The 53,971-nt window shown below is 70.0% G+C and carries 67 protein-coding genes (1 of these 67 cut by a window edge); 52 read left to right on the top strand and 15 right to left on the bottom strand.

What is annotated here, in order from left to right:
* Positions 1-2,222: the 5' portion of a helicase-associated domain-containing protein gene (locus BM236_RS16055; protein ID WP_091125860.1), read on the bottom strand. 19 nt of this gene lie to the left of the window's left edge; 2,222 of the gene's 2,241 nt are visible here — the first part of the coding sequence; its start codon is at positions 2,220-2,222; its stop codon lies beyond the left edge, outside the window.
* Positions 2,223-2,352: 130 nt separating this feature from the next.
* Here BM236_RS16055 and BM236_RS19535 point away from each other — a divergent pair, with 130 nt between their 5' ends.
* A complete protein-coding gene (locus BM236_RS19535) occupies positions 2,353-3,561 on the top strand; it encodes an FHA domain-containing protein (RefSeq protein ID WP_091125858.1) in 1,209 nt (402 codons plus the stop codon).
* A 2-nt stretch (positions 3,562-3,563) separates the two neighbouring features.
* Here the strand turns inward: BM236_RS19535 and lepB are convergent, their stop codons facing one another.
* Positions 3,564-4,307 carry a signal peptidase I gene (lepB, locus tag BM236_RS16045; RefSeq protein WP_091125855.1) on the bottom strand — a complete coding sequence of 248 codons (744 nt, stop codon included), beginning with the start codon at positions 4,305-4,307 and terminating at the stop codon, positions 3,564-3,566.
* Between the two features lie 152 nt (positions 4,308-4,459).
* On the opposite strand from lepB, the gene BM236_RS16040 reads away from it, so the two are divergent.
* Together BM236_RS16040 and BM236_RS19530 are read left to right on the top strand one after the other, a co-directional pair.
* Complete coding sequence (locus BM236_RS16040; protein ID WP_245750375.1) at positions 4,460-5,107, top strand: HAD family hydrolase; 648 nt, start codon at positions 4,460-4,462, stop codon at positions 5,105-5,107.
* Positions 5,108-5,172: 65 nt separating this feature from the next.
* Entirely contained in the window at positions 5,173-5,571 is a 399-nt protein-coding gene (locus BM236_RS19530) for a cold-shock protein (protein ID WP_091125851.1), read from the top strand.
* 19 nt (positions 5,572-5,590) lie between these two features.
* Here BM236_RS19530 and BM236_RS16030 read toward each other — a convergent pair whose 3' ends face one another.
* Positions 5,591-7,039, bottom strand: coding sequence for an MFS transporter (locus tag BM236_RS16030; protein ID WP_245750374.1), 1,449 nt, complete (start codon positions 7,037-7,039; stop codon positions 5,591-5,593).
* Positions 7,040-7,131: 92 nt separating this feature from the next.
* Between BM236_RS16030 and BM236_RS16025 the strand changes: the two genes are divergently transcribed.
* Complete coding sequence (locus BM236_RS16025; RefSeq protein ID WP_091125972.1) at positions 7,132-7,920, top strand: DUF3027 domain-containing protein; 789 nt, start codon at positions 7,132-7,134, stop codon at positions 7,918-7,920.
* Positions 7,921-7,928: 8 nt separating this feature from the next.
* On the opposite strand, the gene BM236_RS16020 is transcribed toward BM236_RS16025, so the two are convergent.
* On the bottom strand, positions 7,929-8,549 hold the full coding sequence (locus tag BM236_RS16020; protein ID WP_091125849.1) for a class I SAM-dependent methyltransferase: 621 nt from the start codon (positions 8,547-8,549) through the stop codon (positions 7,929-7,931).
* A complete protein-coding gene (locus tag BM236_RS16015; RefSeq protein ID WP_245750373.1) occupies positions 8,549-8,833 on the bottom strand; it encodes a DUF2530 domain-containing protein in 285 nt (94 codons plus the stop codon). Before BM236_RS16015 ends, BM236_RS16020 begins: the two co-directional genes overlap by 1 nt.
* A gap of 107 nt (positions 8,834-8,940) precedes the next feature.
* Here BM236_RS16015 and BM236_RS16010 point away from each other — a divergent pair, with 107 nt between their 5' ends.
* The 7 genes from BM236_RS16010 (at position 8,941) to trmB (ending at position 16,016) form a co-directional block, all read left to right on the top strand.
* Positions 8,941-9,381 (top strand): MarR family winged helix-turn-helix transcriptional regulator, encoded by a 441-nt coding sequence (locus BM236_RS16010; RefSeq protein WP_091125847.1) that lies wholly within the window; start codon positions 8,941-8,943, stop codon positions 9,379-9,381.
* A complete protein-coding gene (locus BM236_RS16005) occupies positions 9,378-10,679 on the top strand; it encodes an MFS transporter (RefSeq protein ID WP_091125845.1) in 1,302 nt (433 codons plus the stop codon). The genes BM236_RS16010 and BM236_RS16005 overlap by 4 nt, the downstream gene beginning before the upstream one ends.
* A gap of 161 nt (positions 10,680-10,840) precedes the next feature.
* On the top strand, positions 10,841-11,212 hold the full coding sequence (rpsL, locus tag BM236_RS16000; protein WP_091125843.1) for a 30S ribosomal protein S12: 372 nt from the start codon (positions 10,841-10,843) through the stop codon (positions 11,210-11,212).
* 1 nt (position 11,213) lies between these two features.
* Positions 11,214-11,684, top strand: coding sequence for a 30S ribosomal protein S7 (gene rpsG / locus BM236_RS15995; protein ID WP_091125840.1), 471 nt, complete (start codon positions 11,214-11,216; stop codon positions 11,682-11,684).
* Positions 11,685-11,758: 74 nt separating this feature from the next.
* Positions 11,759-13,873 (top strand): elongation factor G, encoded by a 2,115-nt coding sequence (fusA, locus tag BM236_RS15990; protein WP_091125839.1) that lies wholly within the window; start codon positions 11,759-11,761, stop codon positions 13,871-13,873.
* Between the two features lie 72 nt (positions 13,874-13,945).
* Complete coding sequence (tuf, locus tag BM236_RS15985) at positions 13,946-15,139, top strand: elongation factor Tu (protein WP_091125836.1); 1,194 nt, start codon at positions 13,946-13,948, stop codon at positions 15,137-15,139.
* Between the two features lie 88 nt (positions 15,140-15,227).
* Positions 15,228-16,016: a tRNA (guanine(46)-N(7))-methyltransferase TrmB gene (trmB, locus tag BM236_RS15980; RefSeq protein ID WP_091125834.1), complete on the top strand. Its 789-nt coding sequence runs from the start codon at positions 15,228-15,230 to the stop codon at positions 16,014-16,016.
* A gap of 19 nt (positions 16,017-16,035) precedes the next feature.
* On the opposite strand, the gene BM236_RS15975 is transcribed toward trmB, so the two are convergent.
* The 3 genes from BM236_RS15975 to BM236_RS15965 form a co-directional block, all read right to left on the bottom strand.
* Positions 16,036-16,983, bottom strand: a complete 948-nt coding sequence (locus BM236_RS15975; protein WP_091125832.1) for a hypothetical protein — start codon at positions 16,981-16,983, stop codon at positions 16,036-16,038.
* 70 nt (positions 16,984-17,053) lie between these two features.
* Positions 17,054-17,878 (bottom strand): family 16 glycosylhydrolase, encoded by an 825-nt coding sequence (locus BM236_RS15970; RefSeq protein ID WP_091125827.1) that lies wholly within the window; start codon positions 17,876-17,878, stop codon positions 17,054-17,056.
* A 51-nt stretch (positions 17,879-17,929) separates the two neighbouring features.
* Positions 17,930-18,955 (bottom strand): LacI family DNA-binding transcriptional regulator, encoded by a 1,026-nt coding sequence (locus BM236_RS15965; protein WP_091125967.1) that lies wholly within the window; start codon positions 18,953-18,955, stop codon positions 17,930-17,932.
* An 80-nt stretch (positions 18,956-19,035) separates the two neighbouring features.
* On the opposite strand from BM236_RS15965, the gene BM236_RS15960 reads away from it, so the two are divergent.
* Entirely contained in the window at positions 19,036-20,400 is a 1,365-nt protein-coding gene (locus BM236_RS15960; RefSeq protein WP_091125826.1) for a GH1 family beta-glucosidase, read from the top strand.
* Between the two features lie 79 nt (positions 20,401-20,479).
* Here BM236_RS15960 and BM236_RS15955 read toward each other — a convergent pair whose 3' ends face one another.
* From BM236_RS15955 to BM236_RS15945, 3 genes are all read right to left on the bottom strand, one after another.
* Positions 20,480-21,391 carry a carbohydrate ABC transporter permease gene (locus BM236_RS15955; protein ID WP_091125823.1) on the bottom strand — a complete coding sequence of 304 codons (912 nt, stop codon included), beginning with the start codon at positions 21,389-21,391 and terminating at the stop codon, positions 20,480-20,482.
* Complete coding sequence (locus BM236_RS15950) at positions 21,388-22,329, bottom strand: carbohydrate ABC transporter permease (RefSeq protein WP_091125821.1); 942 nt, start codon at positions 22,327-22,329, stop codon at positions 21,388-21,390. The genes BM236_RS15955 and BM236_RS15950 overlap by 4 nt, the downstream gene beginning before the upstream one ends.
* Positions 22,330-22,423: 94 nt before the next feature.
* Positions 22,424-23,812: an ABC transporter substrate-binding protein gene (locus BM236_RS15945; protein ID WP_245750372.1), complete on the bottom strand. Its 1,389-nt coding sequence runs from the start codon at positions 23,810-23,812 to the stop codon at positions 22,424-22,426.
* 615 nt (positions 23,813-24,427) lie between these two features.
* On the opposite strand from BM236_RS15945, the gene rpsJ reads away from it, so the two are divergent.
* The 35 genes from rpsJ (at position 24,428) to BM236_RS15770 (ending at position 44,732) form a co-directional block, all read left to right on the top strand.
* On the top strand, positions 24,428-24,736 hold the full coding sequence (gene rpsJ / locus BM236_RS15940) for a 30S ribosomal protein S10 (protein ID WP_008360994.1): 309 nt from the start codon (positions 24,428-24,430) through the stop codon (positions 24,734-24,736).
* A 10-nt stretch (positions 24,737-24,746) separates the two neighbouring features.
* Positions 24,747-25,403, top strand: a complete 657-nt coding sequence (rplC, locus tag BM236_RS15935; protein WP_091125819.1) for a 50S ribosomal protein L3 — start codon at positions 24,747-24,749, stop codon at positions 25,401-25,403.
* A 2-nt stretch (positions 25,404-25,405) separates the two neighbouring features.
* Positions 25,406-26,038, top strand: a complete 633-nt coding sequence (gene rplD, locus BM236_RS15930; RefSeq protein ID WP_091125817.1) for a 50S ribosomal protein L4 — start codon at positions 25,406-25,408, stop codon at positions 26,036-26,038.
* Positions 26,035-26,340: a 50S ribosomal protein L23 gene (gene rplW / locus BM236_RS15925; protein WP_091125815.1), complete on the top strand. Its 306-nt coding sequence runs from the start codon at positions 26,035-26,037 to the stop codon at positions 26,338-26,340. The genes rplD and rplW overlap by 4 nt, the downstream gene beginning before the upstream one ends.
* A 27-nt stretch (positions 26,341-26,367) precedes the next feature.
* Positions 26,368-27,204 (top strand): 50S ribosomal protein L2, encoded by an 837-nt coding sequence (rplB, locus tag BM236_RS15920; RefSeq protein WP_091125803.1) that lies wholly within the window; start codon positions 26,368-26,370, stop codon positions 27,202-27,204.
* 17 nt (positions 27,205-27,221) lie between these two features.
* On the top strand, positions 27,222-27,503 hold the full coding sequence (rpsS, locus tag BM236_RS15915; protein WP_091125802.1) for a 30S ribosomal protein S19: 282 nt from the start codon (positions 27,222-27,224) through the stop codon (positions 27,501-27,503).
* A complete protein-coding gene (gene rplV / locus BM236_RS15910; protein ID WP_091125799.1) occupies positions 27,500-27,928 on the top strand; it encodes a 50S ribosomal protein L22 in 429 nt (142 codons plus the stop codon). Before rpsS ends, rplV begins: the two co-directional genes overlap by 4 nt.
* Positions 27,928-28,749 (top strand): 30S ribosomal protein S3, encoded by an 822-nt coding sequence (rpsC, locus tag BM236_RS15905; protein ID WP_091125798.1) that lies wholly within the window; start codon positions 27,928-27,930, stop codon positions 28,747-28,749. Before rplV ends, rpsC begins: the two co-directional genes overlap by 1 nt.
* Positions 28,750-28,752: 3 nt before the next feature.
* Positions 28,753-29,172, top strand: a complete 420-nt coding sequence (gene rplP, locus BM236_RS15900; protein WP_091125795.1) for a 50S ribosomal protein L16 — start codon at positions 28,753-28,755, stop codon at positions 29,170-29,172.
* Positions 29,172-29,420: a 50S ribosomal protein L29 gene (gene rpmC, locus BM236_RS15895; RefSeq protein WP_091125794.1), complete on the top strand. Its 249-nt coding sequence runs from the start codon at positions 29,172-29,174 to the stop codon at positions 29,418-29,420. The genes rplP and rpmC overlap by 1 nt, the downstream gene beginning before the upstream one ends.
* Before the next feature lie 2 nt (positions 29,421-29,422).
* Entirely contained in the window at positions 29,423-29,707 is a 285-nt protein-coding gene (gene rpsQ, locus BM236_RS15890) for a 30S ribosomal protein S17 (protein ID WP_091125791.1), read from the top strand.
* Between the two features lie 201 nt (positions 29,708-29,908).
* On the top strand, positions 29,909-30,277 hold the full coding sequence (gene rplN / locus BM236_RS15885; protein ID WP_011757324.1) for a 50S ribosomal protein L14: 369 nt from the start codon (positions 29,909-29,911) through the stop codon (positions 30,275-30,277).
* Positions 30,277-30,642, top strand: coding sequence for a 50S ribosomal protein L24 (rplX, locus tag BM236_RS15880; RefSeq protein WP_091125790.1), 366 nt, complete (start codon positions 30,277-30,279; stop codon positions 30,640-30,642). The genes rplN and rplX overlap by 1 nt, the downstream gene beginning before the upstream one ends.
* A 1-nt stretch (position 30,643) precedes the next feature.
* Positions 30,644-31,210, top strand: a complete 567-nt coding sequence (gene rplE / locus BM236_RS15875; RefSeq protein ID WP_091125787.1) for a 50S ribosomal protein L5 — start codon at positions 30,644-30,646, stop codon at positions 31,208-31,210.
* 1 nt (position 31,211) lies between these two features.
* Positions 31,212-31,397, top strand: coding sequence for a type Z 30S ribosomal protein S14 (locus BM236_RS15870; protein WP_008361020.1), 186 nt, complete (start codon positions 31,212-31,214; stop codon positions 31,395-31,397).
* A 68-nt stretch (positions 31,398-31,465) separates the two neighbouring features.
* Entirely contained in the window at positions 31,466-31,885 is a 420-nt protein-coding gene (gene rpsH / locus BM236_RS15865; protein WP_091125786.1) for a 30S ribosomal protein S8, read from the top strand.
* Positions 31,886-31,904: 19 nt separating this feature from the next.
* A complete protein-coding gene (gene rplF / locus BM236_RS15860; protein ID WP_091125783.1) occupies positions 31,905-32,444 on the top strand; it encodes a 50S ribosomal protein L6 in 540 nt (179 codons plus the stop codon).
* Between the two features lie 2 nt (positions 32,445-32,446).
* Positions 32,447-32,830, top strand: a complete 384-nt coding sequence (rplR, locus tag BM236_RS15855) for a 50S ribosomal protein L18 (RefSeq protein WP_091125781.1) — start codon at positions 32,447-32,449, stop codon at positions 32,828-32,830.
* A 34-nt stretch (positions 32,831-32,864) separates the two neighbouring features.
* On the top strand, positions 32,865-33,488 hold the full coding sequence (rpsE, locus tag BM236_RS15850) for a 30S ribosomal protein S5 (RefSeq protein WP_091125779.1): 624 nt from the start codon (positions 32,865-32,867) through the stop codon (positions 33,486-33,488).
* Entirely contained in the window at positions 33,488-33,670 is a 183-nt protein-coding gene (gene rpmD / locus BM236_RS15845; protein WP_091125777.1) for a 50S ribosomal protein L30, read from the top strand. The genes rpsE and rpmD overlap by 1 nt, the downstream gene beginning before the upstream one ends.
* 1 nt (position 33,671) lies before the next feature.
* Positions 33,672-34,112, top strand: a complete 441-nt coding sequence (gene rplO / locus BM236_RS15840; RefSeq protein ID WP_091125775.1) for a 50S ribosomal protein L15 — start codon at positions 33,672-33,674, stop codon at positions 34,110-34,112.
* 162 nt (positions 34,113-34,274) lie between these two features.
* Positions 34,275-35,582, top strand: coding sequence for a preprotein translocase subunit SecY (secY, locus tag BM236_RS15835; RefSeq protein ID WP_091125772.1), 1,308 nt, complete (start codon positions 34,275-34,277; stop codon positions 35,580-35,582).
* The gene (locus tag BM236_RS15830) at positions 35,579-36,154 is read left to right on the top strand and encodes an adenylate kinase (protein WP_091125770.1); all 576 of its coding nucleotides are present in this window, start codon (positions 35,579-35,581) and stop codon (positions 36,152-36,154) included. Before secY ends, BM236_RS15830 begins: the two co-directional genes overlap by 4 nt.
* 12 nt (positions 36,155-36,166) lie before the next feature.
* Positions 36,167-36,985, top strand: coding sequence for a type I methionyl aminopeptidase (gene map, locus BM236_RS15825; protein WP_091125767.1), 819 nt, complete (start codon positions 36,167-36,169; stop codon positions 36,983-36,985).
* A gap of 80 nt (positions 36,986-37,065) precedes the next feature.
* A complete protein-coding gene (locus tag BM236_RS15820; RefSeq protein ID WP_245750371.1) occupies positions 37,066-38,133 on the top strand; it encodes an LLM class flavin-dependent oxidoreductase in 1,068 nt (355 codons plus the stop codon).
* A 228-nt stretch (positions 38,134-38,361) separates the two neighbouring features.
* Complete coding sequence (infA, locus tag BM236_RS15815) at positions 38,362-38,583, top strand: translation initiation factor IF-1 (protein ID WP_026145687.1); 222 nt, start codon at positions 38,362-38,364, stop codon at positions 38,581-38,583.
* 29 nt (positions 38,584-38,612) lie between these two features.
* Positions 38,613-38,726 (top strand): 50S ribosomal protein L36, encoded by a 114-nt coding sequence (rpmJ, locus tag BM236_RS15810; RefSeq protein ID WP_004008316.1) that lies wholly within the window; start codon positions 38,613-38,615, stop codon positions 38,724-38,726.
* Between the two features lie 158 nt (positions 38,727-38,884).
* Entirely contained in the window at positions 38,885-39,262 is a 378-nt protein-coding gene (rpsM, locus tag BM236_RS15805; protein ID WP_091125763.1) for a 30S ribosomal protein S13, read from the top strand.
* A gap of 103 nt (positions 39,263-39,365) precedes the next feature.
* Complete coding sequence (rpsK, locus tag BM236_RS15800; RefSeq protein WP_091125760.1) at positions 39,366-39,773, top strand: 30S ribosomal protein S11; 408 nt, start codon at positions 39,366-39,368, stop codon at positions 39,771-39,773.
* A 35-nt stretch (positions 39,774-39,808) separates the two neighbouring features.
* Entirely contained in the window at positions 39,809-40,417 is a 609-nt protein-coding gene (gene rpsD / locus BM236_RS15795; RefSeq protein ID WP_091125759.1) for a 30S ribosomal protein S4, read from the top strand.
* A gap of 114 nt (positions 40,418-40,531) precedes the next feature.
* Positions 40,532-41,548 carry a DNA-directed RNA polymerase subunit alpha gene (locus tag BM236_RS15790; RefSeq protein WP_091125756.1) on the top strand — a complete coding sequence of 339 codons (1,017 nt, stop codon included), beginning with the start codon at positions 40,532-40,534 and terminating at the stop codon, positions 41,546-41,548.
* A 133-nt stretch (positions 41,549-41,681) separates the two neighbouring features.
* Positions 41,682-42,287, top strand: coding sequence for a 50S ribosomal protein L17 (rplQ, locus tag BM236_RS15785; protein ID WP_091125754.1), 606 nt, complete (start codon positions 41,682-41,684; stop codon positions 42,285-42,287).
* 194 nt (positions 42,288-42,481) lie between these two features.
* On the top strand, positions 42,482-43,318 hold the full coding sequence (locus BM236_RS15780; protein ID WP_091125752.1) for an amino acid ABC transporter substrate-binding protein: 837 nt from the start codon (positions 42,482-42,484) through the stop codon (positions 43,316-43,318).
* A complete protein-coding gene (locus tag BM236_RS15775) occupies positions 43,319-43,981 on the top strand; it encodes an amino acid ABC transporter permease (RefSeq protein WP_091125749.1) in 663 nt (220 codons plus the stop codon). It begins immediately after the preceding gene.
* The gene (locus BM236_RS15770) at positions 43,971-44,732 is read left to right on the top strand and encodes an amino acid ABC transporter ATP-binding protein (protein ID WP_091125746.1); all 762 of its coding nucleotides are present in this window, start codon (positions 43,971-43,973) and stop codon (positions 44,730-44,732) included. The genes BM236_RS15775 and BM236_RS15770 overlap by 11 nt, the downstream gene beginning before the upstream one ends.
* A gap of 2 nt (positions 44,733-44,734) precedes the next feature.
* Here BM236_RS15770 and BM236_RS15765 read toward each other — a convergent pair whose 3' ends face one another.
* The gene (locus tag BM236_RS15765; RefSeq protein WP_091125743.1) at positions 44,735-45,475 is read right to left on the bottom strand and encodes a DUF72 domain-containing protein; all 741 of its coding nucleotides are present in this window, start codon (positions 45,473-45,475) and stop codon (positions 44,735-44,737) included.
* Positions 45,476-45,512: 37 nt separating this feature from the next.
* Between BM236_RS15765 and truA the strand changes: the two genes are divergently transcribed.
* Complete coding sequence (gene truA, locus BM236_RS15760; protein ID WP_217645375.1) at positions 45,513-46,352, top strand: tRNA pseudouridine(38-40) synthase TruA; 840 nt, start codon at positions 45,513-45,515, stop codon at positions 46,350-46,352.
* On the top strand, positions 46,345-46,947 hold the full coding sequence (locus BM236_RS15755) for a class I SAM-dependent methyltransferase (RefSeq protein WP_091125740.1): 603 nt from the start codon (positions 46,345-46,347) through the stop codon (positions 46,945-46,947). The genes truA and BM236_RS15755 overlap by 8 nt, the downstream gene beginning before the upstream one ends.
* 4 nt (positions 46,948-46,951) lie before the next feature.
* Here the strand turns inward: BM236_RS15755 and BM236_RS15750 are convergent, their stop codons facing one another.
* Both BM236_RS15750 and BM236_RS15745 read right to left on the bottom strand, forming a co-directional pair.
* Positions 46,952-48,244: a cytochrome P450 gene (locus BM236_RS15750; RefSeq protein WP_245750370.1), complete on the bottom strand. Its 1,293-nt coding sequence runs from the start codon at positions 48,242-48,244 to the stop codon at positions 46,952-46,954.
* A 70-nt stretch (positions 48,245-48,314) separates the two neighbouring features.
* On the bottom strand, positions 48,315-49,292 hold the full coding sequence (locus BM236_RS15745; RefSeq protein WP_245750369.1) for an alpha/beta hydrolase: 978 nt from the start codon (positions 49,290-49,292) through the stop codon (positions 48,315-48,317).
* Between the two features lie 91 nt (positions 49,293-49,383).
* On the opposite strand from BM236_RS15745, the gene BM236_RS15740 reads away from it, so the two are divergent.
* Positions 49,384-51,060 carry an ABC-F family ATP-binding cassette domain-containing protein gene (locus BM236_RS15740; protein WP_091125738.1) on the top strand — a complete coding sequence of 559 codons (1,677 nt, stop codon included), beginning with the start codon at positions 49,384-49,386 and terminating at the stop codon, positions 51,058-51,060.
* The gene (locus BM236_RS15735; protein WP_091125736.1) at positions 51,057-52,076 is read left to right on the top strand and encodes a GNAT family N-acetyltransferase; all 1,020 of its coding nucleotides are present in this window, start codon (positions 51,057-51,059) and stop codon (positions 52,074-52,076) included. The genes BM236_RS15740 and BM236_RS15735 overlap by 4 nt, the downstream gene beginning before the upstream one ends.
* 75 nt (positions 52,077-52,151) lie before the next feature.
* Here the strand turns inward: BM236_RS15735 and BM236_RS15730 are convergent, their stop codons facing one another.
* Positions 52,152-53,555, bottom strand: coding sequence for a S1C family serine protease (locus tag BM236_RS15730; RefSeq protein ID WP_091125734.1), 1,404 nt, complete (start codon positions 53,553-53,555; stop codon positions 52,152-52,154).
* A gap of 258 nt (positions 53,556-53,813) precedes the next feature.
* On the opposite strand from BM236_RS15730, the gene BM236_RS15725 reads away from it, so the two are divergent.
* Positions 53,814-53,971: helix-turn-helix domain-containing protein (locus BM236_RS15725; protein ID WP_245750380.1), on the top strand; the 158-nt coding region annotated here is incomplete at its 3' end.

Below are 53,971 nucleotides of genomic sequence, written 5' to 3'. Positions count from 1 at the left end.
GGCCGCACGTCGCGGATCCGGTGCACGGCGAAGGAGCGGGTGTCCTCCGAGCGCCGGTCCACGGCGACCAGCTGGCCGCCCTCCACGCGCAGCGGAGAGACGATCCGGTCGGCGAGGGTGCCGTGGTTGTCGACGTACGTGATCGCGACCGGCGTCGCCGTCTCGACCGCCTCGCGCAGCGCCGCGAGGGCATCGGCAGGGGTGAGCTGCAGGACGCCGCTGGTGGGCCGGGTCGCGCTGACCTCGTCGCCGGCCCGGATCGCGCGGACCACCGCGGCCACCCGGGCCGAGTCGCGCGCACCGGCGGCCGCCGTACGTCGTGCTGCGGGCGTCCGTGCGCGGAGCTGGTCCGGCCGCGCGACGTGGATGGTGCCGTCGGCGGCTTCGACGACCGGGGCGACACCGAGCTCGCGCAGCCGGGGGAGCAGGACGTCGAGCGGGGTGGTCGAGATCAGCACCGTCGGCGCGATCCGCCGCAGCCCGAGGGTCGTCGCGCGGGGATGGTGGAGCAGCTCGGTCAGCGCCGTCTCGTCGTCCGCGCGCAGGAACGCCTCGGCGTGCCCGACCCGGATCGAGCCGAAGGTCCGGGCCGCGTCGTCGACGAGGTAGGAGAGCGGCTGCGGGACCGGGGTCCGCGAGACCGATGCGAGGAACGCGTGCACCTCGGCGGCGCTCCAGCCGGCGTCGAGGGCCCGCCGCACCGACGCCGGCGTGAAGCGGTAGACGGTCGCGCCTCCTCGTGACTCGACGTCGGCGATCAGCTGCAGGTTGCGGCCGAGGGTCGGCTCCAGCGGGCCCGGCGCGACGGCGGTGAGGTCGGCTTGGAGCAACACGTGGTCGACCGGGTCGGGCAGGAGCGCCGCGAGCACCGGCTCGGCGTCACCGCGGTCCAGCAGGACCCGTGCGTACGACGCCAGCCCCTCGAGCCCCGTCACGCCGAGCGCCGCCGCCTCGGTCAGGACGTGCACGACCTGGTCGGTGCGCTGCCGCGGCCGGCGCGGCCGCACCCAGGCCAGGCGGGCGACCAGACCGGGCACCCCCGTGCCCGAGGCGAGCACCTCGCCGTCCGGCAGGAGGGCCAGCTCGGCCAGCGTCATCCGCCGCGTCTCCCGGATCATCGGGCTCACGAGCTCCGGCACGAGTGCGTTGAAGGCCTTGCCCGCCGGGTCACGCTGGCCGACCAGGGTGGGGGTGCGCTCGCTGTCGAGCCAGGCGCGGGCGAGCACCAGCCAGCGCTCGGCGACGGGCTGGGTCGACCAGAAGTCGATGAGGTCGCTCGGCAGCCAGGCGGGGTTGCCGTCGAGATCGGCAGCGGTGGTGATCAGGCCGGCCTCGTGGGCGACCTCGACCAGCAGGGCGGCGGTCGGCTCGTCCACGTGGAGCCGCGCCGCGGTCGAGCGCAGGTCCCGGACGCCCAGCCCGCCGGACCTCAGCGCGGCCGGCGGCTCGGCGCCCCAGCCGTCGACGAGCAGCTCGGTGCGGCGTACGGCCTCGAAGGCGGCACCCGCCGCCACCTTGTCCACCAGCGCCTGGGAGCGCGGCGAGGTAGGCACCTCCGGAGCGACGTCCACCGGCTCCTTCGTCGTGTGTCCGCGCACGGCGATGCCGGCCTCGCCCGGCACGATCATCGGTCCGCCGGCGCGGGGGAGGAGGAGCCCGCGGGCGATCAGCTCCTCCGCGGGGGTGGCCGCCTCGGAGACCGAGACCGTCGTCCGCGCGCTGCTGACCGCCTCGCCGCCCGCGTCCACGACGTGCTCGAGCATGGCCCGCGCGGCGTCGGAGAGCTCCGCCACCGACGTGCGTGCGTCGGCTGGCGCACGCCCCGTCGACGGACGCAGCCCGCTGACCGGTCCGAGCGCCTCGGCGACACCGGTCAGCGCCCGCAGCCCGGCGTGCGACTCCCAGACGAGGGCGAGGCCGAGCAGCCGCTCGAGCGCGGCCTCGACCGTCGCGGTCCCGGCGTGGACGGCCGCCTCGATCTGCGCGGGCGTGGCGTTCTGCAGCACCACCGCGGCGTCGAGGACGGCCAGCTCGGGTCGGCTGAGCTGGTCCAGGGCGCGCAGCAGCGAGGCGCGGGTGGCCGCCCGCGACGCGAGCTGACCGGAGTCCTGCGGAGCCGGTGAGGCGAGGTCCGGCCGGGCGCGGAGGAGGCCGGACAGCCGCTCGTCCGGCCAGGCGCGCAGCTGGTCGGCGAGCGATCGGTACCCGCTGCCTGTGCTCATCCCGCCCAGATTAGTGGCGACCCAGTGGCGCGGTCCCCGGGCCGCCCGAGCGCACGCCCGGGCGCGCCCGCGCCGCCGACACTCGTTCCACCGCGGGACCGCGCCGGGTGAAGTGTGGTGGGATGGCCCCGTGACTGATCGGACCTTCGCCTACCAGCCGGGGGGCTGGTTCGGCATCGTGGGCGAGCACGCCACCGTTCTGCTGCCGGGAACCGAGAAGGACCGGGCCGGCGCGCTGTGGGTGCTCGTCGATGACGGCGCCGGCTTCGACGTCGTGCTCGACGCCCTGGTCGCCGGTGGGCTGTCCACGCTGCCCGGCTTCGTGCTGCTGGCCAGCGACGACGACAACACCCGGGTGGTGATCCGCGGCGACGCGACCGCCACCTTCGAGGCGGCCGAGGGCACCGTCCACGTCGAGGGGTCCGGCGGCTCGATGTGGGTCGAGCGCGTGCTGCACGAGGTCAGCCACCTCTCGGTGGCGCTGCCGGGCGAGGCCGGGTCCGGTCCGCGCCTGACCGTCGCCGCCGGTCTGGTTCGGGTGGCCGGCATGGAGACCCCGGTCGCCGCCGCTCCCGCCGGACCGACCACGCCTCCGCCGCCGCCCCTCACCCCGCCGCCGGCCCCGCGGCTCGAGCTCGTGCCCGACCCGCTCACCGACGAGATCCACCTCGACGACGACGTCTCACCGGTCGAGGACGACGCTTCCGCCGACCACGACGTGCTGGGCGGTCCGCCGACCTGGACCCCGCCGACGCCGCCCGCCCCGGTCCCGCCGCTCCCGCCGGTACCGACGCTGCCGCCGCCGTCGATCCCGCCGGCTCCCTCGTTCCCGCCACCGCCGCCGGCTCCCCCTGCTGCGCCGGCTCCCGCCGGCTGGGACGACGAGGTGACCGAGCAGATCAGCGTGGTGCCTGAGGACCTGCTCCCGCTCCACGAGCCCGAGCCCGAGGCCGCCCCTGAGCCGGAGGAGTCGTGGGACCACCCCGCCCCCGTCGCGCACCTGTCGTTCTCCAGCGGCGCCGAGGTCGACGTCGACGGGCTCGTCGTGATCGGCCGGGCCCCTGACGCCGGACGGTTCCCGGCCGACGAGGAGCCGACCCTGGTCGCGGTGCCCAGCCCCCACTCGGAGATCTCCTCCACCCACGTCGAGGTCCGCCCCGGGACGGGTGCCGACCACGGCAGCGCCGTGGTCACCGACCTCGGCTCGACCAACGGCACGCTGCTCATCCAGCCCGGTCAGCGCCCCGAGGAGCTGCGGCCCGGCGTACCCGTCGTGCTCGAGTCAGGTGCCCTCATCGACCTCGGCGACGGCCTCACCATCAGGGTCGCCAAGATCTGAGATCAGTCCTTCTTCGCCGGGTCGGCGACGTCGTCGAACCCGTCCGGCCGGTGCAGGACGTGGGCGCGACCGAGCGGCCAGACCAGCGCCACGACCTTGCCGACGACGAGGTCGGTCGACACGAAGGCGTCGTCCTTGTCGCAGCTCGGCCCGTCGTCGTCGGTGCAGAGGTGGAAGGAGCTGTCGGCCGACTGGTCCCGGTTGTCGCCCATCACGAAGAGCCTGCCGGCCGGCACCGTCGCCGACCAGCCCGCGCAACCGGCCATCGGCCCGTCGCAGTCGTCCTGCGGGTCGATGAAGGAGTCCTCGGCCAGCGGCGTGCCGTTGACGGTGATGCGCCCGTCCTTGTCGCAGCACACGATCTTGTCGCCCGCGACGCCGATGACGCGCTTCACCAGGTGGCCGCCCGAGGGGTAGAGACCGATCTTGGCGAGCCCACGGCCGACGAGGCCCGTCGGACCGGCATCCTCGTCGTCGTCGAGCCAGTCGCCGGGGTCGGCGAAGACGACCACGTCGCCGCGCTGCGGACCGCCGTTCCAGTACGACGGCTTCTCGACCATGATCCGGTCGTTGACCACGAGCCCCGGCTCCATCGAGCCGGAGGGGATGTAGAACGCCTGCACGAAGAAGGTCTTGACGACCACGGCCAGCCCGATGGCGACGACGAGGAGGATGACCGTCTCGCGGATGACCTTCCACGAGCCGTTGGTCGTCGCGGTGCGGTCCGTCCGCTCGTCAGTGGTCACGACCGGACCTTATCCGTGGACTGGTGATGCCGTTGACCGGACGGCACGAGCCAGGACCGGTGGCGCGAGGTCACGGCCGCGCTGCTGCTGGTGGCAGGAGCCGGCGTACTCCCGACCTGGAGCCGTCGGCGCCGCCGTCTACGATCGACCCCGTGAGCGAGGGACAGCTGGCGGTGGGGTTCGACCTCGACATGACCCTCATCGACACCGTGCCGGGCTTCCGCGACGTGCTGACCGCCGTCGCCGTCGAGTTCGGCGTGGAGCTGCCCGTCGAGCAGCTGACGTCACGCCTCGGGCCGCCGCTGGAGGTGATGCTGGAGCCCTACCTGCCCGCTGACCGGGTGATCGCCGCCGGCGACCGCTTCCGCGCGCTCTACCCCGACCACGCCATCGCCAACGTGCCCGCGCTCGCCGGGGCGCACGACGCGATCGCAGCCGTACGCCGCCACGGCGGCCGCGTCATCGTGGTCACCGGCAAGTTCCCGGCCAACGCCCAGCTCCACGTCGACCACATCGGCTTCGACATCGACCACCTCGAGGGGTGGGTGTGGGGCGTCGGCAAGGCCGACGTCCTGCGCCGTGAGGGCGCCAGCATCTACGTCGGCGACCACGTCCACGACGTGGAGGGCGCCCTCGCCGCCGGCGCGCTCAGCGTGTCGGTCCTGACCGGCGGGTCCACGCGCGCCGACCTGGAGGCGGCCGGGACGCACGTCGTCCTCGACGACCTCCGCGACTTCCCCGCCTGGCTCGAGGACCACCTGGCCGGAACGGCCGAGCGCCGGCCGACATCCCTCGGCTAGGCTTCCTCGGCCCGGCGACGACTCGCCGGGGATCCATGTCTCGCGAGCAAGAAGAGGTCAGTCCGGTGCCCACTGGCAAGGTGAAGTGGTTCGACGCGGAGAAGGGCTTCGGCTTCCTGTCCCAGGAGGACGGCCCCGATGTCTACGTCCACGCCGACGCACTCCCCGAGGGTGCGGCGAAGACGCTCAAGGCCGGGACCCGGGTGGAGTTCGGCATCGCCCAGGGCCGCCGAGGCGACCAGGCGCTGCAGCTCCGCATCCTCGACGCCCCGCCGTCGGTCGCGAAGAACCGGGCGGTTGCCAAGCGGCGCAACCCCGAGGAGATGACCCTCATCGTCGAGAACGTCATCAAGCTCCTCGAGGACATCCGCGAGGGCTACGAGCATGGTCGCCCGCCGACCCGTGAGCTGGCGAAGAAGGTCAGCCCCGCCCTGCGCGCGCTGGCCGACGAGTTCGAGCTCTGACCCGCCCCTTCGCCAAAGGTCACGGTGACCCCTGCGCGGCGGCGGGAGCCATGCCGCCGCTGCGACGCGGCCGCGTCACCAGCACGTACGCCGTCCAGGCGGTCAGCACCGCACACGCGACGCCGAGCCCCAGCCGCGCGTGCAGCGGCAGGGCGATGCCGACGAACCCGCCCATCACCCAGGCGAGCTGGAGGGTCGTGTCGGACCGGGCGAACGCCGAGGCCTGCACTGACCCGGGGACGTGCTCCTGGATCGAGGAGTCGAGGGAGAACTTCGCCAGCGCCTGACCCAGGCCGGCGACCAGTCCGAGGATCGCCAGCAGCGGGACCGAGTAGAAGAGCGCCGCCAGGAGCGCGACCACCGCATCGGCCACCATCACCGCCGACACCGCGATGGCCGGCCGGATCCGGCGGACCAGGGACGCGGCGACGACCCCGAGGAAGTTGCCGAGCCCTGCGCCACCCGCGACGATCGCGAGCAGCACCGTGGACGACCAGCCGTGCAGCGGGTGCTCCTGCAGCAGGAACGCCATGAACATCAGCAGGAAGCCGTAGAGCCACTTCGGCGCGCAGTTCGCGCGCAGCGCGTAGGACACCCCGGCCGGCATCCGCATCCGCATACCGCCGCCGCTCGTCTCGCCGTCGCGGAAGCCCATCGTGCCCTCGCCGGCGCTGGAGTCGACCTTGGCCGGCAGGCGGATCGCGGCGATCGTCGCGATGACGAAGAGCACGAAGGCCCAGCGCAGGACCCACTCGGGACCTGCGAGCGAGGCGAGCCCGGCGATCGGCGCTGCGACCGTGACGCCGACGATGCCGGCCATCGAGACGCGTCCGTTGGCCTTGACCAGGGTGAAGTCGCGGGGGAGCAGGCGCGGGACCGCGGCGGCGCGCGTGACGCCGTACGCCTTCGACGCGACCAGCACGCCCAGCGCCGCGGGGAACATCAGCGGCGACTGGTCGGGCAGGGCGCCGGCCAGCACCCAGCAGAGGAACGCGCGGACCGCCATCGTCGCCCCGATCGCCCAGCGGCGGCCGTGGGAGAAGCGGTCGAGGAAGGGTCCGATGAGCGGTGCGACGATCGCGAAGGGGAGCATCGTCAGGCCGAGGAACAAGGCGACGGACTCGCGCGAGGACGAACCGTCACCGGAGGGCACCTGGAAGAAGAGCGACCCGGCCAGCGAGATCGCCACCGCGGCGTCGCCGGCGGTGTTGAAGGCGTGCATCTCGATGAGTCGGTTGAGCCCTGACTCGCCGGCCCCCTGCGCGTCGGCGGCCCGCCGGGCCTGGCCGACGGCGAACCGACCGAACCGCCCGACGCCGCGCGCGGTCGCGCCCATGCCCCGCGCCGTGCCCCGCGCCGTCCGGCCGGCCCCCCGTGCGAACGTCCTGCCCGCGGAGCGGCCCGACCCCGCCTGCGCGCCCTCGTCCGGGCCGCGCCCGCGCTCGTCCTCGTCGTGCTGAGCCGTCACCCCTCCATCCTGCCCGTTCCGCCTGGGCGGTGGTCGAGCCGGTGGGCACGTGTCGACCCCCGAACTGACACGACGGCGGTCGATGCGTGAAGATGGCGACCGTGAGCACTCAGCCGAGCCGGACCGAGCCGACCGCCGTCGGTGCGATCGACGCCGCGCGGAAGGCACTGGTCGAGGAGGTCGGTCGCGCCGACGTCGGCGCCCACCTCGGCCACCTCGTCGAGGGCGAGCCCGGCGGCACCGTCGTGACGCACCTGTTCGCCTGCCAGCGGGCGGGGTACGTCGGCTGGCACTGGTCGGTCACCCTCGCCCAGATCCCCGGCGAGGCGCCGACGGTCGACGAGGTCGTGCTGATCCCGGGCGACGAGGCGATCGTCGCCCCGGCCTGGGTGCCCTACCGCGACCGCATCGAGCCGGGCGACCTCTCGCCCGGCGACCTGCTGCCCGTCTCCGACGAGGACCCGCGCCTCGTGCCGACGTACTCCTTCGGCGACGACCCGCTCGACGCCGACGCGAAGGCCCAGGTCCGCCAGGTCGCCGAGGACCTCGGCCTCGGCCGCGTGCGCACCCTCTCCGTCGAGGGCCTGGACCTCGCTGCGCAGCGCTGGTACGCCGGCCTCGCCGGCCCGGCCGCGCCCATCGCCCAGGCGGCGCCGCACCACTGCTACTCCTGCGGGTTCCTGCTCCGCATCAGCGGCTCGCTGAGCGCCGGCTTCGGCGTCTGCGCGAACGGTGACGCGAACGACGACGGCCGCGTGGTCAGCATGGACCACGGTTGTGGCGCCCACTCCGAGGTGCGGCTGGCCAAGAAGCACGAGCCCCTGCCCCTCCCCGAGCCGGTCGTCGACGACCTGACGACCGACCTGCTCGAAGCCTTCTGACCCGGCCGTCAGTCGCCGGTGCTCGACAGCAGCCAGACGGCGTACTCGTCGTTGGCGGGGTGCAGCTCATAGCTCCCGGCCCGCAGGTCGACCCGTAGCCCCGCGGCGGTGGCGTCGGCGACGAACTCGTCGGGCGGGTAGACCCGCGCGGTGCTCGGCCCGTCGGTGAGGTGGAAACCGACGAGGATCCGCCCGCCCGGCGCGAGCAGCTCACGCAGCCGGGTCAGCACCGCCACCTCGCTGTCCTCCGCGAGGTAGATCATCACGTTGCCGACGCAGACGATCACGTCGAACTCCGCGGGCCCGCCGCGGGAGGCCAGTGCCTCCGGGGTCAACGAGAGGATGTCGAGCGGGACCACCGGGAGGTGGGGGTAGGTGCGGAGCGACTGCTCCACGAGCGTCGGGTCGGGCTCGGCGGCGACCACCTGATGACCACGGGCGGCGAGCGCGGCGGCCACCCGTCCCATCCCCGAGCCGGCGTCGAGGATGCGTGCTCCGCGAGGTGCGACGGCGTCCGCCAGCCGCGCCTCGCCGTCGACGTCGGCGCCGCGAGCGACGAGGTCGGTGAACGTGGTCGAGTAGCGCGTGACGCCCGTGGCGGCCAGCGCCCAGCGGGTCGGTCGGCCCATCAGCGGATCCCCCGCACCTCGTGGGCACGCTGGGCGCGGCGTCGGCAGACCTCCAGCCCGAGGAGGCCGAGGCCGAAGCCGGCCAGGCAGGTCCACAGCCACCACACCCGGCCGGAGTCGTCGAGCCGGCCGTAGAAGGGCAGCAGACCGACGAAGGCCAGGGCCCACAGCGCCGTCCCGGCGGCGATCGTCCGGACGCCGTCCACGTCGAGCGGGGCGACGTCGGCGATCAGGTAGGTCCTCCGGCCGATGCGGTGGGCGGCGGGCTCGTCGTACTCCTCCACGCTCCCAACGTACCCGCCCGGCGCGCGGTCGATCGGGCCGGGCGAGGCTCGGAGAGGGGGTCGGCCTCGAGGAATAGTTAGCACCGGTAATGAGTTATGCTAACGACATGAGGACGACCGTGAGCAGCACCGCCGCAGGCATGGCGTCGCAGCTGCGGGTATCGGTGATGCGGCTGCACCGCCGTCTGGTGGCCGAGCGCGACCCGCGCAACGAGCTGAGCATCGGGCAGATGGGCGTCCTCGGCGCCCTGTCCATCGCGGACGAGGCGACGCTGGGGGCGCTCGCCGCCCGCGAGCGTGTCCAGCCGCCGAGCATGACGCGCACCGTGAACTGCCTGGCCGACGGCGGCTACGTCGAGCGCCGCCCGAGCGAGACCGACCGCCGCCAGGTGATCGTCGCCATCACCGACAAGGGCCGCGTGACCGTCAAGGCCGACCGCGCCCGCCGCGACGCCTGGCTCGCCCAGCAGCTCGCCGCCCTCACCGCAGCCGAACGTGCCGTCCTCCGCGACGCAGCCCCGATCCTGGAGAAGATCAGCAACTCTTGAGTCCCACCTTCCGTGCCCTGAGCAACCCGAACTACCGGCTCTACCTCGCCGGCAGCGTCGTCTCGAACACGGGCACGTGGATGATGCGCGTCGCGCAGGACTGGCTGGTCCTCCGGCCTCTCGACGGTGGCGGCTCCGCGGTGGGCATCACGACCGGGCTCCAGTTCCTCCCGGTCCTTCTCCTCACGCCGTACGCCGGCGTGGTGGCCGACCGGATGCCCAAGCGCCGCCTCCTCCAGCTCACGCAGGCGACGATGGGGTTCTTCTCCCTCCTCGGGGCCGTGGTCGCGCTGACCGGCCACAGCCAGCTCTGGGTGATCTACCTCTGTGCGGTCGGCCTCGGCATCGGCGCGGCCTTCGACTCGCCGGCCCGCCAGTCCTTCGTCAGCGAGATGGTCGGGCCTGACCACCTGCAGAACGCCGTCGGCCTCAACTCGGCCAGCTTCAACGCCGCGCGCCTCGTCGGGCCCGCGCTGGCCGGCCTGATGATCGGCGCCCTCGGCTCGGGGCAGGAGGCGACCGGCGCTGTCTTCCTCGTCAACGCGCTCTCCTATCTGGCCGTGATCGGCCAGCTGCATCGGATGAACCCCGCCCTGCTGAACACCCCGAAGCTGCGGGGCCGCGGCCCCGGCGCGCTGCGCGAGGGCGTCGCCTACGTCCGCAGCCAGCCCAAGATGCTCTTCGTGCTGGTGCTCGTCTTCTTCGCCGGCACCTTCGGCATGAACTTCCAGATCACCAGCGCGCTGATGGCCACCGACGTCTTCGGCAAGGGGGCCGGAGAGTTCGGCATCCTCGGCTCGACCCTCGCGATCGGCTCGCTCACGGCGGCGCTGCTCGCGGCCCGGCGCGGCCGGATCCGGATGCGACTGCTCGTCATCGCGTCGCTGGCGTTCGGCGTCGCCGAGGTCGTCGCGGGCTCCCTGCCGACGTACGCGCTCTTCGCGATCTTCACGCCGGTCATCGGGTTCTGCACGCTGACGCTGCTCAACTCCGCCAACGCGACGATGCAGCTCGAGTCCGACCCGCTGATGCGCGGCCGGGTGATGGCGCTCTACATGACGGTGGTCCAGGGCGGCACCCCGCTCGGCGCCCCGGTCGTCGGCTGGGTCGGCGAGACCTTCGGCGCCCGGTGGACGCTCTGGCTGGGCGGCGGGTTCACGATCCTGGGCGCCGTGCTGGCCATCGCGGTCTACGCCCGGTTGACCCGTGCGGGCGGCGTTTTGACCCCCTCTGGGGCCACCGGTAACCTTGGTCCTCGTGTCTGGGACGACCAGACCGTCGTGCGTGCCCGCAGCTAGATCTCGAAGACAGGTTCGAGGAGGCGGCACGCCCAGGAGCAGGGCGACACGCCCGACCTCGGGGGCGACGGCTGGACGGTAGCACCACCCGAGCACAGCATCACCACCCCTCCACGGCAGAGCGCTGCGGAGAGAGAGTCGAACAGAAGGGGAACCACCCGGTGCCCACCATTAACCAGCTGGTCCGCAAGGGCCGCGAGGACAAGGTGTCGAAGAACAAGACGCCTGCCCTCAAGGGATCTCCGCAGCGCCGCGGCGTCTGCACCCGCGTCTACACCACCACGCCGAAGAAGCCGAACTCCGCCCTCCGCAAGGTCGCCCGCGTGCGTCTGAGCTCCGGCGTCGAGGTCACCGCTTACATCCCCGGTGTTGGCCACAACCTTCAGGAGCACTCCATCGTGCTCGTCCGCGGCGGTCGTGTGAAGGACCTGCCCGGCGTCCGCTACAAGATCATCCGCGGCACCCTCGACACCCAGGGCGTCAAGAACCGCAAGCAAGCCCGGAGCCGTTACGGCGCCAAGAAGGAGAAGTGAGATGCCTCGTAAGGGTCCCGCTCCCAAGCGCCCGATCGACGTCGACCCGGTCTACGGCTCGCAGCTGGTGACCCAGCTGGTGTCGAAGGTCCTCCAGGACGGCAAGAAGCAGGTCGCCCAGCGCATCGTCTACACCGCGCTCGAGGGCTGCCGCGAGAAGACCGGCACCGACCCGGTCCTGACGCTCAAGCGCGCCATGGACAACGTCAAGCCGGCCATCGAGGTCAAGTCCCGCCGTGTCGGTGGCGCGACCTACCAGGTCCCGATCGAGGTCAAGGGCACGCGCGGCACCACGCTCGCGCTGCGCTGGCTGGTCGGCTACGCCCAGGACCGTCGCGAGAAGACGATGGCCGAGCGTCTGCAGAACGAGATCCTCGACGCGAGCAACGGCCTCGGCGCCGCTGTGAAGAAGCGCGAGGACACCCACAAGATGGCCGAGTCCAACAAGGCCTTCGCGCACTACCGCTGGTGACCGCGTGAGGCGGTACGCCGAGCGGCGTACCGCCTCCGCACACCTACTCCTACTTCCTAAGGAAATCGCAGACAGTGGCTGTCGACATCACCACGGACCTGAAGAACGTCCGCAACATCGGCATCATGGCGCACATCGATGCCGGTAAGACCACCACCACCGAGCGCATCCTGTTCTACACCGGCATCACCTACAAGATCGGTGAGGTCCACGAGGGCGCGGCCACGATGGACTGGATGGAGCAGGAGCAGGAGCGCGGCATCACCATCACGTCGGCCGCGACGACCTGCTGGTGGAAGAACCACCAGATCAACATCATCGACACCCCGGGCCACGTCGACTTCACCGTCGAGGTCGAGCGCGCGCTGCGCGTCCTCGACGGCGCCGTCGCCGTCTTCGACGGTGTCGCCGGCGTCGAGCCGCAGTCCCAGACCGTGTGGCGCCAGGCCAACAAGTACGCCGTCCCGCGGATGTGCTTCGTCAACAAGCTCGACCGCACCGGTGCCGACTTCTACCGCGTCGTCGACTCGATCATCGAGCGGCTGAACTCCACCCCGCTGGTCCTGCAGATCCCGATCGGCGCGGAGTCCGACTTCATCGGCGTCGTCGACCTGGTCGAGATGCACGCCAAGGTGTGGCGCGGCGAGACCGCCATGGGTGAGGACTACACGGTCGAGGAGATCCCGGCCGACCTCGCCGACAAGGCCGCCGAGTACCGCGAGAAGCTCATCGAGACCCTCGCCGAGGCCGACGACGAGATCATGGAGGTCTACCTCGAGGACGGTGACGTCTTGGACGTGCCGACCCTCAAGGCCGCCATCCGTCGCGCGACCCTCGCCGACAAGGTCAACCCGGTCCTGACCGGCACCGCGTTCAAGAACAAGGGCGTCCAGCCCCTGCTCGACGCCGTGAACGACTACCTCCCGTCGCCCGTCGACGTCGAGGGCATCGTCGGTCACAAGCCGAACGACGAGTCCGTCGAGATCACCCGCAAGCCCAGCGACGACGAGCCCTTCGCCGGCCTGGCCTTCAAGATCGCCTCCGACCCGCACCTGGGCAAGCTGATCTACGTCCGTGTCTACTCCGGCAAGCTGGAGGCCGGTGCGACAGTGGTCAACTCGGTCAACGGCAAGAAGGAGCGGATCGGCAAGGTCTACCAGATGCACGCGAACAAGCGTGAGGAGATCGCGTCGGTCGGCGCCGGCCAGATCGTGGCCGTCATGGGCCTCAAGGACACCAAGACCGGTCACACCCTGTGCGACCCCTCCAACCAGGTCGTCCTCGAGTCGATGACGTTCCCGGCCCCGGTGATCGAGGTCGCGATCGAGCCCAAGACCAAGAGCGACCAGGAGAAGCTCGGCGTCGCCATCCAGCGTCTCGCCGAGGAGGACCCGACCTTCGTCGTGAAGACCGACGAGGAGACCGGCCAGACCATCATCGCGGGCATGGGCGAGCTCCACCTGGAGATCCTCGTCGACCGCATGAAGCGCGAGTTCAAGGTCGAGGCGACCGTGGGCAAGCCGCAGGTCGCCTACCGCGAGACGATCCGCCAGCGGGTCGCGAACCACAGCTACACCCACAAGAAGCAGACCGGTGGTTCGGGTCAGTTCGCGAAGGTCGTCATCTCGATCGAGCCCAACATCGACCCCGAGACCAACACCGGCGCGGGCTACGAGTTCTCCAACAACGTCACCGGCGGTCGCGTCCCGCGCGAGTACATCCCGTCGGTCGACCAGGGTGCTCAGGAGGCCATGGAGTTCGGCGTCCTCGCCGGCTACCCGATGGTCGACGTCAAGGTCTCGCTGGAGGACGGCGCCTACCACGACGTCGACTCCTCCGAGCTCGCGTTCAAGATCGCCGGCATCCAGGCCTTCAAGGAGGCCGCCCGCCAGGCGAGGCCCTGCCTGCTGGAGCCCGTGTTCGCCGTGGAGGTGACGACCCCGGAGACCTTCCTGGGCACCGTCATCGGCGACATCAACTCCCGCCGGGGCCAGATCCGGTCGCAGGAGGAGCGGTTCGGCGACATCGCCGTCCAGGCCCTCGTGCCGCTGTCCGAGATGTTCGGGTACGTTGGCGACCTGAGGTCCAAGACCTCCGGTCAGGCGTCGTACTCGATGGAGTTCGACTCGTACGCCGAGGTTCCCACGAACATCGCCGACGAGATCATCAAGAAGGCTCGCGGCGAGTAATCGCCGTACGGCCCTCGGCACCATTCAGCTCAGTACGAGTCACGTAACAAAACACACCAGGAGGAGCCCCCAGTGGCTAAGGCGAAGTTCGAGCGGACCAAGCCGCACGTCAACATCGGAACGATCGGTCACATCGACCACGGTAAGACCACTCTTACCGCTGCGATCACGAAGGTGCTGCACGACAAGTACCCGGACCTGAACGCCGCTTCGGCGTTCGACGAGATCGACAAGGCTCCCGAGGAGCGCCAGCGCGGTATCACCATCTCCATCGCGCACGTCGAGTACCAGACCGAGGCGCGTCACTACGCGCACGTCGACTGCCCGGGTCACGCGGACTACATCAAGAACATGATCACGGGTGCCGCCCAGATGGACGGCGCGATCCTCGTGGTCGCCGCCACCGACGGCCCCATGCCGCAGACCCGCGAGCACGTGCTGCTCGCCCGCCAGGTCGGCGTCCCCGCCCTGGTCGTCGCGCTCAACAAGTGCGACATGGTCGACGACGAGGAGCTCATCGAGCTCGTCGAGATGGAGGTGCGCGAGCTCCTCAACGAGTACGAGTTCCCGGGCGACGACATCCCGGTCGTTCGCGTGGCGGCCTTCCCGGCGCTGCAGGGCGACGCCAAGTGGGGCGACTCGATCCTCGAGCTCATGAACGCGGTCGACGAGGCCATCCCGACCCCCGAGCGTGAGACGGACAAGCCGTTCCTCATGCCCGTCGAGGACGTCTTCACGATCACCGGTCGTGGCACCGTCATCACCGGTCGCATCGAGCGCGGCATCGTCAAGGTCGGCGAGGAGGTCGAGATCGTCGGCATCCGCGAGGGTTCGCAGAAGTCGACCGTCACCGGCGTCGAGATGTTCCGCAAGCTGCTCGACGAGGGCCAGGCGGGCGAGAACGTCGGTCTGCTCCTCCGTGGCACCAAGCGCGAGGACGTCGAGCGCGGCATGGTCGTCATCAAGCCGGGCACCACGACCCCGCACACCAACTTCGAGGCCTCGGTCTACATCCTCTCGAAGGAGGAGGGCGGCCGTCACACGCCGTTCTTCAACAACTACCGTCCGCAGTTCTACTTCCGTACGACGGACGTGACCGGCGTCGTGACCCTCCCCGAGGGCACCGAGATGGTCATGCCGGGTGACAACACCGAGATGTCGGTCGAGCTCATCCAGCCCATCGCGATGGACGAGGGCCTGCGGTTCGCGATCCGTGAGGGCGGCCGCACCGTCGGCGCGGGCCGGGTCACCAAGATCACCAAGTGATCCACGCGGGCTAGCCCGCACCCAGCACCACCAGAACGCCCCGGGCCTCGGCCCGGGGCGTTCTGCGTGTCACGACAGAATGGAACCCATGTCCGACGACAAGCACGGCAAGCTGGCGCGCAGCCGGGGAGCGCAGAACGCCGGCGGCTCCCCGGAGGGCCGGCCCGGCGTCCGGTTGACGGAGGACGGCCGCCCGCTGCGCGAGGTGCTGTCCTACTCGCGCCGCGGCAGCCGCTTCACCGCCCGGCAGGCCGGCGCCTGGGAGCGCCACGCCGACGCCTGGGTCTTCGGCGCCGACGCCGTCGCCGGCATCTCGGCGCCGCTCGACGTCAACGACGCGTGGTTCGGACGCCAGGCGCCGCTCTACGTCGAGATCGGCTCGGGCGTCGGTGAGACCACGGCGTCGTACGCCGCAGCGCACCCCGACGTCAACGTGCTGGCCTTCGAGGTGTGGCTTCCCGGGGTGGCCGACACCCTCGCGCGACTGGAGGCGGCCGGCGCGTCGAACGCGCGTCTCTGCACCGTCGACGCCGCCTGGTCGCTCACCGAGCTCTTCGCGCCCGGCTCGATCACGGAGCTGTGGACGCTCTTCCCCGATCCGTGGCACAAGAAGCGCCACCACAAGCGGCGTCTGGTCAACCAGCCCTTCGTCGGCACCGCCGCTTCACGGCTCGTCCAGGGCGGGACCTGGCGGCTGGCGACCGACTGGGCCGACTACGCCGCGCACATCGCCGAGGCGATGGCCACGGAGCCGACACTCACCGGTGGCCCCGTCGACCGGTGGACGGAGCGGCCGCTCACCAAGTTCGAGCGCCGCGGCATCGCCGAAGGCCGTGCGATCGCGGACTTCGCCTACCGCCGGTCGCTGGTCGAGTAGGTCTCGAGCGGGGCGGTGATCAGCAACCGACGGTGCCGTAGCCGGCCGTCGCGGCGGGCCGCGGTGCGCGGCGCAGCTGGCGCACGAGACGCCTCTTGGTGGTCGTGCGGCCCAGCGGGTAGTAGCGGAACCAGTCGACCTGCGTGACGAGCGGGTCCATCTGGACGAACCCGGGCGTGCCCAGGTAGGAGATCCGCAGGTGCAGCCGCTGTCCGCGCATGGCGTTCTTGATGGGCAGCCGGCGGATGATGCGGCCGTCGAGGAACCACGAGACCGACTTCTTGGTGACCTCGACCGCCCACACGCGCCAGGCGCCGTAGCGGCTGTCCTGGGTGGGGTTCCAGTCGTTCACGTCGAAGAGCGGCCCGGACGGGGCCGCGACCGCGCTGCGGTGCAGACCCGGCCGGTCCAGGCCGACGGTCGCCCGCGAGCCCGGCGTCTGCGTGTAGCTCGCCAGCGCCACCGACTCCGGGGCGCAGCGCGTGGGCGCGCCGCCCGGCACCAGCTCGATCTTGACGGCGTACGGCGGCAGCCCGGCCGGCGTCTTCGGCCTGTTGTCACCGGTCCTGCTGCGGAAGCGGACCTCCCAGCGGCCGTAGCGGCGCGACTGGTTCCAGTCCGTGGCGACGTCGCCGGCCGGCTCCTCGATGTGGGTCTCGAGGGTGCCGTACCGCTTCGCCCACATGGTCGGCGTCCCGGTACGGCTGAACGGGCCGGGGACCGGGTTGGCGGCGTCGGAGAGCTGCTCGCCCGTCGTCTCGAACTCGTGCCGGATGACGCGGCCCGTCCACCAGGCGTACGTCGACCCCGCGTGGATCAGCTCGTAGCGGTTGCATCCCGTCGGCCGTCCGCAGGAGCCGGGGGCGCCGAGGGCGCTGGCCGACTGGGGGAGGAGGGTGCTGACGAGCGCGAGCAGGGTGAGCGAGGCGAGGAGCTGGCCGAGAAGGCGGAACGGGCGAGGAATCACCGCGCCACGGTAGGCACGGGACTCCTCGCCCGTCCGGCGAACGGCCGCAAAGTGACCGATCGGATGATGCTCAGCAGGCGGCAGCGAACCGCTTGGCCGTCGTCGACGGTGCGTCGATCGACTTCTTGGACTTCTTCTTCATGTTCCAGTAGCGCGCCCAGTCGAGCTGCAGACGCGTCTTGTTCATCGCCTTGCCCGGGTCGGTGACCAGCGCGGCCTGCATGGTCAGCTTGGCGCCGGAGAGCGCCGCCGGGCGACGCTCGGTGCGGACGACCTTGGCGTCGATGAACCACGAGACGTGGGTCTTGGTGACCTCGACCGCGAACTCGTGCCACTCGTCGCCGCCCACCTTGCGAGAGAGCGTCTTGGCGGCGTGGAACCGGTTGTTGGGCAGGGTGTGGATGTTGAGGTTCGCCGTGTGGGCGCGCTTGGGCGTGTAGTCGAGGAAGTCGATGTCCTGACCGCGGCAGTGCCGCTGGCTCTTCCTCGTCGGGGTGAGGGAGAGGACGACGCGGGGGTCGGCCTTGCCGCTCGACTCGCGGGCGGTCCGCATCCGGACCTCCCAGCGACCCTCGCTGTAGCCGACGCCCGTCCAGATCGTCCGGACGTCGCGGGTGACGCCCTGCTGCGAGACCAGCGTCAGCATGCCGTTCTGCTGGTAGAGCTTGCCGGGGCCGGACCGGTGCCACTCGTGCGGCTCCTTGCGGCCGCCGATGAACTCGTAGCGGTGCAGGGCGGGATACCAGCCGTAGCTCGCCCCGGCGTGCACCAGCTCGAAGGCCGTGCACCCGCTGGGGCGCCCACAGGAGGCCTGCGCGCTGGGCTGGGCGGACGTGAACAGGCCGAGAACGACCCCGAGAGCGGCCACCGCGGCGACCAGGTGCTTCTTGAACATCCCGGCACCCTAGCCCGAGCGCCCCGGTCGGATCGAGTCCGCGGCCGTCGGCTACGCGCTGGGGCCGGCCGCCGAAGGGCAGGCGGGGGCGGCCGTGGAGGTTCGGACGACCAGCTCGACCGGCAGCACCTCCGACTCGGGCGGCCGTACGCCGGTCAGCTCGGCGAGCACGCGCTCGGCACCGCGCCGCCCCTGCTCGCGGACGGGCTGGGCGACCGTCGTGAGGTCGAAGAAGCCGGCCAGCTCGTGGTCGTCGATGCCGACCACCGACAGGTCGGAGGGGACGGAGAGACCCAGCTCGCGGGCGGCGCGGAGCACCCCGATCGCCATCTCGTCCGACGCCGCGAAGATCGCGGTCGGACGATCCGGCCCGGCGAGCAGCCGGGCGGCGGCGGCGCGGCCGCCGGCGACGGTGAACTCGCCGACGTCCTCGAGCTCCGGGTGGTGCTCGATCCCGCGCTCGCGCAAAGCGGCGCGGTAGCCCGCGAGCCGGGCCGACGGGGCGACGAAGTCGAGGCTGTCGAGTGAGCCGCCGAGGTAGCCGACGCGGGTGTGGCCGAGATCCAGCAGATGCCCGGTCGCGATCCGGGCGGCCTGCTCGTCGTCGATGCTCACGCTGAAGAGGTCGGGAGCGGCAGCGCCGACGATCGCCACCGGGCGGCCCAGCCCGGCCAGCCGGCGCCGCTCCTCCTCGGTCGGTCGCAGACCGAGCACGAGGACCGCGTCCACCCGCTTGGACAGCAGGTCGGTGTGGAACACGCGGTGGCGAGCGGCCGGCTCCCCGGCCAGGTTGTAGAGCAGCAGGTCGTAGCCCGCCGTACGCAGCACCTCCTCGGCGCCCTGGACGACCTCCCCGAAGAACCAGCGGGTCACGTGGGGGACGATCACGGCCACCGTGCGGGTCTGCCCGCTGGCCAGCCCGACCGCGCTGGGCGAGGGGACGTAGCCCAGCCGCCGGGCGGCGTCGGTCACCTTCAGCCGGTTGGCGTCCGAGACGCCCGGCAGCCCGCGCAGGGCGCGGGACACCGTCGCGGTGGAGAGCGAGACCTCGCGGGCGACGTCCTTGATGCCGGCCATCGTCACACCGCCTCGCGTCCGCGGTGGAGTGCGGGGAGAGGTCCGGGGCGAAGACCGGCGCGCTCACTAGGCTGGCGGGCATGACGACCCACCTGCCCGACGGCACCACACTGGCCTTCGGGGCCGCCTCCGCGTCCTACCAGATCGAGGGCGCCACCGGCGAGGACGGGCGCGGCCTCTCCATCTGGGACACCTTCGCCGCCCGGCCCGGTGCGACCCGCGACGGCAAGGACGGCACGATCGCGTGCGACTCCTACCACCGCTACGCCGAGGACGCCGCGCTCGCCGCAGACCTCGGGGTCGGCTGGTACCGCTTCTCGGTCGCCTGGCCCCGCATCGTGCCGGAGGGCACCGGCGCCGTGGAGACCCGTGGGCTCGACTACTACGACCGTCTCGTCGACGCCTGCCTCGAGCGTGGCGTCACCCCGACCGGCACGTTCTACCACTGGGACCTGCCCCAGGTCCTCGAGGACAAGGGCGGCTGGCTCGAGCGCGACACCGCCGCTGCCTTCGCCGACTACGCCCGGGTCGTGCACGACCGGCTCGGTGACCGGGTCACGGTCTGGGCCACGCTCAACGAGCCGTGGTGCGCGGCCTACCTCGGCTACGCGGCAGGGGTCCATGCACCGGGCCGTCGCGAGGGCGGTCGGGCCCACCGCGCCGCCCACCACCTCATGCTCGGTCACGGCCTGGCCGCTCAGGCGCTGCACGAGGCCGGCAGCCAGGACGTCGGCGTCGTGCTCAACCTGGCGCCGATCTGGCCCGAGCCCGGCCTCCCCGAGCAGGCGGCCGACGGCGTCGACGCCGTGCGCAACCGGGTGTGGCTCGGCCCCCTGGTCGACGGCGCGTACGACGGCGGGCTGCTGCGCGTGGCGCCGGAGCTCGCCGACGCCGAGCTGGTCCGCGAGGGTGACCTCGCGCTGATCCGGGGGAGCGCCGACTGGGTCGGCGTCAACTACTACACGCCGGTCCGCCCCGGCCCCGTGACGCCGACGCCCGACGGGCGCGAGCGGCACCCCGAGACCGACGCCTACCCGGGCGTCGACCCGGTCACCTTCCACGTGCGCGAGCCGCGCACCCACATCGGCTGGGAGGTCGAGCCGGCCGGTCTCGAGGAGCTGCTCGTCGAGACCCACGCGCGCACCGGGCTGCCGATCGTGGTCACCGAGAACGGCGCCGCCTACGCCGACGACACCGTCGTGGACGGCGTCATCCAGGACGAGGACCGTCGGTCCTACCTCGAGCACCACATCGCCGCGACCGAGCGGGCCCGGGCGTCCGGTGCCGACGTGCGCGGCTACTTCGTCTGGACGCTGCTCGACAACTTCGAGTGGGCCGAGGGCTACACGAAGCGCTTCGGCATCGTCCACGTCGACGCCGAGACCCAGGACCGCACCCCCAAGGCGTCGTACCGCTGGCTCCAGCAGCGGCTCGCCGGCGCCTGACCTCGGGGTGACCCGGGCGGACGTCCTGCGGTCCGGCTGCCATGACAGGCGGTCCGCAGGACGTCCCGGCTCCGACATCTCAGCCCTTGACGCTGCCAGCCAGGAGCCCGCGGACGAAGAACCGCTGCAGGCCCAGGAAGACCGCGAGCGGAACGACCAGCGAGACGAACGCCCCGGCCGACAGCAGGTACCAGTCGGCGCCGCGGGTGCCGGAGAGGTTCGCCAGCGCCACGGTGAGCGGGGAGATGTCCAGGCTGCCGCCACCGAAGACGAGGGCGACCAGCAGGTCGTTCCAGACCCAGAGGAACTGCAGGATGGCGAAGGCCGCGATGGCCGGCACCATGAGCGGCACGATCAGCCGCATGAAGATCTGCACGTGGCCGGCGCCGTCGACGCGCGCCGACTCCACCAGCTCGCCGGGGATCTCCATCATGAAGTTGTGCAGCAGGTAGATCGCCAGCGGCAGCGCGAACACCGAGTGGGAGAGCCAGATCGTGTAGAAGCCACCACCGGGTGCGTCGTTGCCGGCCAGTCCCAGGTCGACGTACAGCTTGAGCAACGGGATCATCGTGACCTGGATGGGCACGATCTGCAGCGCGAAGATCAGGATGAACAGCGTGTTCTTCAGCGGGAAGCTCATCCAGGCGAAGGCGTAGGCCGCCATCGTCGCGATGCTGATCGGGATGATCACCGCCGGGATGGTGATCACGAACGAGTTCACGAAGAAGTCTGTCAGGCTGTACTGCGAGCCGCCGAGGACGGCCTTGTAGTTGTCGAACGTGAACGACGGGTGGGTGATGACGTTCCACCAGCCGCTGGAGTTGATGTCGTCCTCCGGGCGGAACGAGGTGACCAGCAGACCGGCCGTCGGCACGGTCCACAGCACCGCGATGATGAGCGCGCCCATCGACGCCCAGCGGTTGCTGAGCTCGTTGCGGCTGGTCTCGGATGCCGCCTCGAGCTTCTCGAGCGGTGCGTCGATGACGGTCATCGCGCCACCTTCCTCATCTGGGTGACGTTGTAGATGACCACCGGGAGCACGAGCACGAAGATCAGCACGGCCAGCGCGGCGCCGAGGCCCCGGTTGGCCGACCGGAAGCTCTGCACGTAGAACTCGTAGGCCAGCACACTGGTCTTGAAGTTGCCGCCGGTCACCGTGCGGACGATGTCGAAGACCTTCAGCGTGGTGATGGTGATCGCGGTGAGCACCACGATGAGCGTCGGCCGGATGCTCGGGACGGTGATGTAGCGGAACATGCGGACGCCGCTCACGCCGTCGAGCTTCGCCGCCTCGACGATGTCGGTCGGGATCGCCTTGATCGAGGCGGACAGGACGACGGTGGCGAACCCGGCCTGCACCCACACGAAGATCACGATGAGCAGCAGGGTGTTGCCCGGGGAGCTGAGGAGCCAGTGGTGGCGTCCGAGCCCGAATGTGTCGGTGATCGCGTTGAGGATGCCGGTGTTGTCGTCGTAGACGAACTTCCAGATGATCGACGCGCCGACCAGCGAGATCGCCATCGGCAGGAAGATGAGCGCCTTGGCGGTCTTCTCGAACCGCGAACGGTCGACGAGGACCGCGTAGATCAGGCCGACGAAGGTCGCGACGATCGGGGTGATGATCACCCACAGGGCCGTGTTGATGAGGACGCGGACCAGGTCGGAGTCGGTGAAGATCGTCTTGTAGTTGTCGAACCCGATCCAGAGCTTGTCGAAGTTGTTGCGGAACGACAGTCGAACCGTCGAGATCGCGGGGTACAGCAGCCCGACGCCGAGCAGCAGGATGGTCGGCAGCAGGAACGCCGCCGACTGGATGAGCTCGCCCAGGCGGGACCTCAGCTTCGAGGTCAGGACCAGGATCACGCCGACGACGGCGAAGAACAGGGCGATGATGATGACTGCCTGGAGCAGCTTCTCGCCTAGCGACATGCGCCCTCCCAAGGCACGAGGAAACGGGACGGCCCGGCCTCAGCCGGGGAAGGCAGTCGGGCCGGCCGGAGCCGGCCCGACTGCGAGCAGCCGATCAGCTCGGCCAGGAGCTCTCGATGTTGTCGAGGGTCTTCTTGGTGTCCTGACCCGTGATCCAGGCGACCATCTGCTTCCAGAAGCTGTTGGTGCCGACCTCAGCAGGCATCAGGTCCGAGGCGTCGAAGCGGAAGACCGCCTCGGGGTCGGCCAGGGTCGTCGCCGACAGCTTGTCGATCGGGCTGACGAGGTTGTTCGGGTCGAGGCCCTTGTTGGCGCTCACCCAGCCACCACCCGGAGTGGCCTTGGCCTTCTCGTTCGCCCAGACGTCGCTGGAGAGGTAGGTCTGGAAGGCGACCGTCTCCGGCTTGTCGTTGAAGGCAGCGACGAACTCGCCGCCGCCCTCGACCGGCTTGCCCTTGCTCGGGTCGACGGTCGGCAGGTAGAACGCGAAGACCTGGCCGTCCTCGGCCACGGTGGTGCCCTTCGGCCAGTTGGCGGCGTAGAACGACGCCTGCCGGTGCATCGCGCACTTGCCGTCCAGGATCGGCAGGCCGCCCTGCTGGAACGCCGTGGTGGCGATCGACTTGACGTCACCGATGCCGCCGTTGACGTACTTGTCGTTCTTCAGGATCGCGCCGACCTTGTCGAGCGCCTCGGCGATCTTCGGGTCGTTGAACGGGATGTCGTGCTTGATCCACTGGTCGTAGGTGTCCGCGCCGGCGGTGCGCAGCAGGGCGTCCTCCAGCCAGTCGGTGAGCGGCCAGCCGGTCGCCTCACCGGACTCGGCCCCGGCGCACCAGGGCTTGATCCCCTTGGCGGCGATCTGGTCGCTCAGCGCCATCAGCTCGTCCCACGTCTGCGGGACCTTCCAGCCGTTGTCGGCGAACATCTTCGGCGAGTACCAGACGAACGACTTCACGTTGGCGCCGAGCGGGGCGGCGTAGAACTTGCCGTCCACGGAGCCGTAGCCCTTCCAGTCCTCGCCCCACCACTTGTCGACGTTGTCGGAGACGGTCTTGGGCGCCTCCTTGACCGTGCTGGTCTGCGTCACCAGCGTGTTGAGCAGTCCGGGCTGCGGCAGGTAGGCGATGTCGGGCAGGTTGCCGCTCTGGGCCCGGACCAGGATCTGGGCCTCCATCTCCTTGGAGCCTTCGTACTCGACGGTCGCGCCGGTGCAGGTCGTGAACAGCTTGTAGCTGTCCTTCTGAGACTGGTCCTCGGGGGCCACGATCGTCGTGTAGACGTGGACCTTCTTGCCGGTGAGGTCGCCGAACTGGGTCAGCTGCTCACACCCGGCCTTGCCCTCACCGGGGGACGTTCCGCCGGCGCTCTTGCTGTCGCTGCCGCCGTCGTCACTGCCACCGCAGCCGGCCAACACCATGCCGGCGCTCACGAACGCGGCGGTCAACGCCATGCCCCGTCGTGCGTTGCGAGATCGGATCACGTTGTCTTCCTCTCCTTCTGAGAGCACGACGACGGTCGGGTCCGACGCCGTTGTCCTCCTCCACGGGTGATGCAAACGCTTTCGTCCGTTGCCGTCAAGCATGGGCGATAACGGTTGCGTAACGCAGGTCACACTGTATTGGGAACGCTCCCAAAAATGGGGAGGACGCTCCGCGACATACCCTTCTTGGGGGTCGACCGGTCGAGGCGGCCCGTGCTGGAGCGGTGCTCCGGGGCGGTGTCCGTTCCGATTTGGTCCACGCCGAGAGATCTGACAAGATTCTCTGGTTGCTCCGGCGGGTCGCCGGGGTGCGGCACATCTTGATTACTGAATCGCGTCTCCCGAGTCCCTGACTCGGTCGTGTTCGGTGATCGACGTGCGTTCGCACCGAACCTGGAGACCCGATCAGCCTGCCGAACCGGCAGGTGCCACCGAACAACCGACCAGCAGGACCCCGCCGATGGTGGACCGTGTCGCGAAGCGAAACCTGCGACACGCCCGACCGCGGGGGTCGGAGCCGGGCGGTGGTGGTGAGTAACAGGGCGGGACCGACTCAAACCCGAGGACGTTCCAGAACGCACGCGGCAACGCTGACCAGAAGGACGAGAGAGACAGATGGCGGGACAGAAGATCCGCATCAGGCTCAAGGCCTATGACCACGAGGTGATCGACACCTCGGCGCGCAAGATCGTGGACACGGTCACCCGCACGGGTGCCAAGGTCGCCGGCCCGGTGCCGCTGCCGACCGAGAAGAACGTGTACTGCGTCATCCGCTCGCCCCACAAGTACAAGGACTCCCGCGAGCACTTCGAGATGCGCACCCACAAGCGCCTCATCGACATCATCGACCCCACCCCGAAGACCGTCGACTCGCTGATGCGCCTGGACCTTCCGGCCGGTGTCGACATCGAGATCAAGCTCTGAGGTTTGTGAGATGACTTTCGAACGCAACGTGAAGGGCCTGCTGGGCACCAAGCTCGGCATGACCCAGGTCTGGGACGAGAACAACCGCGTGGTCCCGGTGACGGTCGTCGCCGCGTCGACCAACGTGGTCACCCTGGTCCGCCACCCCGAGACCGACGGCTACAACGCCATCCAGGTCGGCTTCGGCGAGATCGCCGGCCGCAAGGTCACCAAGCCGGTCGCCGGCCAGTTCGCCAAGGCCGGCACCACGCCGCGCAAGCACCTGGTCGAGATCCGCACCGCCGACGCCGCGTCCTACACCGTGGGCCAGGAGCTCGCGGTCGACACCTTCGCCGCCGGCGAGGTCATCGACGTGACCGGCACCAGCAAGGGCAAGGGCTTCGCCGGCACGATGAAGCGTCACGGCTTCTCCGGCGTGTCCGCCTCGCACGGTGCCCACCGCAACCACCGCAAGCCGGGCTCGATCGGCGCGTGCGCCACCCCCGGTCGCGTGTTCAAGGGCGTCCGCATGGCCGGTCACATGGGTACCGACACCGTCACCACCCAGAACCTGACCGTGCACGCCGTCGACGCGGAGAAGGGCCTCATCCTCCTCAAGGGCGCCGTTCCCGGCCCCCGTGGTGGCCTGATCGTCCTCCGCTCCGCCGCGAAGAAGACGGAGAAGTGACCATGGCTCTCAACACTGTCAAGGTCGACCTGCCCGCTGAGATCTTCGACGTTGCCGTCAACGTCCCGCTGATCCACCAGGTCGTCGTGGCCCAGCAGGCCGCTGCTCGTCAGGGCACGCACGCCACCAAGACCCGCGGCGAGGTCCGCGGCGGTGGCCGCAAGCCCTACAAGCAGAAGGGCACCGGCCGCGCCCGCCAGGGCTCGACCCGCGCGCCGCAGTTCGCCGGCGGTGGCGTCGTCCACGGCCCGCAGCCGCGTGACTACAGCCAGCGGACCCCCAAGAAGATGAAGGCCGCCGCTCTCCGTGGCGCCCTCTCCGACCGGGCCCAGAACGACCGGCTGCACGTGGTCGAGGGCTTCGGCATCGACGACAAGCCGTCGACCAAGGTCGCTCTGGCCGGTCTGCGCACGCTGACCGACCGCAGCAAGTACCTCGTGGTCCTCGAGCGCACCGACGTCGTGACGTGGCTCTCGCTGCGCAACGCCCCCGAGGTGCACATCGTGGCCGTCGACCAGCTCAACACGTACGACGTGCTGGCCAGCGACGACGTGGTCTTCACCAAGGGCGCGTACGACGCGTTCGTGGGTCAGGGCGCGGCCGCCAAGACGAACGCCGAGGAGGCTGCCAAGTGAGCACCCTGCACAAGGACCACCGCGACGTGCTGCTCGCGCCCGTCGTGTCCGAGAAGAGCTACGGGCTCCTCGACCAGAACAAGTACACGTTCCTGGTCCACCCGGACGCCAACAAGACCGAGATCAAGATCGCCGTTGAGAAGGTCTTCAACGTCAAGGTCACCTCGGTCAACACGATCAACCGACCTGGCAAGACGCGCCGGACCCGCAACGGTCTCGGCAAGCGCAAGGACACCAAGCGCGCCATCGTCAGCCTGGCCGACGGTCACCGCATCGACATCTTCGGAGGTCCGGTCTCCTGACCGGGCTGATTAAGGACTGAAGAAGACATGGCAATCCGCAAGTACAAGCCGACCACCCCGGGCCGTCGTGGCTCCTCCGTGGCCGACTTCGTCGAGATCACCCGGACCACGCCGGAGAAGTCGCTGACGCGTCCGCTGCCCAAGTCGGGCGGCCGCAACAACCAGGGCCGGATCACCACCCGGCACAAGGGTGGCGGTCACAAGCGTGCCTACCGGATCATCGACTTCAAGCGCTACGACAAGGACGGCGTGCCGGCCAAGGTCGCTCACATCGAGTACGACCCCAACCGCACCGCCCGCATCGCGCTCCTGCACTACGCCGACGGCGAGAAGCGCTACATCCTCGCGCCGAAGGGCCTCGAGCAGGGCACGATGGTCGAGTCCGGCCCCACCGCCGACATCAAGACCGGCAACAACCTGCCGCTGCGCAACATCCCCGTCGGTACGACGATCCACAACGTGGAGCTGCGTCCCGGAGGCGGTGCGAAGATCGCCCGCTCGGCCGGCATCAGCGCCCAGCTGGTCGCTCGTGAGGGCAGCCGCGCCACGCTGCGCATGCCGTCCGGCGAGATGCGCTTCGTCGACGTGCGCTGCCGCGCCACCGTCGGCGAGGTCGGCAACGCCGAGCAGTCGAACATCAACTGGGGCAAGGCCGGCCGCATGCGCTGGAAGGGCGTCCGCCCGACCGTCCGCGGTGTCGTCATGAACCCGGTCGACCACCCGCACGGTGGTGGTGAGGGCAAGACGTCCGGTGGTCGCCACCCGGTCTCGCCGTGGGGCAAGCCCGAGGGCCGCACGCGCAAGCGCAAGGCCTCGGACTCGCAGATCATCCGCCGCCGCAAGTCCGGCAAGAACAAGCGCTGACCAGGAGATAGAGACAGATGCCTCGCAGCCTGAAGAAGGGCCCCTTCGTCGACGGCCACCTGCAGAAGAAGGTGGACGCCGAGAACGAGAAGGGCTCGCACAACGTCATCAAGACCTGGTCGCGCCGTTCGATGATCGTGCCGTCGATGATCGGTCACACGATCGCCGTCCACGACGGGCGCAAGCACGTCCCGGTCTTCGTGTCCGACTCGATGGTCGGTCACAAGCTGGGCGAGTTCGCCCCCACCCGCACCTACAAGGGTCACGTCAAGGAAGACCGGAAGGGACGCCGTCGATGACTACCACCGACCGTCAGCGCGTCAGCGCGCGCCGCGAGTCGCTCCTCGGCGACCAGCCCGGTGCGTTCGCCAGCGCCCGCTACCAGCGCATCACGCCGCTGAAGGCTCGCCGGGTCGTCGACCTGGTCCGCGGCCTTCCCGTCGACGAGGCGCTCTCGCTGCTGGCCTTCGCGCCGCAGGCGGCCTCCGAGACCGTCTACAAGGTGCTCGAGAGCGCCATCGCCAACGCGGAGACCACCGAGGGTCTCGACCGCGGTGACCTGGTCGTCTCCGTCGCCCAGGTCGACGAGGGTCCGACCATGAAGCGCTGGCGTCCGCGGGCCCAGGGCCGCGCGACCCGCATCAACAAGCGCACGAGCCACATCACGCTGGTCGTCCAGCCTGCTGGGCTCAAGGGCGCTGCCAAGAAGGGTGGCAAGAAGTAATGGGTCAGAAGATCAACCCGAACGGCTTCCGCCTCGGCATCTCGACCGACCACAAGTCGCGTTGGTACGCCGACAAGCTGTACAAGTCGTACGTCGGCGAGGACGTCGCGATCCGCAAGCTGCTCAGCAAGGGCATGGAGCGGGCCGGCATCTCCAAGGTCGAGATCGAGCGCACCCGTGACCGCGTCCGGGTGGACATCCACACCGCGCGTCCGGGCATCGTCATCGGTCGCCGCGGCGCCGAGGCCGACCGCATCCGCGGCGAGCTCGAGAAGCTCACGGGCAAGCAGGTCCAGCTGAACATCCTCGAGGTCAAGAACCCCGAGGTCGACGCTCAGCTCGTCGCCCAGGGTGTCGCCGAGCAGCTCAGCGGTCGCGTGCAGTTCCGTCGCGCGATGCGCAAGGCCATGCAGACCACGATGCGCTCGGGTGCCAAGGGCATCCGGATCCAGTGCTCGGGCCGCCTCAACGGCGCCGAGATGTCGCGCACCGAGTTCTACCGCGAGGGCCGCGTTCCGCTGCACACGCTGCGTGCCGACATCGACTACGGCTTCTACGAGGCCCGCACGACCTTCGGCCGCATCGGCGTGAAGGTCTGGATCTACAAGGGCGAGGTCGCCGGCACGCGTGCCGAGCGCCAGGCCCAGGCCGCCGCCCGCGCCGGTGTCCCCGGCCGCGGCGGTCGTCCCACCCGTGGTGGCGAGCGTCCGAGCCGTGGCTCGCGCGCCGGCCGTGGTGCCGACGCTCCCGCGGCGACCGAGGCTCCGGCCGGTGGCGACACCGCGCTGGCCACCACCCCCGCTGAGAGCCAGGAGGGCTGACCCATGCTGATGCCCCGTCGCGTCAAGCACCGCAAGCAGCACCACCCCAAGCGGACCGGGTCGGCCAAGGGCGGGACGAAGCTCGCCTTCGGCGACTTCGGCATCCAGGCGATCGAGGGTCACTACGTGACCAACCGACAGATCGAGTCGGCGCGTATCGCCATGACCCGTCACATCAAGCGTGGCGGCAAGGTGTGGATCAACATCTACCCCGACCGCCCGCTGACCAAGAAGCCCGCCGAGACCCGCATGGGTTCCGGTAAGGGCTCGCCCGAGTGGTGGATCGCCAACGTCAAGCCCGGCCGCGTCATGTTCGAGCTCTCCGGAGTCACCGAGGACGTCGCCCGCGAGGCGATGCGCCGTGCGATCCACAAGCTGCCCATGAAGTGCCGTTTCATCACCCGAGAGGCCGGTGAGTTCTGATGAGCAACGCCACCAAGGCGCACGAGCTCGACGACCTCAACGACGTCGACCTCGAGGCGAAGCTGCGCGAGGCCAAGGAGGAGCTGTTCAACCTCCGCTTCCAGGCGGCCACCGGCCAGCTGGAGAGCCACGGCCGGCTGCGCACGGTCAAGAAGGACATCGCCCGGATCTACACCGTGGTGCGTGAGCGCGAGCTCGGCATCCGCGTGGCCCCGGGCACGAGCAAGAACAACGCCGAGGAGGCCTGACCATGGCTGGTACGCCTGAGGCGGAGACCACCGCCGCGCGCAACTCGCGCAAGGTCCGCGAGGGCCTCGTCGTCAGCGACAAGATGGACAAGACCATCGTCGTCGAGGTCGAGGACCGCGTGAAGCACCCGCTCTACGGCAAGGTCATGCGCCGGACGAGCAAGCTCAAGGCCCACGACGAGCAGAACACCGCCGGCATCGGCGACCGCGTCCTCCTGATGGAGACCCGGCCGCTGAGCGCCACGAAGCGGTGGCGTCTCGTCGAGGTCATCGAGAAGGCCAAGTGACATCCGCCGTACGCCGGCTCCGGCCGACGTACGGCGTCTCACTGCTCGACCTTGTCGGCGGCGCGTGCGTCGCCAAATTGACCAAGGGTGCCAGGCCCAGCGACCATAGGTGGCTGGGCCTGTCGCCCGCAATCCACACAAGTTCGGCCAGGCTCATCTGCCCTCGATGCGGATGAGAACCAGCGCGACAAGGAGTATTTGATGATTCAGCAGGAGTCGCGACTCAAGGTCGCCGACAACACGGGTGCCAAGGAGATTCTCTGCATCCGCGTTCTCGGTGGCTCTGGGCGTCGCTACGCCGGCATCGGTGACGTCATCGTCGCCACCGTGAAGGACGCGATCCCCGGTGGCAACGTGAAGAAGGGTGACGTCGTCAAGGCCGTCGTCGTGCGCACGGTGAAGGAGCGTCGTCGTCCTGACGGCTCCTACATCCGCTTCGACGAGAACGCCGCCGTCATCCTCAAGAACGACGGCGAACCGCGAGGCACCCGCATCTTCGGCCCCGTGGGTCGCGAGCTGCGCGAGAAGAAGTTCATGAAGATCATCTCGCTGGCTCCGGAGGTGCTGTGATGGCTAAGAAGACCTTCAACATCAAGAAGGGTGACACCGTCAAGGTGATCGCCGGCAAGGACAAGGGCGCCGAGGGCAAGGTCATCCGCGTCATCCGCGACGAGGACCGTGTCGTCGTCGAGGGCGTGAACCTCGTCAAGAAGCACACCAAGGTCCAGGACCAGGGCGGCCGCGCCGGCACCACCGGTGGCATCGTCACCGCCGAGGCCCCCATCCACGTGTCCAACGTGATGCTGCTCGAGGACGGCAAGACCGTCCGCGTCGGCTTCCGCCGCGACACGGTGACCAAGCGTCGGCCGGACGGCTCGACCTACAGCGCCGAGCGCAGCGTGCGCATCTCGCGCAAGACCGGTAAGGAGATCTGAGATGACTGAGACCCAGGTTTCCACCCTGCCGCGTCTGAAGGCCCGCTACCGCGAGGAGATCGCTCCCTCGCTGCAGCAGCAGTTCGAGATCGCCAACGTCATGCAGATCCCCGGCCTGACCAAGATCGTGGTCAACATGGGTGTCGGCGAGGCTGCTCGCGACTCCAAGCTGATCGAGGGTGCCGTCAAGGACCTCACCGCGATCACCGGCCAGAAGCCGCTCGTCACCAAGGCTCGCAAGTCGATCGCGCAGTTCAAGCTGCGCGAGGGCATGCCGATCGGCGCGCACACCACGCTGCGCGGCGACCGCATGTGGGAGTTCCTCGACCGGCTGCTGTCCCTCGCGCTCCCGCGCATCAGGGACTTCCGCGGTCTGAACCCGAACCAGTTCGACGGCCGTGGCAACTACACGTTCGGTCTGACCGAGCAGGTCATGTTCCACGAGATCGACCAGGACCGGATCGACCGGTCGCGCGGCATGGACATCACCATCGTGACGACCGCGACCAACGACGACCAGGGTCGGGCGCTGCTGAAGGCCCTCGGCTTCCCGTTCAAGGAGAACTGACATGGCGAAGACCGCTCTCAAGGTCAAGGCCGCGCGCAAGCCGAAGTACGCCGTCCGCGCCTACACCCGTTGCCAGCGCTGCGGCCGGCCGAAGGCCGTGTTCCGCAAGTTCGGCCTCTGCCGGATCTGCCTGCGGGAGATGGCTCACCGCGGCGAGCTCCCCGGCGTGACCAAGTCCAGCTGGTAATCACCTCGACCCGTTGAAGGTCGCGCCACCTCCGAGTGGGGCGAAACCGCTTCGAGAAAGAACACATCATGACGATGACTGACCCGATCGCAGACATGCTCACGCGTCTGCGCAACGCCAACCAGGCGTACCACGACTCGGTCTCGATGCCGCACAGCAAGATCAAGCAGGGCGTCGCCGAGATCCTCAAGCAGGAGGGTTACATCACCTCCTTCGACGTGAAGGACAACGTGGAGGCCGACGGCACCCCTGCCGTGGGCAAGACGCTGACCATCACCCTCAAGTACGGCCGCACCCGCGAGCGTTCGATCGCCGGCGTGCGCCGCATCAGCAAGCCCGGCCTCCGGGTGTACGCCAAGCACACGGGACTGCCCCGCGTGCTCGGTGGCCTCGGCATCGCGATCATCTCGACGAGCCAGGGTCTGCTGACCGACCGTCAGGCCAACCAGAAGGGCGTGGGCGGAGAAGTCCTCGCCTACGTCTGGTGATCGGGAAGGAGTAGAGAACATGTCGCGCATTGGCAAGCTCCCCGTCCCGGTTCCGGGCAACGTGGACGTTCAGATCGACGGCCAGACCGTCACCGTCAAGGGCCCCAAGGGCACCCTGTCCCACGTGGTCGCAGCGCCGATCACCGTGGCGAAGGGCGAGGGCGTCCTCGACGTCCAGCGCCCCGACGACGAGCGGGTCTCGAAGTCGCTCCACGGCCTGTCCCGGACGCTCATCAACAACATGGTCGTCGGTGTGACCGAGGGCTACGAGAAGAAGCTCGAGATCGTCGGCGTCGGCTACCGCGTGCTGTCGAAGGGCCCGACCCAGCTGGAGTTCCAGCTCGGCTACAGCCACTCGATCGTGTTCGACGCCCCCGAGGGCATCAGCTTCACCGTCGAGGGCCCGACCAAGCTCGGTGTCGTCGGCATCGACAAGCAGCAGGTCGGTGAGGTCGCGGCCAACATCCGCAAGCTGCGCAAGCCCGAGCCCTACAAGGGCAAGGGTGTTCGCTACGCCGGCGAGAACGTCCGCCGCAAGGTCGGAAAGGCTGGTAAGTGACGATGGCCATCTCGCTGTCCAACAACAAGCACACCGCTGCCAAGGTCAAGGCGCGCCTCAAGCGCCAGGTCCGCGGTCGCAAGAAGGTCAACGGCACCGCCGAGCGTCCGCGCCTGGTCGTCACCAAGTCGTCCAGGCACCTGGTCGCCCAGGTCGTCGACGACACCGTCGGCAAGACGCTGGTCTCCGCGTCCACCCTCGAGGCGGACCTGCGGGCCAACGACGGTGCGAAGACCGACAAGGCCAAGGTCGTCGGTCAGCTCGTCGCCGAGCGCGCGAAGGCCGCCGGCATCGAGGGCGTGGTCTTCGACCGTGCCGGCAACAAGTACACCGGCCGCATCGCGGCCCTGGCTGACGGCGCCCGCGAGGGCGGCCTGCAGTTCTGATCGCGAACGATAGCTAGAGGAAGAGGAAAGTCTCATGAGCGGAGCCCAGCGCGGCAACCGTGGTGGCGAGCGCCGTGGGCGCGACGACCGTCGCGGCCAGGCTGCTGAGAAGACCGCCTACATCGAGCGAGTCGTCGCGATCAACCGTGTCGCCAAGGTCGTGAAGGGTGGTCGTCGCTTCAGCTTCACCGCCCTCGTGATCGTGGGTGACGGTGATGGTCTCGTCGGCGTCGGCTACGGCAAGGCGAAGGAAGTTCCGGCGGCGATCGCCAAGGGTGTCGAGGAGGCGAAGAAGCACTTCTTCCGCGTCCCGCGCATCCAGGGCACGATCCCGCACCCGGTCCAGGGTGAGAAGGCGGCTGGCGTCGTCCTGCTCCGTCCGGCTGCTCCCGGTACCGGTGTCATCGCCGGTGGTCCGGTGCGCGCCGTCCTGGAGTGCGCCGGCATCCACGACGTGCTGAGCAAGTCGCTCGGTTCGTCCAACCAGATCAACATCGTCCACGCGACCGTCGAGGCGCTGCGTCTGCTCGAGCAGCCCGAGGCTGTGGCCGCCCGTCGCGGCCTCCGCGTCGAGGACGTCGCGCCGGCCGCCCTGCTGAAGTCGCGCGACGAGGGTACGACCGCCGCTGCGGCTGCTTCGGCGGAGGTGTCGGCCTGATGGCACAGCTCAAGGTCCGCCAGAACAAGGGCCTCGTCGGTCTGAAGCAGAACCAGCGCGACACCCTGCGCTCGCTGGGTCTCAAGCGCATCGGCGACGTGGTCGTCAAGGAGGACCGCCCGGAGATCCGCGGCATGGTCCACACCGTCCGTCACCTCGTGACGGTCGAGGAGGTCGACTGACATGACGCTCAAGCTGCACAACCTGGCGCCCGCCCCGGGCTCCAAGAAGGCCAAGACCCGTGTCGGTCGTGGTGAGGGCTCGAAGGGTAAGACCTCGGGCCGCGGTACCAAGGGCACGAAGGCCCGTTACCAGGTTCCGGTCGCCTTCGAGGGTGGCCAGATGCCGATCCACATGCGCCTTCCGAAGCTCAAGGGCTTCAAGAACCCGTTCAAGGTCGAGTTCCAGGTGGTCAACCTGGACAAGATCAGCGAGCTGTTCCCCGAGGGTGGCACCGTCACCATCGCCGACCTGGTCGCCAAGGGCGCCGTCCGCAAGGGCCAGCCCGTCAAGGTGCTCGGCAACGGCGAGCTGTCCGTCAAGGTCGACGTGACCGCCGACAAGTTCTCTGCGTCCGCCAAGGCGGCCATCGAGGGCGCGGGCGGCACCGTCACCGAGTCCTGAGGCTCGTCGCCTCGGCTGAACGATGAACGCGGCCAGGGTCCCCTGATGGTGACCCTGGCCGCTTTCTTCGTCCAGCGGCCCTGTTAGGCTTCGCCGGGGCTGCCGCCGTCTGAGGCGTGCGGACCCACCCCCTGATGGTTGTGTGAGAAGAGGGATCCACTCGTGCTAGGCGCGTTCGCGAACGCTTTCCGGACTCCGGACCTGCGTCGCAAGCTGCTGTTCGTCCTGTTGATCATCGTGATCTTCCGGGCGGGCTCCCAGATCCCGGCTCCCGGCGTCAACGTCGCGAACGTCCAGGACTGCATCAACATCACCAAGTCGGGCTCGGGCGCCGGGCTCTACAACCTGGTGAACCTGTTCTCAGGTGGAGCGTTGCTGCAGCTGACGATCTTCGCGCTGGGCATCATGCCCTACATCACGGCCAGCATCATCCTGCAGCTCCTCGTCGTGGTCATCCCGCGGCTCGAGGCGCTCAAGGAGGAGGGCCAGGCCGGGCAGACGAAGATCACCCAGTACACGCGCTACCTCACGCTGGGCCTCGCGCTCCTGCAGGCGACCGGCATCGTCGCCCTGGCCCGCTCGGGCAACCTGCTGCAGTGCAACCAGAACCTGCTGCACAGCAACGGCACCAGCACCTTCCTCGTCCTGGTGATCACCATGACCGCCGGCACCGCGGTCATCATGTGGCTCGGTGAGCTCATCACCGAGCGCGGCATCGGCAACGGCATGTCGATCCTGATCTTCACCCAGGTCATCGCGACCTTCCCGGCCACGATGTGGGCGGTCAAGCAGCAGCACGGCTGGTGGACCTTCGGCATGGTCCTGGTCATCGGCCTCGCGCTGGTGGCTGCGGTCATCTTCATCGAGCAGGCGCAGCGCCGGATCCCCGTGCAGTACGCGCGCCGGATGGTCGGCCGCAAGATGTTCGGCGGCTCGTCGACCTACATCCCGCTCAAGGTGAACCAGGCCGGCGTCATCCCCGTCATCTTCGCCAGCTCGCTGCTCTACCTGCCGGCGATGGCGGCGCAGTTCAACTCGCAGAGCGCGAATCCCCCGGCCTGGGTGGACTGGGTCAACACCTACTTCGTGCGCGGGGACCACCCGCTCTACATGGCGACGTTCTTCCTGCTCATCGTCTTCTTCACCTACTTCTACGTCTCCATCACCTTCAACCCGAAGGAGGTGGCGGACAACATGAAGAAGTACGGCGGCTTCATCCCCGGGATCCGGGCGGGCAAGCCGACCGAGGACTACCTGTCCTACGTCCTTTCCCGCATCACCCTGCCCGGCTCGCTCTACCTGGGCCTGATCGCGCTCATCCCGCTCATCGCGCTCGCGCTGATCAACGCGAACAGCAACTTCCCCTTCGGCGGAACCTCGATCCTCATCATGGTCGGTGTCGCGCTCGACACGGTGAAGCAGATCGAGAGCCAGCTGCAGCAGCGCAACTACGAAGGATTCCTCCGTTGAGGCTGATCATCATGGGCCCCCCGGGCGCCGGCAAGGGCACTCAGGCCAAGTACATCGCCGAGCACTTCGGCATCCCGGCCATCTCGACCGGCGACATCTTCCGGGCCAACGTCTCGGACGGCACGCCGCTCGGTGTCGAGGCCAAGCGCTACATGGATGCCGGCGAGTACGTCCCCGACGAGGTCACCAACCGGATGGTCCGCAACCGGATCGACGAGCCCGACGCGGCCGAGGGCTTCCTGCTCGACGGCTACCCGCGCACCCTCGCGCAGGTCGAGGAGCTCGACGGGATGATCAAGTTCACCGGTCACCAGCTCGATGCCGTCCTCAGCCTCGTCGTCGACAAGGACGAGGTCGTCTCCCGCCTGCTCCAGCGCGCCCAGATCGAGGGGCGTGCCGACGACACCGAGGACGTCATCCGGCGCCGCCAGGAGGTCTACCTCGACCAGACCGAGCCGCTCATCCAGGTCTACAAGGAGCGCTCGCTCCTGGTCGAGGTGGACGGGCTCGGCGAGGTCGAAGAGGTCACGAAGCGGATCTTCGACGCCCTCGACGTCGTACCTGAAAGCTGATCCGGAGCTGACATGGCGCTGTTCGAGCGCGTCGAGATCAAGACGCCCGAGCAGATCGACGCGATGCGCAGAGCCGGCCTCGTGGTCGGCCGCACCCTCGAGCTCCTCCGCACATCAGTCCGGGCGGGTATGACCACCGCCGAGCTGGACGCCATCGCCGAGGACTCGATCCGGTCCTCCGGAGCCGTGCCGTCGTTCCTCGGCTACCAGGGCTTCCCCGCCTCGATCTGCACGTCGGTCAACGACGAGGTCGTGCACGGCATCCCGGGTGACCGGGTCCTGGCCGACGGGGACATCGTGTCCATCGACTGCGGCGCCATCGTCGACGGCTGGCACGGTGACGCGGCGATCACCGTCGCGCTCGGGGACGTCACCGACGAGCTCACCGCGCTGATGGCCGTCACCGAGGAGGCGATGTGGCGCGGGATCGCCGCAGCCGGACTCGGCGGGCGGGTCAGCGACATCTCCCACGCCGTCGAGCGGCACGTGCGCGGCGCCGGTCGCTTCGGGATCGTCGAGGACTACACCGGCCACGGCATCGGGTCGGAGATGCACCAGGCCCCCGACGTACCCAACTACGGCCGGCGCGGCAAGGGCCCCAAGCTGGTCGAGGGTCTGGCCCTGGCGGTCGAGCCGATGATCACGCTCGGCACCAAGGAGACCGACGTCCTCGACGACGACTGGACCGTCGTGACGACCGACGGCCGATGGGCCGCCCACTTCGAGCACACCTTCACGCTGACCCCTCAGGGCGCGTGGGTCCTCACCGCCCTCGACGGCGGTCGGGCCAAGCTCGGCGAGCTCGGCGTCCCTTACGGCGGCCGCGACTAGCGGTGGCCGTACGACGCCGGCGTCGCCGTCCGTGGCTCAGCGCGGCAGCGTGACCGGGCGCCCACCCTACGGAACATCCCGTGGCCCGTCGTCGTTGCTCCGAGGTGACTCCCGCCCTCTCCGTCCTCGACCTCGTCCCCGTCCGCAGCGACCAGAGCACCGCTGACGCCATCGCCGCCTCGGTCGGGCTCGCGAAGGTCGCCGACGAGCTGGGCTACACCCGCTACTGGGTCGCCGAGCACCACAACATGCCGGCCGTCGCCGCGACCAACCCGCCGGTGCTGATCAGCCTGCTAGCAGGCGCCACCGAGCGGATCCGGGTCGGGTCGGGCGGTGTCATGCTGCCCAACCACGCGCCGTTCGTCGTCGCCGAGCAGTTCGCGCTCCTGGAGGCCGCCTTCCCCGGCCGCATCGACCTCGGCATCGGCCGCGCCCCCGGCACCGACCAGGTGACGGCGTGGGCGCTGCGTCACGGGGGACCGGCGGACGCGGAGGAGACCGTCAACCACTTCCCTGAGTACGTCGAGAACGTGCTCGCCATGATGGACACTGGTGGCGTCTCGGTCTCGGTCGGTGGGCGTCGGCACCCACTGCGCGCGACTCCGGCCGCCGCCGGGGTGCCCACGGTCTGGCTGCTCGGCTCGTCGGACTACTCGGCCCGGCTCGCCGCCGAGAAGGGGCTGCCCTACGTGTTCGCCCACCACTTCTCCGGCTCCCGCACCGAAACCCTGCAGGCGCTCGAGCTCTACCGGTCCACGTTCCAGCCGTCGCCGGAGCTGTCCCAGCCCCGCACGTTCCTCACGATCAACGCCGTCGCCGCCGAGACCGCGGTGGAGGCCGAGCGGCTCGCGCTGCCCCAGCTGCTGAGCATGCTGGCGCTGCGCACGGGCCAGCCGCTCGACGCCCAGCGGCTGGTCGAGGAGGCCGAGAAGGTGCAGGTCGCCGAGGCCCACGAGGGGTTGCTGCAGACCATGCGCGAGCGGTGGGTGATCGGCGACCCGGCGTATGCACGGGGGCGGATCGCCGAGCTCGCCGCCGACTACGGCGTGGACGAGGTGATGGTCCACCCCGTGGCGGGTGCCCGCGCGGGCGCCGACCCGCGCCGTGCGCCCGGCCGCGAGCTGACCCTGCGGCTGCTGGCCGAGTAGCCCGGTCCACGCCGCAATTTGGGTGTGACCTGCGCGCCGACCTAGACTGGTGTGTCGGCCCAACGTGGGTCTGTCCCGCCGTGCCTCGCGGCTGCCCGAGCTCTGCTGGGGATTGAGGTGCGCCGGGCGGCTTCACGAGGTCCACGATCTCGCTGCTGGCAGCGAGGACGAGGTTCCCGGTCCGATGCACGACCACCGTAAGACACCGACCAACAGATTGCAGAGGGCATGCCGAAGAAAGAAGGCGTGATCGAGCTAGAGGGCACCATCACGGAGGCCCTGCCGAACGCCATGTTCCGCGTCGAGCTGAGCAATGGCCACAAGGTTCTCGCCCACATCAGCGGCAAGATGCGTCAGCACTACATCCGGATCCTCCCCGAGGACCGCGTGGTGGTGGAGCTGTCCCCCTACGACCTGACCCGTGGTCGGATCGTCTACCGGTACAAGTAACCGACAGCCGATCAAGAAAGAGGCTGACCATGAAGGTCAACCCCAGCGTCAAGCCCATCTGTGACAAGTGCAAGGTGATCCGTCGCCACGGCCGCGTCATGGTCATCTGCGAGAACCCGCGCCACAAGCAGCGCCAGGGTTGATCCGCACCGCCCTCCGGGGCTCATAACTGAATACCAACCTCGACGTACTACCCGCGGGACCGCCGCGGGAAACCACCTCTGGAGCTTCAGGCCAGAGCTCGGGCGCCACCTGAGACGTACGTCGATCGACACCTGAAGCTGAAACCGAAGGAATCCACATGGCACGCCTCGTTGGTGTCGACCTCCCGCGTGACAAGCGCGTCGAGATCGCACTCACCTACATCTACGGCATCGGCCGTACCACCTCCCAGCAGCTCCTGGCCGCAACCGGTGTTGACCCCAACACCCGCGTCCACGCCCTCTCCGAGGACGAGCTGGTCGCCCTGGCGAAGGAGATCGAGGGCCGCAACCTGACGATCGAGGGTGACCTCCGTCGTGAGGTCCAGGCTGACATCCGTCGCAAGATCGAGATCGGCAGCTACCAGGGTCGTCGCCACCGCATGGGCCTCCCGGTCCGCGGTCAGCGCACCAAGACCAACGCGCGCACCCGCAAGGGCCCGAAGCGCACCGTCGCCGGCAAGAAGAAGGCCAAGTGATCTGACTGGTCTCGATACGCCCGCTCGTTCCTCGCGGGCTACTCGACCAGCGAATCGCTGTCCTTCCCTGATCTCACAGACCAGCCAACACAGGAGTTACTGAATGCCTCCCAAGAGCCGTCAGGCTGCGGCGAAGACCAAGGTCCGCCGCAAGGAGAAGAAGAACGTCGCCCAGGGCGAGGCTCACATCAAGAGCACGTTCAACAACACGATCGTCACGATCACCGACCCGACCGGTGCGGTGATCTCGTGGGCCAGCGCCGGCACCGTCGGCTTCAAGGGCTCGCGCAAGTCCACCCCGTTCGCCGCGCAGATGGCCGCCGAGGCCGCCGGTCGGCGTGCGATGGAGCACGGCATGAAGAAGATCGACGTCTTCGTCAAGGGCCCGGGTTCGGGCCGCGAGACCGCGATCCGTTCGCTCGGTGCCATCGGCCTCGAGGTCGGCACCATCCAGGACGTCACGCCGACCCCGCACAACGGCTGCCGCCCGCCCAAGCGCCGTCGCGTCTGATCCCGACCCGAGACTGAAAGAGAGACTGAGAGAACATGGCCCGTTACACCGGCCCCATGACCCGCAAGTCGCGCCGTCTCGGTGTCGACCTCGTCGGTGGTGACTCGTCCTTCGAGCGCCGCCCCTACCCTCCGGGCCAGCACGGCCGCGCCCGGATCAAGGAGAGCGAGTACCGCTCGCAGCTGCAGGAGAAGCAGAAGGCCCGCTTCACCTACGGCGTCCTCGAGCGGCAGTTCGCGAACTACTACGCCGAGGCGCACCGCCGTCCCGGCAAGACCGGTGACAACCTCCTCCAGCTGCTCGAGAGCCGCCTGGACAACGTCGTCTACCGCGCCGGCTTCGCCCGCACCCGCCGTCACGCCCGCCAGCTCGTGGTCCACGGCCACTTCCTGGTCAACGGCAAGAAGGTCAACGTCCCGTCCTACCAGGTCTCGGCTCACGACGTCATCGACGTCCGTGAGAAGTCGCTGGAGATGACCCCGTTCATCGTGGCTCGCGAGACCCACGGCGAGCGCGTCGTCCCCGCGTGGCTCGAGGCCGTCCCCGGCCGGATGCGCGTCTTCGTCCACCAGCTCCCGACTCGGGCCCAGATCGACCTCCCGATCCAGGAGCAGCTCATCGTCGAGTACTACTCGAAGCTGTGATCGCCGCCCGGCACCCCTGACCGCAAGGACGGGGGTGCCGGTCGACATACTTCCGTCACCACCCCGGAGTTCGGGCCTGTCATATAGCGGGTAGGCCCGGAAAGGAAAGAACCAGTGCTCATCGCACAGCGCCCCACCCTGTCGGAAGAGTCCGTCGACGAGTTCCGCTCGCGGTTCGTCATCGAGCCCCTGGAGCCGGGTTTCGGCTACACGCTCGGCAACAGCCTTCGTCGTACGCTCCTGTCCTCGATCCCCGGCGCCGCCGTCACCAGCATCAAGATCGACGGCGTCCTCCACGAGTTCTCGACCATCGAGGGCGTCAAGGAGGACGTGCCCGAGATCATCCTGAACCTGAAGGGCCTGGTCGTCTCCTCCGAGCACGACGAGCCCGTCACCATGTACCTGCGCAAGTCGGGCGCCGGTGACGTCACCGCTGCGGACATCGCCCCGCCGGCCGGCGTCGAGGTGCACAACGCCGACCTGAAGATCGCGACCCTGTCCGACAAGGGCAAGATCGAGCTCGAGCTCGTCGTCGAGCGTGGCCGCGGCTATGTCTCGGCCGTGCAGAACAAGGGCGCCGACAACGAGATCGGCCGGATCCCGGTCGACTCGATCTACAGCCCCGTGCTGAAGGTGTCCTACAAGGTCGAGGCGACCCGTGTCGAGCAGCGCACCGACTTCGACAAGCTGGTCATCGACGTCGAGACCAAGCCGTCGATCAAGCCGCGCGACGCCATCGCGTCGGCCGGCAAGACGCTGGTCGAGCTCTTCGGCCTGGCCCGTGAGCTCAACGTCGAGGCCGAGGGCATCGACATCGGCCCGTCGCCCGTCGACGAGCAGCTCGCCGCGGACCTCGCCCTTCCGGTCGAGGACCTGCAGCTCACGGTCCGGTCCTACAACTGCCTCAAGCGCGAGGGCATCCACACCGTGGGTGAGCTCATCAGCCGCTCGGAGCAGGACCTGCTCGACATCCGCAACTTCGGCGCCAAGTCGATCGACGAGGTCAAGGCGAAGCTGCACGAGATGGGCCTGTCCCTCAAGGACAGCGCTCCGGGCTTCGACCCGACCGCCGCCCTCGCCGCCTACGGCGACGATGACGACGACGCCTTCGTCGAGGACGAGCAGTACTGATCCCCTCGGACGTCATGCGTCCTGGTCGCTCTGACCGCCAGGGCGCATGACGTCTGAACCATCAAAACCGGCCCGCACCCCGCGGGCCGTCTACCCCGGTACCTAGTACGGCCGGAGAGGAAGGAAGAGGCAGATGCCTACTCCCAAGAAGGGCGCCCGCCTCGGCGGCAGCCCGGCGCACCAGAAGCTCATCCTCTCGAACCTGGCCACCCAGCTGTTCGAGCACGGCCGGATCACCACCACCGAGGCCAAGGCGCGCGTGCTGCGCCCGGTCGCGGAGAAGCTGATCACCAAGGCCAAGAAGGGCGACCTGCACAACCGTCGCGAGGTCCTCAAGACCGTCCGCGACAAGGGCGTCGTCCACAAGCTCTTCACCGAGATCGCTGAGACGTTCACCGAGCGTCCTGGTGGCTACACCCGGATCACCAAGATCGGTCCGCGCAAGGGCGACAACGCCCCCATGGCGGTCATCGAGCTCGTGACCGAGGCCTACCAGCCGAAGCCGGCCGCGTCGAAGTCCCAGGCCAAGGCTGCTCCGGCCGCTCCGGCTGCCGAGGCCGCTCCGGTGGCCGAGGAGGCTCCGACCGAGCTGACCGAGGAGACGGTGCCCGAGAGCGTCGTCGCCGAGCAGCAGGACGCTGTCGACGAGGCCGTCGAGGCGACCGAGGAGGCTCCGGCCGCGGAGTCGACCGAGGCCGCTGAGGCGACCGAGGAGACCACGGAGGAGGAGCAGGCCTGAGCCTGTCCCACCACCTCACGAGGGCCCGCCACCGACAGGTGACGGGCCCTCGTTGCGTTCCCGCCCGCGTTCGCGGGAAGCAGCGTGGGCACCGGGGTGTTGAGCGGGTGGCCGGTCCATGGATCCGGACCGGTGCCGTTCCGATCGATATGGTGTGTCGATCGATCTAGTCATATACAACGAAAGCTCTTCCCATGCGACTGCGTCGATTCGTCCCTCTCTCCCTGCTGCTCGCCGTCGGCATGGTGCTCGCCGCGTGTGGCGAGCCCGCCGAACGCGGCACCGATGGGAAGGCGGCCTCGAAGCCCGCCGCCTCCGCCGGCGCCGGCACCCTGGCCGCCGTCCGGAAGGCCGGGGTGCTGACCGTCGGCACGGAGGGCACCTACCGGCCCTTCAGCTTCCACGAGAACGGCACCGGCCCGCTCACCGGGTTCGACGTCGAGATCGCCCGAGCCGTCGGCGAGAAGCTGGGCGTCAAGGTGGACTTCGTCGAGACCCAGTGGGACGCGATCTTCGCGGGCCTGGACTCGGCCCGGTTCGACGTGATCGGCAACCAGGTGTCGATCAACCCCGAGCGCGAGGCGCGGTACGCCTTCTCGACGCCGTACACGGTCAGCCCCGGGGTCGTGGTCACCAAGAAGGACGACGACAGCATCTCGTCCTTCGCCGACCTCAAGGGCAAGACGACCGCCCAGAGCCTGACCAGCAACTGGTACGAGCTGGCCAAGAACGCCGGTGCGAAGGTGGAGCCGATCGAGGGGTGGGCGCAGGCCGTCGCGCTGCTCAAGCAGGGCCGGGTCGACGCGACGGTCAACGACAACCTCACCTTCCTCGACTGGCAGAAGACCGAGAAGGACGACAGCCTCAAGATCGCGGCCACGACCGACGACGTGTCGCACAACGCCTTCGCCTTCCGCAAGGGCAGCGACGACCTGGTCGCCGCCGTCGACAAGGCACTCGCGGACCTGGCGGCGGACGGCACGTTGGCGCAGATCTCGCAGAAGTACTTCGGCGCCGACGTGACCAAGTAAGTGGACCTCGACTACGAGCTGCTGCGCCGGGCGTTCTGGCCGCTGGTCAAGGGCGCCCTGCTCGGCACCATCCCGCTCTCGCTCATCAGCTTCGCGCTCGGCCTGACCATCGCCATCGTCGTCGCCCTGATGAGGATCAGCCGGCACAGGTGGCTGTCCGGGCCGGGACGGGCGTACGTGTCGATCGTGCGCGGCACCCCGCTGCTGGTGCAGCTGCTGGTGATCTTCTACGGCCTGCCCGAGGTGGGGGTGACGCTCGACCCGTGGCCGACCGCGATCCTGGCGTTCTCGTTCAACGTGGGCGGGTACGCCGCCGAGATCGTGCGTGCGGCGATCCTGTCCGTGCCGCGCGGCCAGTGGGAGGCGGCCCACATGATCGGGATGACCAGGTCGACCACGCTGCGCCGCATCATCCTGCCGCAGGCAGCCCGGGTCTCGGTCCCCCCGCTCTCGAACACCTTCATCAGCCTGGTCAAGGACACCTCGCTCGCCTCGCTCGTTCTCGTGGGTGAGATGTTCCGCCGCGGGCAGGAGATCGCCTCGCAGAGCTCGCAGTTCCTGGTCGTCTACATCGAGGCCGCGGCCATCTACTGGGCCATCTGCCTGCTGCTCTCGGCCGGGCAGTCCCGTCTGGAGAAGAGGCTGGAGCGTCATGCCGTCTGAGGATCCGTTGCTGGAGGTCGCGGGCCTGCACAAGGCGTACGGAGACCACGTGGTGCTCGACGGCGTCGACCTCTCGGTCGACGCCGGCCAGGTGGTCGCGCTCATCGGCCCGTCCGGGTCGGGCAAGACGACGGTCCTGCGCTCGCTCAACGGGCTGGAGCGGCCGGACGGGGGGACCGTGCGCATCGGCGAGGTCGCCGTCGACTTCGGCGCCCGCCAGGACCGCGCGGCCGAGGACCGGTTGCGTCGGCAGAGCGCGATGGTCTTCCAGCAGCACAACCTGTTCCCGCACCTGACCGTCCTGCAGAACGTGATCGAGGGGCCGGTCCGGGTGCAGGGCCGGCCGCGGGACGAGGCGGTCGCCGAGGCACGCGCGCTCCTCGACCGGGTCGGCCTCGCCGCCCGGGAGGACGCATCGCCGCTGCGCCTCTCCGGCGGTCAGCAGCAGCGCGTCGGCATCGTGCGCGCGCTCGCGCTCCGCCCCCGGCTGCTCCTCTTCGACGAGCCCACCTCCGCACTCGACCCCGAGCTGGTCGGCGAGGTCCTCGGCGTCATCAAGGAGCTCGCCCAGCAGGGGTGGACGATGCTGATCGTGACCCACGAGCTCGCCTTCGCGCGGGACGTCGCCGACGACGTGGTCTTCCTCGACGGCGGACGCATCGTCGAGCGCGGTCCGGCCGGCGTGGTGCTCCGCGAGCCGCGCGAGGAGCGGACCCGGCAGTTCGTCGAGCGGCTGCTGCGGCCGTTCTGACGTCAGCCCAACAGGTCGAGCAGCTCCCGGGCGTTCTCCGGCGCATATCCGGAGCCGTCGTTGTCGAAGTAGCCCCACACCTCACGGCCCTCCGCACGCCACGCCCTGATCCGGTCGGCCCACTCCTGCAGCGCCTCGGCCGAGTAGCGGCCGGCGTACAGCGGCCGGTCGGTGGGCCCGTGCCAGCGGCAGTAGACGAACGGCGCGGTCGCCCGCAGGACGGTGTGCAGCCCGGTGCCGTGCGTGACGACGTACGCCGACCCGTGCTTCTCCAGCATGGCGGCGACCTCGTCGCCGTCCCACGACGGGTGCCGCAGCTCCATCGCCACCTTGACGTCGGCCGGCATCCGGGCCAGGAACGCGTCGAGCCGCGCCGTGGTGTCCCCGTCCCGCTCGAGGTCGCCGGGCAGCTGGACCAGCACCACGCCGGCCCGGTCGCCCAGCGCCCGCGCGGCGGCGGTGAGCCGGTCGGCCCAGGCGCCCTCGGGGTCGTTGAGCCGCCGGCCGTGGCTGAGCCAGCGCGACGCCTTCACCGACAGCGCGAACCCGTCCGGAAGCGACCGTGCCCAGCCCTGGAACGGCCGGATGCCGGGCCAGCGGTAGAACGACGCGTTGAGCTCGACGGTGTCGAACCGCGAGGCGTAGAAGTCGCGCCAGCGGGCGCGGGCCAGCCCCCCGGGGTAGAACCTCCCCGCCCAGTGGTCGTAGGTCCACCCCGACGTCCCGATCCGCACGCCGTCCATGCGGCACCTGTATCCACCGGATGGAAGGATGACCGCCGTGCGGATCCGGATCGACCTCGCCTACGACGGCACCGACTTCCACGGGTGGGCGACCCAGCCGGGGCTGCGAACCGTCCAGGGCGAGCTCCAGGCCGCGCTGACGACGGCGTTCCGGCTCTCCGAGCCGCTCCGGGTGACGTGCGCCGGCCGCACCGACACCGGCGTCCACGCTCGGGGTCAGGTGGTCCACGTCGACGTCGACGACGCGGTCGTCGCGACCGGCACCGGACGGTCGGCACAGCCGCCGCTCGACGCCCTCGTCCGGCGGCTCAACGGCATGCTCCCGGCCGACGTGCGCGTCCACCGCGCCAGCGAGGCCGCGCCCGGGTTCGACGCGCGCTTCTCCGCCCTGTGGCGGCGTTACGCCTACCGGATCGCGGACGCCCCGGCGGCGTACGACCCGCTGCGGCGCCACCACGTGCTGCACTGGCCGCGGCCGCTGGACCTGTCGCTGATGAACGTGGCGGCCGTGGACCTCATCGGCCTCCACGACTTCGCCGGCTTCTGCAAGGCGCGCGAGGGCGCGACCACGATCAGGACGATCCAGACCCTGGTCTGGGAGCGGGACGAGACCGGCGTGGCCGTCGCCCGCGTGGTGGCCGATGCGTTCTGTCACGGCATGGTGCGTGCGCTGGTCGGCTGCCTGCTCGCGATCGGTGAGGGGCGCAAGGAGATCGGCTGGGCGCGTGAGGTGCTGGGGCACCCGATCCGGACCTCGGCGGTGCACGCGGCGTCGCCGCGGGGGCTGACCCTCGAGGAGGTCGGCTATCCGGCGGACGCCGAGCTGGAGGCGCGTGCGGAGCAGACCAGGGCGAAGCGGGAGGCGATCGATGAGTGACGAGACCGAGCACTACTTCACCGCCGACCCGTCGGTCGCGTTCGAGCGGATCCCGCTGACCGCCGCGGTGTGGGGGAGCGAGCTCGACCTGGTCAGCGGCAGCGGTGTCTTCGCCCAGGGCCGCGTCGACATCGGCACCTCGGTGCTGTTCCGGGAGACCGAGCCGCCGGCTCCCGGCCGGATCCTCGACCTGGGCTGTGGCTACGGCGTCATCGGGCTCGCCATCGCCGCGACGGTGTCCGGCGCGCGGGTCACAGGTGTCGACGTCAACGAGCGCGCGGTGCTGCTCGCCAACGAGAACGCCGCCTCGCTCGGCCTCACCAACTACCGCGCGGTCACCACCGACCCCGACGACGGCGAGTACGACGAGATCTGGAGCAACCCGCCGATCCGGATCGGCAAGCAGGCGCTCCACGAGCTGCTGCTGACCTGGCTGCCACGCCTGGCCCCTGACGGCCGCGCGGTGATGGTCGTGGGGAAGAACCTGGGCGCCGACAGCCTGCAGCGCTGGTTGACCGAGCAGGGCTACCCGACCACCCGGCTGGCGAGCGCGAAGAGCTTCCGCGTCCTGGAGACCCGTCGCGCCGAGCCGTAGGGCGTCAGGGGCGGAGCCGGACCGGGAGCCGGTCGAGGCTGTAGACGATCGAGAGGTCGCGGAAGCCGAGCTCGGCGACGTCCTCGGTGGCGAGCGCGAGGCCCGGGAAGCGGGTGGCGAGGCCGGTCAGGGCCGCGCGGAGCTCCATCCGGGCCAGCTCCGCGCCGACGCAGCGGTGCAGCCCGTGGCCGAAGGCGAAGTGCTGGGTGTCGGCGTTGCGCAGGTCGAACTGCTCCGGGTGCGGCACCGCCTGCGGATCACGGTTGGCCCCGGTCAGGGAGACGACCACGACGGCACCCTTCTTGACCCGGTGGCCGAAGAGGTCGTGGTCCTCGCGGGCGAAGCGTGGGAAGGCGATCTGCACCGGGCAGAGGTAGCGCAGCAGCTCCTCGACGACCACGTCGATCTGGCCGCGGTCGCCCGAGCGCAGCGCGGCGTAGGCAGCCGGCTGCTGGGTGAGCACGTAGGCGCCCATCGACAGCATCGAGGCCGACGTCTCGTAGCCGCCCAGGAAGACGCCGTCGGCCAGGCCGCCGAGCTCGACGTCGTCGTACTCGTCGCCCTTGGTGCGCACCAGCTCGCCGATGAGCCCGTCGCCGGGGTCGGCCCGCTCGCGGCGGACCATGTCGATGAGGAAGGAGCGCGTCTCGGTGGCGGCGCCGAACGCGGAGCCTCCGCCCTGGCTGACGTCGAAGCGGGCGACGCCGAGGTCGTGGAACTCGTCGCGCACCTCCTCGGGCATGCCGAGGAGCTCACAGATCACGCGGAACGGGATGTCGAAGCCGAAGTTCTCGACCAGGTCGACGACCGGGCCCTTCTCCTCGAGGCGGTCGAGGGCGTCGGCGACGATGCGGTCGATCAGCTCGTCGAGCCGGCGCAGCCGGCGCATCGTGAACTCGGGCGTCAGCAGGCCGCGCAGCCGGGTGTGGTCGGGTGGGTCGGTCATCCCCAGCCCGCCGATGCCCTCGGCGTCGCTGCGGGAGCGGGAGCCGAGCAGGTGGCGCATGTCGTTGGAGTACGACGAGGAGTCGGCCAGCACCCGGCGCGCCTCCTCGTGCCCGCTGACGAGCCAGATGTCGAGCCCCAGCACGCTGCCGAGCAGCGTGACCGGGTCCTCGGCGCGCTGCTCGGCCAGCTGTGGGACCGGGTCGATCGCGTGCCGGCGCAGGGGGAAGGTCAGGTGCTCGGGCACCCGCTTCAGCGTGGTGATGTCCGGCAGCGGTGATGCCTGTCGACGCATCGCCAGGCGCAGCACGCGCCGGCGCAGCGGAGCAGGCACCCACGACATCGAGCTCATGGGCAACAGTCTTGTCGACGCATCTGAGAATCCACCATCGGGTTCCTCCCTGGTTGAGAGTCAGGTCCTCTCAGGGGTGCAGGAGGGTCCGCATCGCCGCGAACGTCTGCTCGACGGCCGCCTGTGCGGCCTTGGAGAATCGTCCCATGTCGGCGAAGCCATGGATGAGGCCGGGGAAGCTGTGCAGCTCGACCGGGACCCCGGCCGCCTCCAGGTCGCGCGCGTACGCCGTCCCGGCATCGCGTAGCGGGTCGAACTGCGCCACCGCGACCACGGCGGGCGCGAGGCCGGCCAGGTCGCCCAGCGCGGGCGAGAGCCGGGGGTCGGTCGGGTCGGCCGAGCCGACGTACTGCTCGAAGAACCAGGCGATGCTGGGCGCGTCGAGGAAGTAGCCCTCGGCGTTCTCGACCAGGCTGGCGTGCTCGGTGACCAGGTCGGTGGCCGGGTAGAGCAGCAGCTGCGCGCCGAGGGGACGGCCCTCGTCGCGGAAGGTCTGCGCGACGATCGCCGCGAGGTTGCCGCCCGCGCTGTCGCCGCCGACGGCGACGACGGCGCTGCCACCGAGACCGGCGGACGGGTCGGCGGCGTTCTCGGCCACCCAGCGTGTCGCGGCCTCGGCGTCGTCGACGGCGGCGGGGAAGGGGTGCTCCGGCGCGAGCCGGTAGTCGACGCTCACCACGACCGCGTCGGCGTCACGGGCGAGGGTGCGGCAGGTCAGGTCGTGGGTGTCGAGGTCGCCGATCACCCAGCCGCCGCCGTGGAAGAAGACGATGGTGGGCAGCTCGCCGGCGCGGGGGCGGTAGACCCGGGCCGCCAGGTCACCGGCGCCGCCCGGGACGGTCACGTCGCGCACCGACTCGAGGACGGGCAGGAGCGACGCGTCCCGCAGGTCGACGCTGAGGGCGCGGAAGCCGGCCCGCGCCTGTGCGGCCGTCTGCTCAGACATCGGCGGCTGCCCGGAATCGGCCAGGAAGCCGAGGAGCGCGGCCAGCTCCGGGTCGAGGTCCGGGTCGAGCCTCGGGCGCGGCGCGTGGTTCGTGTCGGTCACGGTGCTTGTCTAGCATCTGTCCTCGCTGCAGAGGGCGGCACGCCTGAAAAGGTGATGCCCGCATCGCGCCGACACGGGAGGATCTCCGTTCGTGGGACACGTCGAGGTCGCCAACGTCCGCTACGAGCTCCCGGATGGCCGGGTGCTCCTCGACGACGTCTCCTTCCGGGTCGGCGAGGGCGCCAAGGTCGCTCTCGTGGGCGCCAACGGGGCCGGCAAGACGACGCTGCTGCGGATCGTCACCGGCGACCTCGTGCCGACCGCCGGCGCCGTCGTACGGACGGGTGGGCTCGGCGTGATGAGGCAGAAGGTCGGCGAGGGCGCCACCACCGTCGGCGAGCTGCTGCTCAGCGTCGCGCCTGCGCGCATCCGGAAGGCGGCGACGGAGGTCGACGCGTGCGAGCTCGCGCTGATGGAGGTCGACGACGAGCGCACGCAGATCCGCTACGCCGGGGCGCTGGCCGAGTACGCCGACGCGGGCGGCTACGACCTCGAGGTGACGTGGGACGTCTGCACGACGGCGGCGCTCTCGCTGCCCTACGACCGCGCCCGCTTCCGCTCCCTCGGGACGCTCTCGGGCGGCGAGCAGAAGCGACTCGTCCTCGAGTACCTCCTCCGGGGCCCCGACGAGGTGCTGCTCCTCGACGAGCCGGACAACTACCTCGACGTGCCCGGCAAGATCTGGCTGGAGCAGCGCATCCGCGAGTCCGCGAAGACCATCCTCTTCATCAGCCACGACCGCGAGCTGCTGGCCAACACCGCGACGCGGGTCGTGACCGTCGAGCTCGGGCACGCGGGCAACCTGGTCTGGACCCACCCGGGCGGCTTCGCGAGCTATCACGAGGCGCGCCGCGACCGGTTCGCCCGCTTCGAGGAGCTGCGCAAGCGCTGGGACGAGGAGCACGCCAAGCTGCGCGCGCAGATGCTGATGTACAAGCAGAAGGCGGCCTACAACTCCGACATGTCCTCCCGCTACCAGGCCGCGCGCACCCGGCTGGAGAAGTTCGAGCAGGCCGGCCCGCCGACCGAGCAGCCTCGCGAGCAGCAGGTGACGATGCGGCTGACGGGCGGGCGGACAGGCAAGCGCGCCGTCGTCTGCGAGTCGCTGGAGCTGACCGGCCTGATGCGCCCCTTCGACCTCGAGGTCTGGTACGGCGAGCGGGTGGCCGTGCTCGGGTCGAACGGCTCGGGGAAGTCGCACTTCCTGCGGCTGCTCGCGGCCGGAGGTAGCCGCCCCGACAAGGAGCACGAGCCGGTGGGCGACGTCAGGATCGAGCCGGTCCGGCACCGCGGCCTCGCCAAGCTCGGCGCCCGGGTCCGGCCCGGCTGGTTCGTGCAGACCCACGAGCACCCCGAGCTGGTGGGGCGCACGCTGTTGGAGGTCCTCCACCGGGGCGACGAGCGGCGCGAGGGGATGGGTCGCGAGCAGGCGTCGCGGGTGCTCGACCGCTACGAGCTGTCGGCGAGCGCCGAGCAGCGCTTCGAATCGCTGTCGGGCGGTCAGCAGGCCCGCTTCCAGATCCTCCTGCTCGAGCTCTCCGGCGCGACGCTGCTCCTGCTCGACGAGCCGACCGACAACCTCGACGTACAGTCCGCCGAGGCGCTCGAGGACGGCCTGCGGGCCTTCGAGGGCACCGTCCTGGCGGTCACCCACGACCGCTGGTTCGCCCGCGACTTCGACCGGTTCCTCGTCTACGGCGCCGACGGCACCGTCTACGAGTCGCCCGAGCCGGTCTGGGACGAGGGACGGGTGGACCGGGTCCGATGACGCTGACCGAGATCGTGCAGGTCCGTCCCGGTGATGCCCTCTTCGACCAGTGGTACGCCACCTACGCCGCGGCCGACGGGTTCGGCCGCGGCGACAACGCCGTCACCTACTTGCGCCACGACATGGATGTCTTCCTCACCGAGCCGTCGCGGGAGTGGCGGCAGGAGGCCTACGCCGGGCTCGTCGACGGCCGGGTGGTCGTTGCGGGCTGGCTGGCCCTCCCGCTGCTCGACAACCGCTGGCGTGGCGACGTCGAGATCTACGTCCTCCCCGAGGAGCGCCGGCGCGGGTTCGGCTCGGCGATGCTCGCCCACCTGGAGGGGCTGATCCGGGCCGAGGGGCGCACGTCGGTCCTCGCCGAGGTCGCCTGGCCGTACGCCGACGGGCCGACCGGGTCCGGCCCCGGACCGGAGTTCGCGCGCGCCCACGGGTTCGGCCTGGCGCTCGGCGACGTGCAGCGGCAGCTCCCGCTGCCGGTCGCCGACGAGCTCCTCCGACGGCTCGCGGCCGATGCCGCCGAGCATTCCGCCGGCTACACGCTGCGCAGCTGGGTCGGTCCGGTTCCCGAGGAGCTGGTCGGCGAGTGGGCGGAGCTCAACGCGAGCCTCGACACCGAGGCCCCGATGGGCGACCTGGACATCGAGCCCCAGGTCGCCGACGTCGCGGTCGTCCGGGAGGACGAGCGCCTGACGAAGCGCCAGCGCCGGGCCACCCTGCACACCGTCGCCCTGCGGTCGGACGGTCGGCTGGCGGCGTACACGCTGCTGATGGTGCCGCTGCTGCAGCCCGACATCGTCTACCAGTGGGGCACGCTCGTCCGTCGCGAGGACCGCGGCCACCGGCTCGGCGTGGCGGTGAAGGTGGCCAACCTGCAGCAGCTGCAGGCGACCCGGCCGCAGGCGCGGCGGCTGCTGACCTACAACGCCGAGTCCAACGCGCACATGGTCGCCGTCAACGACGAGCTCGGGTTCGTGCCCACCGAGCGGCTCGGGGAGTTCCAGAAGAAGCTGGCCTGACTGCCGAGTCCGCCACGACAGAGCATGACCCCGCGGCCGGAGACGGAGCCGCGGGGTCATGCCCTCTCAGGCGGGTCAGGACTTGGCTGAGCCCGCGTCGGAGTCGAGGGTGACGTCGACGGAGTGCTCCTTGCCGTCGCGGGTGTAGGTGACCGAGACCTTGTCGCCCGGACGGTAGGAACGGACGGTCGCGACGAGCGAGTCGGAGCCCACGATCAGGTGGTCGCCGACCTTGGTGATCACGTCGCCCGCCTTGATCCCGGCCTGCTCGGCCGCGGAGCCGTCGCCGACCTCACGGACCTCGGCACCGTTGCTGCTGAACGGCGAGACGTTGTCCGGCTGCTGCTGGGGATCCTGCTGCCCGAAGGGGTCGAGCGGGTCGCCCTGGTCCGGCTGCTGCTGGCTCTGCTGGGACGCACCGACGTCCTGCACGGAGATGCCGAGCTTGGCGTGGGTGGGCGTCTCGCCCTTGGCCATCTGGTCGACGACCGCCTTGACCTCGTTGATCGGGATCGCGAAGCCGAGGCCGATGGAGCCGGCCTCGCCGCCGACCGAGCCGGTGCTGCGGATCGAGGCGTTGATGCCGACCACCTTGCCGTCCATGTCGACCAGCGCACCGCCGGAGTTGCCGGGGTTGATCGCCGCGTCGGTCTGGATGGCGGGATAGACGGTGGCGTTGTTCGACGCGTCGACGCCCACGTTGACCGGGCGGTCGAGGGCGCTGACGATGCCGGACGTCACGGTGGAGTCGAGGCCGAACGGAGATCCGATCGCGATCACGCTCTGGCCGACCGCGAGTGCCGACGAGTCGCCGATGGTTGCGGGCTTGAGGTTCGAGACCCCCTCGGCCTTGATCACGGCGGTGTCGGTGAGCGGGTCCGTGCCGACGATCGTCGCGGACGCCGAGCTGCCGTCGTTGAAGTCGACGCGGATCTTGCCGCTGTCGCCGGCCACCTCGACCACGTGGTTGTTGGTGAGGATGGTGCCGTCCGAGGTGAGGATGATCCCCGAGCCGGACCCCGACTCCTGGGGGCCGGCGACCTCGATCTTGACGACCGACGGCAGCACCGACTGGGCGACCGCCTGGACGCTGCCCGTGGGTGCCTTCGTGGCGGTCGTCGTTCCCGAGCTGCCGGAGCCGGAGAACACGCTCGAGGTCGTGGAGTCGTCGTGGGTGTCGTTCCACAGCGCTGCGCCGCCGTACCCGGCACCGCCGCCGACCACGAGGGCGAGGGCGGCGAGGCCACCGACGACACCCGCGCGGCCACGGCGTCGCTCGTTCCGACGGCCGGGCTGCTCGGCCGGCGCCGGCTGCGCCGGCTGCTCGAGGGGGGTGGTCGCGCCCTGGTCGCCGAAGAGCCAGGGGTTGCTGGACGGCGGGGGACCCGTCGGGCCGGGGTAGCCGCCGGTGTTGATCGGCTGCGTGAACTGCTGGGTCGGCTCGGACTCTCCGGCCGGGTGCTCGGGCTCGTGGGTCATGTCAACCACTGTGACCCCCGAGTCTGTGACCACGCTGAGACTCAACTGGGTGGCTGAGAAGAGTCTGCGGGTGATCTAGTTGTGATGCCCAGGCACGTTGGTCGAGATCGTGTGACGACACGATCTGAGGTGTAGGTGGGTGAAGGCCTCCCCGGTGTGGAGTGGAGCTGTTGAGAAACCGCTCCGCCACCAAAGGAGGCCTTCGTGTCCCACGCTACTCATGCCAACGCCGCCCTGACCCCTCGCGCCCGCCTCAAGATGGCCCGACTCATCGTTGACGGGGGCTGGAAGATCCCGCGCGCCGCCGAGCGCTTCGACGTGTCGTGGAAGACCGCGAAGAAGTGGGCTGATCGCTACGAGGCCGAAGGGCCAGCCGGGATGCTGGATCGGTCCTCCCGTCCGCACCGTCAACCGAA

The organism is Nocardioides terrae, from assembly GCF_900112345.1.
In the GTDB taxonomy this organism is placed as follows: Bacteria; Actinomycetota; Actinomycetes; order Propionibacteriales; family Nocardioidaceae; genus Nocardioides; species Nocardioides terrae.
The sequence above is the reverse complement of the archived record's forward strand: the minus strand, read 5'-3'. Positions and strand labels throughout refer to the sequence as shown.

What these genes read in the sequence shown, in the direction of transcription:
- BM236_RS16025 (WP_091125972.1), top strand. Translation starts at nt 7,132, where the DNA reads ATGGCGACCGTGAGCACTCAGCCGAGCCGGACCGAGCCGACCGCCGTC.
- BM236_RS16020 (WP_091125849.1), bottom strand. Translation starts at nt 8,549, where the DNA reads ATGGGCCGACCGACCCGCTGGGCGCTGGCCGCCACGGGCGTCACGCGC.
- BM236_RS16010 (WP_091125847.1), top strand. Translation starts at nt 8,941, where the DNA reads ATGAGGACGACCGTGAGCAGCACCGCCGCAGGCATGGCGTCGCAGCTG.
- rpsG (WP_091125840.1), top strand. Translation starts at nt 11,214, where the DNA reads ATGCCTCGTAAGGGTCCCGCTCCCAAGCGCCCGATCGACGTCGACCCG.
- trmB (WP_091125834.1), top strand. Translation starts at nt 15,228, where the DNA reads ATGTCCGACGACAAGCACGGCAAGCTGGCGCGCAGCCGGGGAGCGCAG.
- BM236_RS15970 (WP_091125827.1), bottom strand. Translation starts at nt 17,878, where the DNA reads ATGTTCAAGAAGCACCTGGTCGCCGCGGTGGCCGCTCTCGGGGTCGTT.
- BM236_RS15965 (WP_091125967.1), bottom strand. Translation starts at nt 18,955, where the DNA reads ATGGCCGGCATCAAGGACGTCGCCCGCGAGGTCTCGCTCTCCACCGCG.
- BM236_RS15960 (WP_091125826.1), top strand. Translation starts at nt 19,036, where the DNA reads ATGACGACCCACCTGCCCGACGGCACCACACTGGCCTTCGGGGCCGCC.
- BM236_RS15955 (WP_091125823.1), bottom strand. Translation starts at nt 21,391, where the DNA reads ATGACCGTCATCGACGCACCGCTCGAGAAGCTCGAGGCGGCATCCGAG.
- BM236_RS15950 (WP_091125821.1), bottom strand. Translation starts at nt 22,329, where the DNA reads ATGTCGCTAGGCGAGAAGCTGCTCCAGGCAGTCATCATCATCGCCCTG.
- rpsJ (WP_008360994.1), top strand. Translation starts at nt 24,428, where the DNA reads ATGGCGGGACAGAAGATCCGCATCAGGCTCAAGGCCTATGACCACGAG.
- rplC (WP_091125819.1), top strand. Translation starts at nt 24,747, where the DNA reads ATGACTTTCGAACGCAACGTGAAGGGCCTGCTGGGCACCAAGCTCGGC.
- rplD (WP_091125817.1), top strand. Translation starts at nt 25,406, where the DNA reads ATGGCTCTCAACACTGTCAAGGTCGACCTGCCCGCTGAGATCTTCGAC.
- rplB (WP_091125803.1), top strand. Translation starts at nt 26,368, where the DNA reads ATGGCAATCCGCAAGTACAAGCCGACCACCCCGGGCCGTCGTGGCTCC.
- rpsS (WP_091125802.1), top strand. Translation starts at nt 27,222, where the DNA reads ATGCCTCGCAGCCTGAAGAAGGGCCCCTTCGTCGACGGCCACCTGCAG.
- rplV (WP_091125799.1), top strand. Translation starts at nt 27,500, where the DNA reads ATGACTACCACCGACCGTCAGCGCGTCAGCGCGCGCCGCGAGTCGCTC.
- rpsC (WP_091125798.1), top strand. Translation starts at nt 27,928, where the DNA reads ATGGGTCAGAAGATCAACCCGAACGGCTTCCGCCTCGGCATCTCGACC.
- rplP (WP_091125795.1), top strand. Translation starts at nt 28,753, where the DNA reads ATGCTGATGCCCCGTCGCGTCAAGCACCGCAAGCAGCACCACCCCAAG.
- rpmC (WP_091125794.1), top strand. Translation starts at nt 29,172, where the DNA reads ATGAGCAACGCCACCAAGGCGCACGAGCTCGACGACCTCAACGACGTC.
- rpsQ (WP_091125791.1), top strand. Translation starts at nt 29,423, where the DNA reads ATGGCTGGTACGCCTGAGGCGGAGACCACCGCCGCGCGCAACTCGCGC.
- rplN (WP_011757324.1), top strand. Translation starts at nt 29,909, where the DNA reads ATGATTCAGCAGGAGTCGCGACTCAAGGTCGCCGACAACACGGGTGCC.
- rplX (WP_091125790.1), top strand. Translation starts at nt 30,277, where the DNA reads ATGGCTAAGAAGACCTTCAACATCAAGAAGGGTGACACCGTCAAGGTG.
- rplE (WP_091125787.1), top strand. Translation starts at nt 30,644, where the DNA reads ATGACTGAGACCCAGGTTTCCACCCTGCCGCGTCTGAAGGCCCGCTAC.
- BM236_RS15870 (WP_008361020.1), top strand. Translation starts at nt 31,212, where the DNA reads ATGGCGAAGACCGCTCTCAAGGTCAAGGCCGCGCGCAAGCCGAAGTAC.
- rpsH (WP_091125786.1), top strand. Translation starts at nt 31,466, where the DNA reads ATGACGATGACTGACCCGATCGCAGACATGCTCACGCGTCTGCGCAAC.
- rplF (WP_091125783.1), top strand. Translation starts at nt 31,905, where the DNA reads ATGTCGCGCATTGGCAAGCTCCCCGTCCCGGTTCCGGGCAACGTGGAC.
- rplR (WP_091125781.1), top strand. Translation starts at nt 32,447, where the DNA reads ATGGCCATCTCGCTGTCCAACAACAAGCACACCGCTGCCAAGGTCAAG.
- rpsE (WP_091125779.1), top strand. Translation starts at nt 32,865, where the DNA reads ATGAGCGGAGCCCAGCGCGGCAACCGTGGTGGCGAGCGCCGTGGGCGC.
- rpmD (WP_091125777.1), top strand. Translation starts at nt 33,488, where the DNA reads ATGGCACAGCTCAAGGTCCGCCAGAACAAGGGCCTCGTCGGTCTGAAG.
- rplO (WP_091125775.1), top strand. Translation starts at nt 33,672, where the DNA reads ATGACGCTCAAGCTGCACAACCTGGCGCCCGCCCCGGGCTCCAAGAAG.
- map (WP_091125767.1), top strand. Translation starts at nt 36,167, where the DNA reads ATGGCGCTGTTCGAGCGCGTCGAGATCAAGACGCCCGAGCAGATCGAC.
- infA (WP_026145687.1), top strand. Translation starts at nt 38,362, where the DNA reads ATGCCGAAGAAAGAAGGCGTGATCGAGCTAGAGGGCACCATCACGGAG.
- rpmJ (WP_004008316.1), top strand. Translation starts at nt 38,613, where the DNA reads ATGAAGGTCAACCCCAGCGTCAAGCCCATCTGTGACAAGTGCAAGGTG.
- rpsM (WP_091125763.1), top strand. Translation starts at nt 38,885, where the DNA reads ATGGCACGCCTCGTTGGTGTCGACCTCCCGCGTGACAAGCGCGTCGAG.
- rpsK (WP_091125760.1), top strand. Translation starts at nt 39,366, where the DNA reads ATGCCTCCCAAGAGCCGTCAGGCTGCGGCGAAGACCAAGGTCCGCCGC.
- rpsD (WP_091125759.1), top strand. Translation starts at nt 39,809, where the DNA reads ATGGCCCGTTACACCGGCCCCATGACCCGCAAGTCGCGCCGTCTCGGT.
- rplQ (WP_091125754.1), top strand. Translation starts at nt 41,682, where the DNA reads ATGCCTACTCCCAAGAAGGGCGCCCGCCTCGGCGGCAGCCCGGCGCAC.
- BM236_RS15780 (WP_091125752.1), top strand. Translation starts at nt 42,482, where the DNA reads ATGCGACTGCGTCGATTCGTCCCTCTCTCCCTGCTGCTCGCCGTCGGC.
- BM236_RS15770 (WP_091125746.1), top strand. Translation starts at nt 43,971, where the DNA reads ATGCCGTCTGAGGATCCGTTGCTGGAGGTCGCGGGCCTGCACAAGGCG.
- BM236_RS15765 (WP_091125743.1), bottom strand. Translation starts at nt 45,475, where the DNA reads ATGGACGGCGTGCGGATCGGGACGTCGGGGTGGACCTACGACCACTGG.
- BM236_RS15755 (WP_091125740.1), top strand. Translation starts at nt 46,345, where the DNA reads ATGAGTGACGAGACCGAGCACTACTTCACCGCCGACCCGTCGGTCGCG.
- BM236_RS15750 (WP_245750370.1), bottom strand. Translation starts at nt 48,244, where the DNA reads ATGAGCTCGATGTCGTGGGTGCCTGCTCCGCTGCGCCGGCGCGTGCTG.
- BM236_RS15735 (WP_091125736.1), top strand. Translation starts at nt 51,057, where the DNA reads ATGACGCTGACCGAGATCGTGCAGGTCCGTCCCGGTGATGCCCTCTTC.
- BM236_RS15730 (WP_091125734.1), bottom strand. Translation starts at nt 53,555, where the DNA reads ATGACCCACGAGCCCGAGCACCCGGCCGGAGAGTCCGAGCCGACCCAG.